Source organism: Stenotrophomonas sp. PS02301, from assembly GCF_029959485.1.
Taxonomy (GTDB): domain Bacteria; phylum Pseudomonadota; class Gammaproteobacteria; order Xanthomonadales; family Xanthomonadaceae; genus Stenotrophomonas; species Stenotrophomonas maltophilia_Z.
This window is the reverse complement of the sequence record NZ_JASCOO010000014.1, coordinates 1-50449: the sequence shown is the minus strand read 5'-3', so window position 1 is coordinate 50449 and position 50449 is coordinate 1. Positions and strand designations below refer to the sequence as shown.

The following is a 50449-nucleotide window of genomic DNA, read 5'->3' as shown; positions in this document are numbered from 1 at the left end:
AAGGCCAGCTCGTCCCCGAGGAGGGCATGGCCGCGATGATCAACCGCTCGGAAATCGAGCAGCAGATCAGCACCGCCCGCCGCTTCCCCCGCTCGCTGAAGAAGTTCCGCGACGAAGCCATCCAGATGGTCACGCTGAGCCAGAGCATCGCGGAGCAGTGCGTCTATGCGCTGCCGCGCGACGGCAAGACCATCGAAGGCCCGTCCGCCCGCTTCGCCGAGGTGATTGCCTCTGCATGGGGCAACAACCGCGCCGGCGCCCGCGTCATCGATGACAAAGGCGAGTTCATCATCGCCCAGGGCGTTTTCCATGACCTGGAGCGGAACGTCGCCATCACCTACGAGGTGCAGCGCCGGATCGTGGACCGGCAGGGCCGCCGCTTTAAACCCGACATGATCGGCGTGACCGCCAATGCCGCCTGCTCCATCGCGCTGCGCAACGCGGTGCTGAAGGGCGTGCCCAAGGCCTTCTGGGAGGACATGTACGTCGAAGCACGGAAGGTGATCATGGGCGACATCAAGACGCTGGCCAACCGCCGCGCCGATGCGCTCGCCCACTTCCAGCGCTTCGGCGTCACCGCCGAGCAGGTCTGTGCGAAGTTGGGCGTGGCCGGCGTCGAGGACATCGGTCTGGAGCACCTGGTGCTACTGCGCGGCATCGTGACTGCGATCAAGGAAGGCGACACCACCCCGGAGGAAGCATTCGCCCCGAACGGTGAGCCCACCGCCACCACGAAGAAGTCTCTGCCGGGCTACACCGATGAAGCCTTCGCTGCAGCGCTGCCGCAGTGGCAGGCGGCGATCAACGCCGGCAAGAAGACGCCTGACGGGATCATCGCCATGGCGCAGACCAAGGGCGTGTTGACCGACGCTCAGCTCGCGCAGATTCGGAGCATGGTCCAGCAGCCTGCCGGCGAACCCGACGCGGGCCCGGCCGTTGCCGAGGAGGTTGTGGAATGAAGATCGTCGAGCTGATCCAGGGCACCCCGGAATGGCATGCACACCGCGCCACGCACCTCAACGCCAGCGACGCGCCGGCGATGATGGGGTGCAGCCCCTACAAGACCCGTGGCCAGCTGGTGCGCGAGCTCGCCACCGGCGCCGCCGCCGAGCATGACGCTGCAACCTTGCAGCGCTTTTCCGACGGCCACCGGTTCGAAGACCTGGCCCGGCCGCTGGCCGAGGCGATCATGGAGCAGGACCTGTACCCCTGCGTCGGCGTCGACGGGAAGTACTCGGCGAGCTTCGACGGCCTGACGCTGCTGGAGGATCTGGCCTTCGAGCACAAGTCGCTCAACGACGACCTGCGCCTGGCGATCCCGCTGGACGGCGGTGAGGCTACGTTGCCGCTGCACTACCAGGTGCAGATGGAGCAGCAGGCCATGGTGAGCGGCGCCGAGCGCGTGCTGTTCATGGCCTCGAAGTGGAACGGCGACGACCTGGTCGAAGAGCGCCACTGCTGGTACACGCCGAACCCCGAGCTGCGCGCGCGCATTGTCGCCGGCTGGGCCCAGCTGGAGGCCGACGTGGCTGCCTACGAGCCGGAGGCACCTGCAGCGCTGGTCGCCGCCGGCCGCGCACCGGACCAGATGCCGGCCCTGCGCATCGAGGTCACCGGCATGGTCACCGCCTCGAACCTCGCCGAATGGAAGGATCGGGCCATCGCGGTGTTCCAGGGCATCAGTCAGGACCTGACCACCGACCAAGACTTCGCCGACGCCGAGAAGACCGTGAAGTGGTGCGGCGAGATCGAGGACCAGCTGAAGGGTGCGAAGCAGCACGCACTGAGTCAGACCGCCGACATCGATGTGCTGTTCCGCACGATCGACGCGATCAGCGAGCAGGCCCGGGCAACGCGACTGGCGCTGGACAAGCTGGTCACGAAGCGGAAGGACGAGCGCCGCACGGAGATTGGCAACAACGCCCGCCGGGCAGTGCAGGACCACGTGCGCGGCATCAACGAGACGCTGGGCGAGCATGGCCTGCAGGTGCCCTCCACGCTGATCGCCGACCTGCAGGCGGCCATCAAGGGCAAGCGCTCGTTCGCGAGCATGCAGGACGCGGTCGACGCGGTGGCCACCAACGCGAAGATCACCGCCAGCCAAGCCGCCGACCGGATCCGAGCCAACGTGGCGATCCTGGCCGAGCACCCGGAACACGCGACCCTGTTTGCCGACCGCGTGCAGCTTTGCAGCAGCAAGGCGTCGGAAGACCTGCGCAATCTGGTTGCCACCCGCATCGCTCAGCACAAGCAGGCCGAGCAAAAGCGCCTGGACGATGAGCGCGAGAAGATCCGGCAGGAGGAGGAGGAGAAGGCGCGCCAGCGCGTTGCTGACGAAGCCGCCGCGCAGCAGCGGCGCGAGGATGCGGAGCGCGCTGCTGCCGCCGCGTCGGCCCGGGAACCGGAACCCGCACCCGCCCCGGCGCCGGTCGAGGCAGCGCAGACGGTCCAGCAGCCTATCGCCCAGGTAACGCGCCCGGTGCCGACCGCGGTGGCCAGCAGCCCCGCACCGGCGAGCACGAGCGCGCCGCGCGAGGTGGTCAAGATCAAGCTCGGCGACATCAATGCGCGCATCGCCCCGCTCTCGATCTCGGCAGACGGTCTGGCGCAGCTGGGGTTCAAGCCGGTCAACGCGACCGGCGCGGCGAAGCTGTACGACCAGGCGCAGTTCCCGGCGATGTGCGAGGCCCTGATCGAAGGCCTGCGCGACGCGGCGCAGCAGTATCCGATGGCCGCCTGATGGACTGCCGGACCTGCACCAAGTGCTGTCGCACCCTGCCGCTGGATTCATTCCAGCGCGCGGGGAGCCGTGGGCGCGAGCCGGCCTGCACCCGCTGCAACAACGACACGCGCCGCCTGCGCACGCCGCTGCCGGCGATCAAGCCGGATCCGGTGCAGGTCCGGCTCAACAACACCTTCAACCTGTGGCACGGGCCGGTGAGCCGCGTGCCGCTGAGGATCGCAGCATGACCAGTAAGCAAACGCCGGGTCCGTGGTCGGTATATGTCAGGAAAGGTGCCGCGATGTCGGTTGGACCATCGCACAACTGCACCGTCGCAACCGTGTGCTGCCCTCCGGTCGGAGACGCGGAAGCCAACGCCCGCCTGATCGCCACCGCGCCGGAGCTGCTGGAGGCGCTGAGGGGAATTGATGAAGCCTACTGCCGCGCTGGGGATTCCCTGAGCCGGGAAGAGCGTGCTGAGGACCGCAAACGCCTCATGGCCGCCCGCGCCGCCATCGCCAAAGCCACGGGAGAAGGCGCATGACCAGCATCCACGCACAGTTCGTGTTCGACGCTGCCACGGCGCGGCAGAAGGCGGCCGAGGCCGAGCAGCTGGCCGCCGACGTGGCCGCCTTCCGAAAGGCCGGCGGCAAGGTCCAGGTCTTGGGCACCACCGCGATCAACAAGAAGGGCATCAGCCGCCGGCAATTGGTCGAGGGTGGTGCCGAGCAGCGCAAGGCCGCGAAGAAGGGAGCAAGCCATGGGTGATATGGGCGAAACCTTCGAAGCCATGAAGGCAGCAACGAAAGAACACCGCGCGAGCATGCTGGCCCAGGCCGAGACCACGGGCTGGGAGGAACTTACCGAGTGGCACTTCCGCCGCAATTTCGGCCAGACCCGGGTGGACTGGTGGCCGAGCGGCGGCAAAGCCCAGGTGTTCGTCAAGGGCAGCGGCAAACCGCCACGCATGGTCTACGGCCACAGTCGCGTCGCCGCGCTCATCGCCAACCTGAAGGAGCAGAACCCATGAGCAAGGAACGTCCCATCCTGTTCAACGGCGCCATGGTGCGCGCCATCTTGGCCGGCCTGAAGACCCAGACCCGGCGCGCGGCGAAGCTGCCCCATCAGAATCCGCTCGGTCGATGGGAGGCATCCACCTCGGGTGGCCACGGCGCACGCGACCGGAAAGGAAACTTGGTGCCCGAGCACGCGTGCATCTGGCACACCCGCACTGGTGAGGCATTCTCTTGCCCGCTCGGTGAGCCTGGCGACCGACTGTGGGTGCGTGAAACGTGGATGGACCTCACGGGCACGGGGATCGAGCACCGGGACATGGCGACCGGAAAACGCACTCGGTACGCCTACGGCGCCGATAGCCCCAAGGGCAGCTGCAGCGACCAGGCACGCAAGGACTACGGGCTCCGGTGGCGGCCGAGCATCCACATGCCTCGCGACGCCTGCCGCCTGGTGCTGGAGATCACCGCCGTCCGCGTGGAGCGGCTGCAAGCGATCACCGTGCAAGACATTGCCGCTGAGGGCATCAGTTGCTACCCGGACATCAACCCCTTCCACGACTTCGAAGAACTGTGGACCAGCACCGGAGGCGATTGGGCAGGCAATCCATGGGTTTGGGTCATCGAGTTCAGGCAGGTGACCGCATGAGCCGCCATCCCGTTGTCCGCCGCTCGCCGAGCAAGAACACCGGCTTCAGCTGGGGCAGGTTCCCCATGGGCCTGTCCGGCATCGTCGTCTATCGCCTGTTCCGCCGCGACCACGCCGGTGCACTGCACTTCGTTGGCCTGAATTTCTACCGCCACGACAGCCGCCGGGACATGGCGATCGCGCTGCGCACTGCCTGCCACCGCCTGCGCGACCAGGTGGACGAGATCGACCTCCTTGCGCTGGGGGTCACGCCGTGACGAGAGCTTTACTCAGCCGCGTCCGCAAGAGCATCCAACTCAATGTAATCGACCGGTATAGAGCTCGCTCGCCGCGCGAAATGAGGTGCTACATCCAAACTATTTTTAAGCATCCGCTTCACTTGGCCTCGAATAGCGATGAAGTGAACACTTCCATCTGCGTTGAGAGCTACTTCGGGACCGATATCGGACCACGGGAATTTCGCGTCGAGCCGCCTTGCCAAATCAGAAACCACCTGACCGAAGCCAATCAGCTCCGCAATCTCCTTGCCAAGGTCGCCGTCAATATTATGCAACCTCTCTTGCACCTTTTCGGCCATCGGCATGAATGTCTGACCGAGCTCTTTAAGCACCCACCGCAGCGTTTTCACTTCAACAATAACAAGCGTATCCGTGCGGTTAGCCTTGTTCATTTCAGTCAGGACAGCACCAATTTTCCCTGGGAGGACTGCCAGTTCAACTGCCAGGAGACTCTCGACTATTTCGGCCGCTCCAGCCCGAATATCCACTGCATCTTGCCGCTGCTGCTCGGCAATCTTTTTGGCTTCCTCAGCGATCTTAACTGCGCGACTCGACGTGCTATGAGCGAACCACGCCACTGTGGTTGTCGCGATCACTCCTGCAAACCCTACTGCGATCGCGACCCAGTCAGACAGCTTCCCAATATCGTCCGCAAGTGGACAAAACTCCATCCCCATAAATCCTCCCATATGTCGGAGCGCATTCTGCCATGAACGCCATCCACCCGAACGACCGCGTCTACACGCTCGAACGTGCCTTAGCCGCAGCCATCGCACAGGGCGAAGACCGCAAGGTGCTGGAAGACCTGCGCGAAATCTTGGCCGAAGCCCGGCGGGACGCACGCTGATGAGTGCCCTCGTCCTGCAGCCTGCCGAAGGCAAGGCACCGGGCCGCATGAAGCAGCCGACCAAGGACGCGCTGCGCCACTGGCTGGTTCTGGCGGTCGAGCGGAACGAGCAGCTGCAGGGCGAGAACCTGGTGCTGCGCCGGGCCGGCCTGCTGACGCCCGAGGAACGCGAGCCGCTGCTGGCTGAGCTGATCGAAGCGGCGGCCAACCTGGGCCACTACGAAACGCTGCGTAGCAGCCCCAACGAAACGATCGAGTACTGGCGCGCGGAGGTCCAACGCCTGCGCGCCGCGCTCGGCGGAGGCACAGGCGAGTGAACGGTCGCGCGTGGACTGCCGACGATGACGAGACGCTGCGCATCAACTGGCCGCGGTTCCCTGCGTTCCTGATCGCGCACGTTCTGGGGCGTGGGCGCGCATCCGTCTACCGCCGCGCGCACCAGCTCGTGCTCAAGAAGGCGGATGACTTCGAAACGCAGCCGCTGGCGCGCCTGTGGAACGGTACCGAAGATCCACGCTCCATCGCCGCCCGCTTCCGGCCGGGCTCGGTGCCGGCAAACAAGGGGTTGAAGCGGCCCGGCTGGGCACCAGGGCGCATGGCTGCCACCCAGTTCAAGAAGGGCCGCCCTGCGAGCGAGTCTCGCAACTACGTGCCGATCGGCACGGAGAAGGTCGACCCAAAGCGGAAGGCGCTGATGCGCAAGGTCACCGATGACCCGTCCATCTTCCCGGTCAAGCGTTGGCGTCCGGTGCACGTGATCGTCTGGGAGGCGGCTCACGGGCCGGTGCCAGATGGACAGATCGTGATTTTCCGCCCCGGCATGAAGACGTTCGTCGCGGCCGATATCACCGCCGACCGCCTGGAGGTTGTGACTCTGGCCGAGAACATGCGGCGCAACGCCTTCCACAACCGCTACCCGCCGGAAGTCAAAGAGCTCATCCACCTGAAGGCGCGGATTACCCGCCGGATCAACAAACGCACGAAGGAGCAGCAGCATGAAGAACAAGGTCAGTGACGTCCGGGACCACCTGGTGGCCATGTTGGAGAGGCTGGGCGACGACAACCTGAGCGCCGAGGACATGGGCCTTGTCATCGAGCGCGCGAAGACCTCGACGATGGTGGCCACCACCTACATCGGCGCGGTCAAGGTCGAGCTCGATGCAATCCGACTGATGGATGAAACCGGCAAGCTGGCCACGGCCGTCGGGGTGCCGCAGCAGGCGCCCGCACTACCGCCGGGCAGGAACTGATGTCCCGCCGCCAGCACGCCAACAACGGCATGGCCGCCGGTGGCCGGCCCATCCGGGTGCCGCGCTCCGTCACCAGCGTGCGCGCGCACCTGCGCCGGCATCTGGCCGAGGAAGGCCGGCGCATGCAGGACCTCGCCCCGGTCTGGGGCTGCACCAGGCACAACGTCTACGACCTGTTCTACGAGGACAGGCCGCTCTCCCCCAACCACATAGACCTTGCCGCGCAGTTCCTCGGCCTGGACGACTTCGACACCAACGAACTGCGCCTGCTCGGGGCCCGTGAGGCCGGCTGGCAGATCGACACGACCTATCTTCTGGAGACCGCCCAATGAGCACGACCCCTGACACCTCAGTGTTCGTCAACGCCATCGCCTGCGACCTGGAGGAAGGCGGGTTCCGGCAGGTCAGCGGCACCACGCTGCGCCGGACGCTGGCCACCGCTGTGAGCGCGGCGCTGCCGCTGCTGGAAGCGGGGAATCCCGTTTCCGAGCTGGCCGAGCAGCAGGGGCAGGTCATCGTTCATGCCCTTGCCGATGCCTACGCAGCTGGTGCTGAGGGCTTGCAGTTCGGAGGGCTGGCCCGGATGGAGACGCTTGCCGCCGCCCTCGCCCCAACTGGCAAGCAGCAGGTTGGCGAGGTGCAGGGGGATGCGCTGCGGGAAGCGGCTATGGCCGTCCTGGGCCACATCGTCACCGACACACAGCCCGCCTATGACGCCAAGCAGCAGCTTGTCGCCGCCCTCGCCGCCCGCCAGCCGGGATCGTTCCCTGCCGGGTGGAAACTGGTTCCGGAGCTTGCCAGTGAGGAACAACTACGAACAGCACTTGATACGGGCGTCTACCACGACGGCGAGGATTCCGCTCGAGCCGTCCTTGCGGATGAGTACCGCACGATGGTCGCGGCCGCACCGCCCGCGCAGGGCATCGACCTGGGGCAGCAACGGCCGCTGATCGCCCGCTCGCTGGCGGAATGGCACGAGGACGACGGCAACGTGATGTGGTGGGCTTGGTGTGGGCGGGGCTGGGCAGGTGAACCTGCATGGTGCGGTACGCCTAGCGATAGCGACTGGCCCGGCTACCACACGCATTGGACCCAGCATCCTTCCCAGCCCGCCCTGATCGACCAGCGCGATGCAGCGCCGGGGGTGGCGTCGTGAGCCTGCCCTACGAGAACGCCACCAGCGGCAACAACGCGATCAACGATATCCAGAAGATGCTGCGGTCGTTCGGCTGCCAGCGCTTCGCCACCGGCGAGGACTATGAAACCGGCGAGCTGTTCATCCAGTTCGAGCACCGCGGCCGGCAGGTGCAGCTGAAGGCCAGCGCCAAAGGCTACGCCGCAGCCTGGCTGCGAGAGCATCCCTACGGCCCGCGCATCCGCGCCACCCGTGCCGACCACGAGGCCAAGGCCCTGAAGGTCGGAGGCGTGGCCGTTTACTCGATCCTGCGCGATTGGGTGAAGGGTCAGGTCACCGCGATCGAGATCGGCATGCTGACCTTCGAGGCGGCGTTCCTGTCGCACATCCTGCTGCCCAGCGGCGAGACCGTGATTGAACACGTGCAGCACCAGAAGCTACTGCCGCAGGAGGTGGACCGTGGCTGAAACCTCAGCTCTAGCGCCGGTCGATCGCCTCGCGCGCAATCTCACTGCCGAGCTGGAAAGCGTCCTCAACATCAACCAAGTCCCGATGGCCATCGGCAAGCTTTCGCGGCCGCTCCCCATCTATCTGGACAGCCTGGACCATCACTTCGCCTGTGTCGAAATGCCAGATCTCGACGTCGAACTCAATGCCCTTGTAGCTGCCCGATCGGGTGTACTTCTGGATGCTGTCCATCGTCGTCTCTCATGTGGTCACGCGGCGGATGCTGGCCGGAATAATTGCCGAGTTCAAGCCCCAGCCCTTTATGAATCTGGAGGTGCCCCATGAGGACGGAACTACAGCTCACCCTCGGCGACGCCGTCCAGCGCACCGGCCACGATTTGGCCAGCATGAGCGGGGTGGACCTGCGGTCGGCAGGCCCGGCCACCGTCCGCGCATGGGAGGCGCGCGGACTGGCCCTGCATCACCTTGCCGCCGGCAACATGGCCGAGGCGCTGAAGGTCATGGAGGCCGCCCGACCGGCCGGCCGCCGTTCCCCTACACCTGCGACGAATCAGCCGCGCACCGCGGCGAAGGAGACAAGATGACCAGCAACGTGCAACCGCTCACCCCGCGCCGCCTGCTCCGCAGGAGCGAGGTCCAGGACCGGGTCGGGCTCTCGAAATCGACCCTCTATTCGCGCATTTCGGTCGGATCCTTCCCGAAACCGGTCACCTTGGGGAGCTCGGTTCGGTGGGTGGAATCAGAGGTCGAGGCCTGGATTTCGGAGCGCGTTTCGGAGCGGGATCATGGCAACGAAACTGGGGGTACGGCTGGGGGTACAGGCTCAGGTTCCGGCGCTCCACCCCTTGCCGCGTAAGGCTCGGCCGGGCGAGTAAGGTAGAGCCCACCTCCACCATTAGACGGTCCCACAAGGACCACAGAAAGCCGGAACCTCCCGTCAAACAAGGGGTTCCGGCTTTTTTGTTGTCCGGGGTTGTCCGGCCTGTTCCGTTGCAGCCTATGACCGACGCTGCCCTTCGTCGCACCAAGCCTGCCGACAAGCCACAGAAGCTTGCTGATGGCGGCGGCCTGCTCCTCCTGATCACTGTTGCAGGCGCCAAGAGCTGGCGCTGGAAGTAACGCGTCGCCGGCAAGGTGAAGCTGCTGACGCTCGGCCCCTTACCCCGACGCCAGCCTGGCGAAAGCCAGAGAGGCACGAGAGGACGCGCGGCAACTGCTGGTCAGTGGCGTGGACCCTAGCGAGCACCGCAAGGCCGCGACTGCCACCCGTGCCGTGGCTGACGGCGAGAGGTTCGAGGTCATCACCCGGGAGTGGCTCGCTGGCCGACCGTGGGTGCCGGCCACGGCAAGAAAGTGATTGCCTGGTCCGAGAAGGACGTGTCCCCTTGCGTCGGCGCTCGGCGCGCCGGGGACCTGAAGGCTTCAGATGTCCTGCAGATGGCCCGGCGGATGGAGGCCCTGGCTGCTTTCGAATTAGCTCACCGAGTGATGCAGAACTGCGGGGAGATCATGCGATACGCCGTGGCCACTGACAGAGCCGCCCGGAATCCGTCAGCTCATCTGCCACCTCCACCGCCGGATCGCCGGCATGATGCCCTTGCCTATCAGCGAGACCAGAGTGTTGTAGATGTCATAGTTGACGATGTTGGTGTTGATACCACGCTCGCCGATGCTGCAGACCTTCTTGACGGGCACGTAGGTCAGTGCCCTGAACTCGGTTTTAGGTGAGGTTCTTGTTCTGCGGAAGGACGCAGATGGAAAGCTGGGAACCAGCGTTGGCTTGTGCCTCGGGCATTGCCGTATCTCCTCGCGATGGGCGAACAAAAGCCCGCCACGGGGCGGGGTTCAGGAAAAAACAAAAGGCCCGCAGAAAGCGGACCTTTTGAGGACAAATGGAAGCACTGGGATGGTCGCGAGTGCTTACTTCATGGGCTTGACCTGCTTGATCTCATATTCAAAGGACAAGTCCTTTGTTGTGTGGTCCAGCACAACACGCTCGCCTTCGATCAATTCCTTCGGGCCGCGAACAAAATAAGAACCAAAGTCCTTGTCTCCGGATAGCACAAGCTTGCCGTCGTCGGCGCGGCTGATACTCACCGATGACTCCGCTTGGGAGTAGCCATCGAAATAGCGGCCCGAAAAGCCAACCCAAGACTCAAGCGTGGACGGAGTACTGACGAGGTCTGCAGTGAGGGAGATGATGGCGTCGCTGTGCGGATCATTGCCGCCGAGGAAACGCAAGGTCAGTAGGTAGTTCATGTGATCCCCTGATTGGTCGAGCAAAATTGCCCTGTAACCACTTGGGGATGGAATCAGACTTTCACAAGCTCTTTACTACTTCGCGGGACTAAGCTTCGCCGCCACCAGCTGCATCGCTTGCGGTCGGGTGAACCCAGCTTCCACGTACGCCAGGAAATCTGAGCGGACGAAAGGCGCCTGCCCGCGGTTGAAGGTTTCCAACAAAGGCCGATTGCGGCGCATCCGATCAACGGCATCGCGCAACGCCTGCAACTCGCCCTCGGTGGGCGGCGCGGCGCTCCGCACTAGATGGAGCGAGGGTCGGTTGGTCACGTCTAAATTCCAAACATCTTTTCCGCCTGCGTTGGTTCACGGCAGATGTCGTCGACAAGTCTTTTATGGATACCCAGCAATTCATCCAGCAAATTTTTCAGTCGCACACGCGCTTCTGAAATTTGCTTATCCATGCTCTTGAGCTTGTCTGCTTCCCGCTTCTCTTCAGCCAGCGCCTTCCTCTGCGCCTCAAGCAAATCGAGTTGACCGGTGTACCTAATGAGTTCAATCGCCTTTTCAAGGGCAGACCAAGCACGATCAACATAATCTTGCAATGGCCTACTGAATTTACGCAATCTTTGCAAATCACTTCAAACCGCATTTAGCAATCCCTGCCCTTCCGAAGCGCAGGCCGCAGGTAACTCAATCTGGCTCAACTCATTAAACTTAGCTCTAACGTCGGCGAGGGAAACCATTACGAACTCAATTTCGGTGTGTTCCACGGTGATCCTAGCAATCAAATCCTCGCCATGGAACGGTTACAGGCTGCATGACCCGCTGCGGACCCTGGATAATGCTCGACGTTCAGGGCCTCCGTTCCACCCGCATGCCAGCGGAGATCGTGTCCTCGGCGAAGGCGGCGATGATCTGATCGGTGATGCGCGTGCCCACCATGATCCCTTGCTCTCTCGGCGCCGCGCACGCGCCAGCGCGCCCACGTCTGGAATCGGGCTGGCTCCCGGCGCGGCAGCTAGCCCGCGCGGTCATCGGAATAAGTCGCCCGGCCCGCGGTCCAGCTCCTCCTGATCTGAGGTCGGTCTGGCGAGGAGCCGGGCAAAGGTGGTGGGATGACGTGGAGTCGAAACACGCGAGTCGTAGACGCCGGATTTACAATCCGGCCCAGAGCCCATCTGGCAACTCACCCCGCATTTAGAGCCGATCACCACCGCTGAATAGGCAGATTGGCCCGGGGTCATGGACGCAGCCCAGTTTCCGCCTGAGAATGGATGTGCCGACCCCTGTCGCCTCACGGCGAGGATGGTGGGCCTGGTCGCACGGCGGTCGATCGGTGTCGGGGTCCCGGAAACGCAGAAGCCCCAGCGCAGGGCCGGGGCTTGATGGTCAATTCCTGACAATCGCGCATTTATTGCATCTATCTGTGCAAATTTTCAAGAACAATAATCGTTGATGTAGACGTGGGGATCGCCACCACCCAAGTTCACATCGATGCCGGTCGCTCGATATCCCTTCGGATGCTCGTCTGCCCAAGCGTTAAACAATGGCCGCCAGTTCGCATCCCGAGGCAGACCCGAACGCTTAAGAAAATCAGGGAGGATCAGCTTCAACGTCTTGCGGTCGTCGTGCTGTTGCCACTCACCTTCCGGTACGTCATCGATCCATCCGAAATTCACCATGCGCTCCACTGTGTCATGCGGCGATCCTGCCGCCCATGAAGTCTACCCCGCGCTGCAGCTCGCGGCGGTACTGCCAGATGGACAGCTCCCCGCCTTACTGCTCGGCCACCATTCGGGCCTTCACCGCCTGGTTGACACCGTGAACTCGGTCCGCAGGATCAGTGCCCGCAGCGGGTACTGCCGGTGCATCGACGCCACGGCGCGATTGACCCAGCGAAGTTCGTCGGGCGTGCCGGTGTCCACCGCAATCTCCGGGTTGTCGTGGGGGTGATCAGCGCCGTTGGCGGAACGGATGGGGCTGACGGCCCACATCGGCAGCATGCTCATCCCCTCGACACCTGAGCGTGCAGCCATGAAACGCCTCCGCCCCGCCACATCCCTGCCCACCAGCTCCCGCGTCAGCGGTGCATGGTCCCGAACCTTGTCCAGGACGTGCACGCTCCGGTCGGCGCGGCTCAGCGCGAAACGGTTCACCTGGGCGTGGCCCCAGCGGCGTAGTCGTTCGGTCAGCGGATCGTCATTGCGCATCGCGCAAGCCCTCGAGTACAGCAGCGTCGAATCGGAACACGGGCAAGCGCCCGTCGGTGTCGCAGCTGCCCTGCCGCGCGGTGAAGGCCTTGCAGTGGTAGCCGTCGGTGCCCTGCTGACGGAACTGGCAGGCCCAGCACCGGCCATGCCGGCGCAGTTGAAGCCGGTACCGCTTGCGCAGCCGCAGGTTGCCGTCGCGCTTGTACCGCTCTGCCTCGGGAGTCACATAATCATCGCGGTCGAGAACGTGGCACCCTTCCGCTTGATCACGCGGGTCGCCCAGTAGCGGTTTGCGCTGATGGGATATAGCAGTGTGAGGTGAATCATCGGGCGGCCTCCTTCAGCTGCAGCCGGGACAGAGCTACGTCGAGTGCGGCCAGCTCGTCCATCTTTATGGATGCGCCACATGAACTTCTCGCCATGCCAGCCATTGTTGCTACCCTGATGGCAATCCTTGCAAAGCGCCACGGTGAAGTGCCGGCCCTGCTTTATGTGATGGGCATCGCTAGGGGCTGGACCATCGCAGACACTGCAGGCCAGCAGCTTCACCGCTCCGGACATGGCGTTCCTCCGCTGCGGTGAGCGCCTTGGACTTTTTGGTCCTCATCGGCGCCACCCGAGCGGTAGAATCCGCAAAACCACAGGAGGTAACGAATGACACAAGGACGCACAGACCGCGACTGGATTATCGTTGCTGTCATGACGTTTGGAGCCGGGGCGTTGCTTTCGTGGGCGCTCACAACGAACGACGGGGCTTGGCCCGAACTCACCGTCGAGCAAGGCGCGGCGTGGGTCCAGGCAATCGGCAGCATCATTGCAATTTTTGTCGCTATCGCAATCCCGGCAATGCAGCGGTGGTCGGACAAGAAAGCTCGTGAGAAGGAAAAAAGGTCTCAGCAAGTCATTACCGCAGGCGCGATCCAGCCTACGATCGACGCGCTTCGTCGCAGGGCGAGTTTTCTCAAGGAATCCGTAGAGGAAGGAAGAACGGTTGATTGGCTCAAAGGTTCGATCCCCGAGAACGCGTTCGATGCTCCAAGCACCTTGGATAAGTTCCACTCTTCCTTCCACTTGCTCGACGGAACTGGCGAGCTTGCGAACCGTTTCGTTGCGAGCCTGTACTGGCTTCAACAAGGCATGCATGCAATCCACAAACGATCTTTCGGCCCGGAGCTTCGCCGGCAGATCAGAAGGGATTGCGATAACACTATCGAGCTCGCGCAGAACCTTGCCGAAGAGCTGGCGGCTATCTGCGGTCGTCCTGACCGTCGCATCCGTAAGGACAAGCATTGAATTCACGCTGCCCTCCGGTTCTGCACGGCCATGTCCCAGAACTCGGCGCGCACGCAATCGAGCATGATGTCGCCGCGCTCGGCGATGGCGTCCATTCGCTGCCGCTGGGTGATGGTCGGGTTTCCAGTTGAGCGTCTGCGCTTCATGCCACGCGCCCTGACGTTAGAATCGGCGACATAGGAAGGGAGCACTTATGAAGCAAGGACGTAACGACAGAGATTCGACCGTTGTAGCCATCATGGCATTCGCCGCAGGCGCGTTTCTTGTGTGGGCATTGTTGAGCGGCCATCCACCGAGCAAGATCAAGCCCACCGGCGATTTGCCGGCTTGGGTCCAGGCGATCGGTAGCATCTTAGCAATTGTCGTCGCCATAGTTGTTCCGTGGCGGCTTGCTGTCCAAGCGCGAGCTGACCTCCGTGAGCGAGATTTGCGCGACAGGACGGAGCGGATGGAGGATCGAGCAGCGAGAGCACAGAGCTATGCTTTCGTTATGCTGCCGCAGGTCGATCAGATCCGAGGGCAAATCCTTGCTGCGCAGCGGCGCTGGATGCGAAATCCTTTCGGCGAAGAGGACATCATTGAACTCCTCACGATCCCTGATGGCATTACCGAGATGCTCCTGCAGATGCACGAGGTATCCCGTGCCGGCAATGAGATTCGATCTGTGATTGTTGCTGTGAATGACCTGAGAAGAGAGGTCTCGTACTTCAGTGACTATTACCGAAACGGCGGCGAGTACCGAGACCATGAGAATGTACTCCAGGAAGAAATGAAGGAACCCGACGATGTCTCGAAGAGCTTTGGGCAAGCATTGGCTAAAGTTGCAAAAGCCCGGATAGCACTTACAGCAATTCTCAGCAGCCGTTGAATGCAGAAGCGCCATTAATGACCTGCCGTCTTTCGAATGATGGATTCCACAGCTTCACGTCTCTCTGCGGGCATGCAGCCGTCGCCGTTACGGCCGTCCCACAGTTAGTTCCAGCGGCCCTCGTCCATGTCGACTAAGTTCAGCGACTCGGTCTCGGTGCGGGCCAGCCTCCCGATGCCAGGCAGGTCACACTCGACGGCCTCGCAGCCGATGCCGGACTCCTCCTGCAGCTTCTTCAGGGCATCTTGCTGGGACAGGCCCGTGAACATCTCGACGTTGTCTGCCAGCCAGCCGGAGAGGACGTGCGCTTTGCGGTAGAGCATCGGATTACGGTCTTGGCGCAGCGTCGCGCGCAGCAGCAGGCCGGTGCCGAACTTGCGCTCGCGCAGCGACAGCTGGTCCACCGGGTGCGCCGGCACTAGGGCACCGATCAGCTCGCAGGTTTCCGGATCCACCAACTGCCGCACCTCAATGTTCATATCCCTGTTGCGCAGCTTCCTCTTTGCCTTGGCCAGCGCGGTCGTGTTCATTCATCGTCTCCGGCTGCTCGATCGCGGCTGCTACGGCAGCGGCAGATCGAACTCGTCCTCTCCCCCGGCGGCGGCCGCGATCGCCTTGGCCGTGTAGTTGGGTGGCGTCCCGGTGTAGTCGTGGAAGGAGCTGCACTGCAGTCGGTGCTGTAGGTGGCAGGTGGCTGTCTCGCCCTAGCGGTTCTTCGCCACGATCAGTTCGGAGATCCCCGGGGCGCCGCAGGCATCCTTGGTGTAGTAGTCGTCCCGGTAAAGGGAGGCGACCACGTCGGCGTCCTGCTCGATGGCGCCCGACTCGCGCAGATTGGCCATGCCGGGGCGCTTGTCGGTCTTCGTCTCCAACCCACGATTGAGCTGGGACAGCGCCATCACCGGGCAGTTTAGATCCTTGGCCAGCCGCTTCAGCTGCCGCGAGATGTATACACGTCCGCCGTGCGGTTCTCGGACTTGGCCTTGCCAGTGAGCGGCTGCAGATAGTCCACAACCAGGCCGCCCGCCACCTTGGCGTGCATGCGCGACCCACGGGGAGCCAGCGCGTCCACGGACAGCAAGCCGCAATCGTCGATCACCAGCGGCAGCGCTTGTAGATATGCGCGGGCCACCGATGTAACGCGGCGGCTGAAGATCGACGCGCACGCAGCGTTCGACCCGATGTGGGAATCGAGGTCCATGAAGCAAAAGCAGGCGCACGCCTGGCCCGGAAAGCGGTTGGGCCTGCCCCACCGTGACTGCCACATCGGCTGGATGAGCGATGAGGACCTGCGCTGGGTTGTCGAAATCTGAGAAGGAGCAGCAGCCTGACCAGCATCCACGCACAGACCGTGTTAGACGCCCCCACCGCGCGGCAGAAGGACGCCGAGGCAGAGCAGCTGGCCGCCTAAGTCGCTGTCTTCCGAAAGACCGGCGGCAAGGTCCAGGTAGTCGGTAACACCGGCATCAACGAGAAGGGCATCAGCCGCCGGCAGGTGGTCGAGGGTGGCGCGGAGCGGCGGAAGTCCGCGAAGGCAGGCAAGCCGTGAGCCGCCGCCCCGTTGTCCGCCGCTCGCCGACGAAGAACACCGGCTTCTCCTGGGGCAGGTTCCGCATGGGCCCGCCCGGCATCATCGTGTACCGCCTGTTCCGCCGCGACCACGCCGGCGCCCTGCACTTCATCGGCCTGAACTTCTACCGCCGCGACACCCCTCGGGACATGGCGATCGCGCTGCGCGCCTCCTGCCACCGCCTGCGCGACCAGGTGGATTGGATCGATTTGGTGGCATTGGGGCTGGGGGCGTAATCAAACCCGCCTTCAGATCATCTGAGGTTCGAGGCGCCTTCTGCCGCCGTGCCTAGAACCTCTACCCGGAACTCCGAAATGAAGCCGGGTGCAAGTTCTGCTGTGAATTGGAGCAGCTCTTGAAGGGATTTAAGGGCGTGGGGTCGACCGCTATAGCTGAACGTCGTTGCAAACCCAGACGCGATGGGCGGGGCCGTATGAACACTTTCGACAATATGGGTGGCCAGCTGGTTAATGTCCCGGCTGAGACTGATAACTGTGGCGGCGTCGGCACCCAAGCTATCTCGGAGATTGTGCAGATGCTCCTGCATGCTTTCCGCGCTTGGGAGAAGAGAATCCATTAGTGGAGTAATCGCTGTCGCTACACGGCGCCAGTTGGTCGTCTTCTCGCCGGAGTCGTCGATCACACTTTTGAGCGTCTGCGCGTAATAAGTCACTCGTGCTTCAAGTGCCCTGACCTCGTGAAGCAGAAGACGACCGATGATCCGAGCGTGAGCCTCTCGGGCCTGTACCGCCTCGCCATGTTGCTGCTCCGCGATCCGTTTCGCTTCTTCTGCGATTCCGGCTGCTCGTTCAGAGGTCTTGTAAGCCATGACTGCAACCACTGTCGTCGCCAGCGTGGCGAGTCCGCCCACGGCGACGGCCATCCAATCGGCCAAGTTTCCCACTTCGTCCGCAAGCGGACAGAACTCGATTCCCATAACCCCTCCCTGTTGGAGCGTATTCTGCCGTGACTGCATCCATCCCAACGACCGTGCCTATGCGCTGGAGCGCGCCTTTTGCCGCCGCAGTCGCCCAAGGGCTGCGACGCAGCCTGGTTGCGCGAGCATCCCCACGGCCCGCGCATCCGAGCCCCCCCCCACGCCGACCACGAGGCCAGAGCCCTGAAAGTCGGCAGCGTGACCGTCTACTCGATCCTGCGGGACTGAGTGAAAGGCCAGCTCACCGCGATTGAGATCGGCATACTGACCTTCGAGGCGGCGTTCCTGTCGCACAACCTGCTTCCTAGCGGCGAGACCGTGATTGAAAACGTGCAGCAGCAGAAGCTGTTGCCGCGGGAGGCGGACCGTGGCTAAACCGAATTCGCTAACCGACGGGGGACGCCTTTTTTTGGGCGTCCACCCAAGCTTGTCGGTCCTGACCCGCAGTCAAACGAAGTATCTCGGCAAGCCTTATGCCGCCTTTCGACTCATCTTCCACCTTAAGGTTCAGCCATTTGCAGAGTTCTTTGCGCAGTCCAAGCAAGCTCGCGCATACCTCTTCGTACCAAGCAACATCGCCAGCAAGGTTGTATATAACGCCCGCCTCAGGAACCAGAAGAAAGCCTCGCCGTTGCTCCGCAGCTGCGACACTGGACACAGCCTGAGCAATCGCAGTCCGGACCTTTGGCGGAACAAATTCACTGAATGCAATCAATTCCACCGCGGATCGTGGATTGAGCATCTGAACGCACTTATTGACCTGCTCGTATTCCCAAGAGGTAACAACTTTGTTCGCCGTGGTCGGCACTCGAACAGCTGCCCGGAGATGAAGCTCCTGCACGAGGAGGTCATCGACGGCAACCATACCCAGCAATTTGGCTTGCCCTCTCCGCGAATGGTAGTTCAACGCCACAGGAAGAATGCCCACCAACAACGCGACCACGACAGCGATGAAGGTCGCGACCGCGGAGAGTGCTGCCCAGTCAAGGCGACAGGTCGGTGCCCAGGAAATGCAAGGAACCATCACTTCTGCAGCGATCATCGGACCATCTCCATATGGGTGCGGCGGCATTGTGCCATGGAGGTTACCAATGGCTGACGGTCCTAAGATCACCTTCGGCGATGCGCTCAGGCGAGCCGCCCTTGAGCTTGCCGGTATGTCCGGCGTGGATCTGGCCAAAGCAGGGCCTAAGACCGTTCGCCTATGGCAGGCGCGGGGCTTGGCCCTGCACCACCTCGCCGCCGGCGACATGGATGAAGCCGTGAAGGTGATGGCCAACCTAATCCGCGGTGCTTTATGAGCCTGGGTGGAGTCTGCCTAGAACTCGATCTCGAAGTCAGGACCGACTGCTTTGACCTCTCTCAGGCGTTCGTCGGCGTAATTGGCGGCTGCGATCGGGTCGTCAGACGCAGCTTCATCAAGGGCATGAACGTATGCCTCCCCCGCCCGGTTCGTCACCGTGATTGTTCCGACCCACTTGGCGGCAACCCCCATCTTTTCGGAACCAGACCACAGTTTGTAGCCGTCGAGCTCTCGGTCCATGTTCGTGACGTCCATTCTCTGGAGGATGGCCGATGGTAGACAAACTGCACTGCAAAGCAAATCAGCCACACATTAATGCGAAGGAGATCAGATGACCAGCAACGTGCAACCGTTCACCCCGCGCCGCCTGCTCCGCAGAAGCGAGGTCCAGGACCGGGTCGGCCTGTCGAAATCGACCCTCTATTCGCGCATTTCGGTCGGATCGTTCCCGAAACCGGTCACCTTGGGGAGCTCGGTTCGGTGGGTGGAATCCGAGGTCGAGGCGTGGATTTCAGAGCGCGTTTCGGAGCGCGATCATGCAAACGAAACTGGGGGTACGGCTGGGGGTACAGACCCCGCTTCCGGCGCTCCGCCCCTTGCCGCATAAAGCTCGACGGTGGAAGGCAGAGCCCACCTCCACCAATTAGCCGTTTCGACGGTGCATCAAAGGCTGGAACCCTAGAGAAATCGAAGGTCCCGGCCTTTTTTGTGCCCGTCTTCCGCATCCGACGCAGACGCTCACCCCCTCACGGCAACGTAAACTTCCGCGCCATCCGCAGCGGCCACACCGAGGTGAACTGCGCACCGCCCACCAGCCGGTACGCCGCGGACACGCTGTGCAGCACGCCCATCGCCTCCAGCACATCCTTGGTCTTCCGGAACGTCGGGCGCGGATCCGCGGTGAACATGAAAAGGTTGATCTCTTTCGCGCTGACGTCGTAGCCGTCCAGCGTGGCGGCCTTGCCGAGCGCGTTGGTCAGCTCGGCCTCCAGCGTGGCCAGAAAGGCCTCGTCGTCCAGCGACTTTCGCCAGAACTTGATCACAAGCTGGTAATCCATCAGGCGTTCCCGTCGTTCAAGAAGTGAACCGCCAAGGGTACCCGCATGGCAGGCATCACGCTGTCTTTGAGGCGGCCGCAATCATCTGCGCCAGCCGGTCGGCGATGGCCTGCCGCACCTTCGGCGCCAGCCGCGAGCGCGACAGCGCTTCGAACACCCACATGCCGTCGGCGGCGAGCTTGGCGATGAACAGGTCCAGCGCAGCCGGGTCGCTCAGGTCCTGCGGCGTGGGCGGCGACCAGCGTTCGACCACATCGGTCCACGGCTGCATGTTCTCGTCGGTGGCGGCCGCGTCGAACATCAGCTGCAGTTCGGCCCGGCTCGCGGCCTGGGCACAGGTGAGTGCGTAGGCCTGGTAGCGCTCGGGGGCCTCCGCCGCGTCGGCAGGTTTGCCCGCGGCATCGATCATGCTCGCCTCCCACACGCCGGCCAGGTGCTGGTGGATGCCCTGCAGCAGCGCATCGCGCGAGGGGAAGTGGTACAGGAGGCCGCCCCGGGCGATGCCGGATTCAGTGGCGACCGCATCAAAGGTCAGTGCGGTCATACCGTCGCGTTCGATCACGCGGACGGCGGCATCCAGGATGTTGGTTCGGTTGCTCGGGCGCATGGGCTCAGTGGGCGTGGGAGACGGTGGTGGCGGTGCCGGGGCCATGGCGGCGCAGCAGCACGCCGGTGACGACGGTACCGAGCAGCAGCACGGCGGCGATCACATACAGTATCCAGACATAGCTGGCATCGTAGGCGCTGGCGGCAGCACGTAGCCAGCCTGCATCGGCACCGGGCTGCGCGGCCAGTGCGAACGCCTGCTGGATGCTCTCGCCCGCCGCAGCGTCCACACCGTCCGGCAGCGTCACGGTGGCCGAGTACAGCGCAGCGATCAGGCTGCCCAGCAGGGAGACCGCGAACAGGCTGCCGAATTCATAGGACACCTCCTCCACCGAGGAGGCCATGCCGGCGCGGTGCGGGGGCACGTTGCCGATGATCGCGGTGGAGGCCACGGAGATGGTGGCGCCCATGCCCAGCCCGGTGAGCAGCAGCCCGGCGATGGTCCAGCCGAGGTCGCTGCCGAACGTCATCGCCACCAGCAGCACGCCCGCGGTGCCTGCGCCCAGCCCACCGGTGATCAGCGGCAGCAGCCCGACGCGGTGAAGGAACATGCCACCGAAAATGGCGCTGGGCAGGCACCCGATCGCCACCACGGACACCAGCAGGCCCGCCTGCAAGGGGGTGTAGTCGGCGACCAGCTGGAAGCGCTGGGTGGTCAGCAACTGCAGGCCGGCGATCGCGAACATCGCAAACGCCGCAGAGAGCACACCGGCCAGGAACGGCGCATTGCGGAAGATGACCACGTCGAGCATCGGATACGGCAGGCGGCGCTGGCGGCGCAGGAACAGCACCAGCCCCACCACGAATACCAGCGCCGCACCGGCTGCGAGCAGCCCGTTCGGCGGCGCATGCGCGACCTCCTTGATCGCCACCACAAGGCCGGACAAGGCGATCAAACTGAGCAGCGAGGAGATCAGGTCCCATGGCTTGCTTGCATCAGGCCGCCCGTGCGGCGCGAACAGCACGGCCCCGACCATGGCCAGCAGCACGATCGGCACATTGATCAGAAACACCGCGCCCCACCAGAAGTGCGCCAGCAGCACGCCACCGACGATCGGGCCGAGGGCCGCGCCGACGATGGAAATGCAGCCCCACACGGCGATGGCCAGGTTGCGCTCGCGCTCGTCTTCGAAGGTCAGGCTGATCAGCGCCAGCGTGGCGGGCATCATCGCCGCCGCGCCCACGGCCAACAGCGCGCGCGCGGCGATCAGCAGATTGGCGTCCGGCGCGAACGCGGCCAGCAGCGAGGCGATGCCGAAGATCACCAGGCCGATCAGGAACATGCGCCGGTGCCCCAGGCGATCGCCGAGAGTACCGGCACCCAACAGCAGGCCAGCCATCACCAGGGGATAGGCGTTGATGATCCACAGGCCCTGCAGCGGGGTCGCACCCAGTTCCTTGGTCAGCGTGGGCAAGGCGGTGTAGAGCACCGAGTTGTCGAGCGTGATCAGCAACAGGCCGGCGGCAACGGTGAGCAGCAGACTCCAGCGCTGGGTCTTGGTCGGGGTCATGGGGCGTCAGAGGGGACAATGGGATCGTAACTATACAGGACGTCCTGTACTGTTTGACCGGATGCCGCCGACGCGTTCAGCCTGCGGCGACACACCGTCTGCGCACTGCGCGCTGGCCGGTGTGCCGGCCCAACTGCGTTTACCTCATTGCAGGGGGCTCACCCGGGCAGGCAGGCGCCTGCCCGGTATGGACTGGGTCGGGGGAACGCTATGGACGGACAGAAAGAGGCTTTTCGGCTGGCGCATGCCGAGTTGGCGCAGTGCTGGGCAGGCGGGATGTCAGCCGCCGAGCGCTGGGCGGTGTATGACGCCATCCATGATCGACTGGTCGCTCAGTGGCCTGCCGAGGCCCATCGCATCGTCGGCATGATGGTGATGTGGGTGACCGAGATCCGCGGCACCTGCCCTGCTCCGTATCGCACGGCAGATGCGGGCCTGAGTGACAGCGCGCTGCTGCGCGCGTGCCGTATCGATTCGTGAGGGGCTACGGCGCCGTCGGCTGGAACGGATCGGTATGGCCGGCCACTTCCATGTTGATGGCATTGATCAGGGCCGACACGGCGGTCGCCAGGCGGCGGCTGTCGGCGATGGAGCCGAAGAACAGAATCGAGGTGCCGTCCAGTTCGACCCCAGCCAGGCCAAGTTCGCCCTTGAGCGCGGCCACGCGTTCGTCGAACAGCGCCAGCCAGTGGGCATCGGGCACAACATCAAGCATGGCCACAATGGCCTCATCCGCGCCGTGATCGACAATGGTCTGCAATGTCGGGACGTCGAAACCCAGCAGGCGCGGCACGCTGCTGTCCGGTACGGGGATGCTCATGCGGGCATGGTAGCCGGTCAGCCGGGCGGGTGCCCGAAGACGTTCAGGAACACGCGATGCTTTCTCGCTGGCCGCAACACAAACGGCCCGGCCAACCCGGCCGGGCCACGGTGCGTACGGACCCGTTTTATTCTTCCTGATCGTTCTGCTGGCCCGAGCGCTGACCCTGCTGATCCTGGTCCTGCTGTTGCTGCTGCTTCTGGGCATCGCGATCGCGCTGATCCTGCTGCTCCTGCTGACCCTGCTGCGGGGCGTTGCGCTGCGGATCATTCTGACCCTGCTGCGGGTTCGGGGTGTTGGCCATTGCCGTATCTCCGGTGTTCGGCATCGAAGTGGTGCCGGTGAATCCACGCTAGGCCTGCCGGCGTTACCCATGTGTGCGTGATGGGCGCTTGTGCATGCACGCGCCGGGCACCTGCGTAAACAATTCAGAACGCACTGGAAAGCGACACCGATAGAGCACATTGCGTTCATGACCCGTCGGCGGTGAACCACAGCGCCTCGACAATCCCTTGATCGGGTCGCGCTCATGCTCGAGACGAAACACCCCTGTCGGGGCCACCAAGGACATGCCATGACGCCGCTCCGCTCGCTGCTGTTGACCACTCTGCTCGCCCTGACGCCGATGCTGGCCACCGCGGCGGACAAGGTCACCACCACCCCCGTGCACTTCACCAAGGGCGCCAGCAGTGCCACCGTGCGCGGCACGTTGTCCGGCTATGACACCGTCCGCTACACGATCGCCGCGCGCGCCGGCCAGACCATGGCGGTGACGATCGACGGCAGTCCCAATGCCAATTTCAATGTGTTTGCGCCCGGCGTGACGCCCGGCCAGGGGGAGGCACTGGGCAGCAACAACGAGAAGCGACGCTGGAGCGGCACCCTGCCGACCACCGGCACCTATGTCGTGCAGGTCTACCAGATGCGTGCCCAGGCGCGTCGCAATGAAAAGGCACCGCACAGGCTGACAGTCGCGATCCGCTGAGCCCTGTCCCGGGTATCCTCGGCGGTGCTGGCTTCCCCCTCGCAAGGACCCCGGGATGGACTTCCTCAAACTGCTGCGGTCGCTGGAAGAGTTCCTCTACGAGCTGTGCACCTGGTTCCTGTTTTTCCCACGCACGCTGTACCGCGTGATCGTGTATCCGCGGCGGATGGCCCAGTACGTGGATACCGAGCTGAAGGAAAAGCTGGAGCGCCAGTTCGACGATGCGATCAGCCCGCCCATGTTCCTGATGCTGGCGGTGCTGGTCGCGCACGGGGTGGAGCTGATGCTGCACCAGCAGGTGGTCGGCACGGGGGCGTTGTCGCGCTCGATCTTTGGCAATGAGGAGAGCCTGCTGCTGTACCGCTCGATCACGTTCGCGATCTGGCCGCTGGTGACCACCACGCACCTGCTGCGTCGCAAGCACGTGCCGATGACCCGCGAGTCGCTGCGACGCCCGTTCTTCATGCAGTGCTACCTGACCGCACCGTTCGCGGTGGCGCTGTCCACCAGCATGGTGTTCGTGCGGCTTCCGGGCCAGTTGTCGACCACGCTGGGCATCGCGGTCGGCGTGCTCGCCGCGCTCTGGTATGCGGTGGTGCAGGCCGGGTGGCTGAAGATCGCGCTGCAGCGCTCCTGGTTGAACACGATCCTGTCCACGGTGTGGGTGCTGGTGTTGGGGGCAGCGATCAATATGACGATCGGCGTGATCCTGCTTTCGAGCTGAGGGCGCCACCCCGACCAACCGCCATGTCCCGCATATCCTTTCCCTGCCCATCCATGCGACCCTTTGGGAACGATTTCATGGAATGGAGGGATTCCACATGCTGTCTCGTTTCCATCGGCCCGCGCTGCTGGCCCTGATGATGTTCGCCGCCCCGCTGGGCAGCGCCTGGGCGCAGGCACCGGACGCATTGAAGGTGATGTCTTTCAACGTACGCACACCGGCCGACACCGATCCGGGCAAGCGCTGGGAAGACCGCCGCGATGCGATGGTCACGCTGATCCGTGAGCAGAAGCCCGAGGTGATCGGCACCCAGGAGCTGGTGCAGAAACAGGGCGAGTATCTGGTTGCGCACCTGCCGGGCTACACCCTGTTCGGCAGGGACCGCCGCGGCGGCAACGGCGACGAACACATGGGCGTGCTGTACGACAGCGCGCGCCTGAAGGTGCTTGAATCGGGCGACTTCTGGCTCTCCGATACACCGGACGTGCCGGGCAGCATCACCTGGGGCAACCTGTTCCCGCGCATGGTGACCTGGGCGCTGTTCCAGCGTCAGGCCGATGGCCAGCGTTTCTATCTGTTCAACACCCACCTGCCCTACCGCGATGAAGATGAGCCGCGCCGCGTACTCGGCGCGAAGCTGATCGTCTCGCGGCTGGCCACACTGCCCAAGGACATCCCGGTGGTGGTCACCGGCGATTTCAACAGTGAGCCCGGTAGTGAGACCTACAAGGCGTTTACCGCTGCGTTGGGCGATGCGCGAAAACTCGCCGCCAAGGTCGACGGCCCGCGCCTGACCTTCCATGATTTCACCGGCAAGCCGACGGTGGAACTGGACTGGATCCTGGTGCGCGGTTTCAGCGTGGACCACTTCAGCACGCTGGACCAGAAACCCGGTGGCGTGCTGCCGTCGGATCACTACCCGGTGCAGGCGGAACTGCGGTTCCCCGTGCCCACACCGACGGGCAAGTAAGGACACGCGCGATGGGCGGTCACTGCACCGTCCATCGGCTTGCCCCGGCCGCGCAGCGGCCCTGCGCTTACAGCAATTGACGGCTGTTGCTCAGCCTTCCATCGGGACGGCGCCCTCGCCGTCCCGTTCCCAATGGTGCGGTCAGCGCTGCGTGACTGCCACCGGGGTGTTGGCCGCATCCTGTTGCTGGCCCCAGCCACCCAACGCCTTGTACACACCCACCACGCTGACGTTGACCGTGGATTCGGCCTCGGCCAGCGCATCATCAGCAGCGAGCTGCGTACGCTGCGCATCCAGCAGGGTCAGGAAGTCTTCCGAACCCTCGCGGAAGCGGATCTGCGCCAGCTCCTCGGCGCGCCCTGCCGCCTGGGCCTGCTCGGCGACGATCGCCAGGCGGGCCTGCTGCTTGGCGTAACGCGTCAGTGCGTTCTCGGTGTCTTCCAGTGCCAGCAGCACGGCTTTTTCGTACTCGGCCGCGGCACCGTCGGCCTGTGCCTTGCTCGCGCGCAGACGTGCCTTCACCGTGCCGAAATCGAACGCGGCCCAGCTGATCGACGGGGTCACCGACCACGCCTTGTTGTTGCCGTTGACCAGGCCACTGGCGTCGCCGGACAGGAACCCGACAAACCCGCTCAGGCTGATCCTCGGGAACAGGTCGGCCGTGGCCACGCCAACGCGTGCGGTCGCCGCGGCCAGCCGACGCTCGGCCACGCGCACATCGGCGCGCTGACGCAGCAGATCGGTGGTGTCGCCCAACGGCAACGCCTTGGCGTACGGCTGCATCTCGCGCGGCTGCAGCAGGCTGTCCAGCGCATCCGGGCGCTGGCCCAGCAGCACTGCAAGACGATGACGTGACTGCACCTCGGCCACTTCCAGCAGCGGGATGTCGGCCTCAATGGCCTTCAGGCGCGCACGGCTGCTCTGCACATCCAGTTCGCTGCCGGCACCGAGTTCCCACCGGGTTTCGGTGAGCTTCTGGGTATCGCGCAGGTTGACCAGCGTGCGTTTTGCCACTGCGATGCGCTTCTGGGTACCGCGCAGCTCGAAGTAGTTGCGGGCCACTTCGGCGGCGACGGTGACCTGTGCATCGGCGAGGTTGTCCTGCTCGGCGCCCAGGTCCGCGCGCGCCGCTTCGGCGGCACGGCGCTGGCGGCCGAACAGATCCAGCTCCCAGCCGGCATCGAAGCCGAGCTGGTAGCTTTCGCTGAAGACGCGCTCGCCACCGACGGTTGCATCCGGCTGCTTGCGGCGGTCGTAGCTGCCACCACTGGTGACATGCGGCAACTGGTCCAGGCGCTGCTCGACGAACACCGCGCGGGCCTCACGCACGCGCGACATCGCGATGCGCAGGTCCAGGTTGGTACCCAGTGCTTCATGCACCAGCTGCTCCAGCACCGGGTCATCGAACTGGGCCCACCAGCTCGCCACCGGCGAGGTGGTGGTGAACACCGGCGCGGCGGCGCCCTGCAGGGTCACCGGCTCGGCCGGCGGCGCCTGGTAGTTGGGGCCGACGCTGACGCAGCCGGCCAGCAGCGCGCTGGTCACGGCCACGGTCAACAGGCGGATCACCATGGCAGCACCTCGCCGAGGTAGGTGAAGCTGCCGTTCGGGCCATCGGCATCGATCAGCGCCATGCCGACGCTGGAACGCGCGCCTTCACTGATTTCGATCTCACCCTCGCCACCGTTCATGTCGGTTTTGACGTAGCCCGGATGCACCGTGTTGACCTTGGTGGTGCTCTCGCGCAACTCATAGGCCAGCTGCACGGTCCAGGCATTCACCGCGCTCTTGGAGGCGTTGTAGGCCGGCACCGCGAAGCCATAGATCGGCGAGCCCGGCTGGCTGTGCAGGGTCAGCGAGCCCAGGATGCTGGAGACGTTGACGATGCGGCCGGCCGGCGAGGCATTGAGCAGCGGCAGGAACGCCTGGGTGACAGCGATCACCGCGAACACGTTGGTGTCGAAGGTATCGCGCCAGGTCTGCAGGGTCTGCGCCGAGGGGGCCAGCTTGATGTCGTCGAGCAGGATGCCGGCGTTGTTGACCAGGATGTCCAGGCGGCCGTGACGCTCGGTCACGGTCTGCACCGCCGCGGCGATGCTGGCGGCATCACCGACGTCGAGCTGGATCGCTTCCACCGGCAGGCCCTCGGCCTGCAGCTTCAGCGCCTCGGCCACGGCGACGTCGCGCTTGCGCCCGGCCAGCAGCGTATGCACGCCGGTCTGGGCCAGCTGACGGACGGTTTCCAGGCCGATGCCGCGGGTGGCACCGGTGACCAGGGCGATCTTTTGGGTAGCGGTATTCATAGGAAAAACCTCGCGGGGGAAGGAATCAGTGGTGGATGGTCGGTTCGCCGTGGGTCACCAGCTGCCCGCCGCCATTACGGCTGACGAACTTGCGCAGGGCCACGTAGAACACCGGGGTCAGGAACAGGCCGAACAGGGTGACGCCCAACATGCCGGCGAACACCGTGATACCGGTCACCGAGCGGACTTCCGCACCGGCGCCATGCGAGATCACCAGCGGGATGGTGCCGGCGATGAACGCGATGGAGGTCATCACGATCGGGCGCAGACGCAGGCGGCACGCTTCCAGTGCAGCCTCCACGATGCCCTTGCCGCCCATTTCCAGTTCTCGGGCGAACTCGACGATCAGGATGGCGTTCTTGCATGCCAGGCCCATCAGCACCACCAGGCCGACCTGCACGAACACGTTGTTGTCACCGCCCGTCATCCATACGCCGAACAACGCAGACAGCAGGGTCATGGGGACAATCAGGATCACCGCCAGCGGCAGCGACCAGCTTTCATACAGCGCGGCCAGCACCAGGAACGCCAGCAGGATCGCCACCGGGAACACGATGAAGGCGGCCTTGCCCTGGGTGGCCTGCTGGTAGCTCAGGTCGGTCCACTCGGTCTGCATGCCCACCGGCAGCACCTTGCCGGCGATTTCGGTCAGCTTGGTCATGGCCTCGGCCGAGGACAGCATCCGCGGGTCGGCTTCGCCGGCCAGATCGGCCGCCGGGTAACCGTTGAAGCGCAGCACCGGGTCCGGGCCGTAGGTCTGCTTCACGGTGACCATGGAGCCGATCGGCACCATCTCGCCGCGGTTGTTGCGGGTGCGCAGGCGACCGATGTCTTCCACGCTGTCACGGAACTGGCCGTCGGCCTGGGCGATCACCTGCCAGGTGCGACCGAACTGGTTGAAGTCGTTCACGTACGCCGAGCCCAGGTAGGTCTGCAGCGTGTCGAACAACTCGGTCAACTCCACGCCCTGGGCCTTGGCCTTGACGCGGTCCACTTCGGCATCCAGCTGCGGCACGTTGGCCTGGTAGCTGGTGATCGGGAACGCCATGCCCGGGGTCTGCGCGACGGCGCCCTGCATCGTGCTCACTGCAGTCTGCAGTGCGCCGTAGCCGAGGTTGCCGCGGTCCTGGATGAACATCTGGTAGCCGTTGCCGTTACCCAGGCCGAGGATCGGCGGCGGCATCATGGAGAACGCGAAGCCCTCCTGCAGCCCGGCGATCTTGGCGTTGATCTCGGCATTGATCTGCGCGGCGGTGCGTCCCTTGCGCTCACTGAACGGCTTGAGCGGAACGAACGCTACACCGGTGTTGGGCGTGTTGGTGAACTGCAGCGCGTTCAGACCCGGGAACTGGATCGTGTGCGCCACGCCATCGGTGTTGCGCGCGATCTCGGCGACCTTGGCCAGCATGGCGTCGGTACGTGCGATCGAGGAGCCTTCCGGCAGCTTCACACCGGCGATCAGGTACAGCTTGTCCTGGGTCGGAATGAAGCCGGCCGGCACCGCCTTGAACATCAGGCCGGTGGCCAGCAGCAGGCCGGCATACACCACGAACACCAGGCCACGGCGGCCCAGCAGGCGGCCGACCGAACCGTGGTACTTCTCCGAGCTGGTCTTGAAGAAGCGGTTGAACGGACGGAAGATCCAGCCGAACAGACGATCGATCAGACGGGTCAGGCCATCCTTCGGTGCACCGTGCGGCTTGAGCAGACGTGCGGCCAGGGCCGGCGACAGGGTCAGCGAGTTGATCGCCGAGATCACGGTCGAGATGGCGATGGTGACGGCGAACTGCTTGTAGAACGCACCGGTCACGCCCGACAGGAACGCCATCGGCACGAATACGGCACACAGCACCAGCGCGATCGCCACGATCGGCCCGGAGACTTCACGCATCGCCTGGTGTGCCGCGGCCAGCGGGGTCAGGCCTTCTTCGATGTTGCGCTCGACGTTCTCCACCACCACGATCGCGTCATCGACCACGATGCCGATCGCCAGCACCAGCCCGAACAGGGTCAAGGTGTTGATCGAGAAGCCCAGCACGTACAGCGCCGCAAACGTACCCACGATGGACACCGGCACGGCGATCAGCGGAATGATCGAGGCGCGCCAGGTCTGCAGGAACAGGATCACCACCAGCACCACCAGCGCGATCGCTTCCAGCAGCGTGGAGACCACGGCCTTGACCGAATCGCGCACGAAGATCGTGGTGTCATACACCGCTTCGTATTTCACACCCGGCGGGAACTGCTTGGTCAGCTCATCCATGGTGTGGATGACCGAGTCACGGATCTCCAGCGCGTTGGCGCCCGGGGCCTGGAAGATACCGATACCGACTGCGTTCTTGCCGTCCAGCTGCGAGCGCAGCGTGTAGTCACCGGCACCCAGTTCCAGGCGGGCGACATCGGACAGGCGCACCACTTCACCGTCGTCACCGGCCTTGAGCACGATGTCGCGGAATTCCTGTTCGGTACGCAGGCGGCCCTGGGCGTTGATCAGGGTCAGGAAGTCGCTGCTCGGCATCGGCTCGGCACCGAGCTGGCCGGCCGAGACTTGGACGTTCTGCTCGCGCATCGCACGCACCACATCGCTGGCGGTCAGGCCGCGCGCGGCGATCTTGTCCGGGTCCAGCCACGCACGCATGGCGTAGTCGCCGCCGCCGAACATCTGCGCATCACCGACGCCCTGCAGGCGTGCCAGGGCATCCTTGACGTGCAGGCGCGCGTAGTTGCGCAGGTACAGCGAGTCGTACTTGCCGTCCGGGGAGGTCAGGTGGACCACCATCAGGAAGGTCGGCGACTGCTTCTGGGTGGAGACACCCTGGCGGCGCACGTCTTCCGGCAGGCGCGCCTGCGCCTGGGCGACGCGGTTCTGCACCTTGACCGCCGCCTCGTCCGGGTCGGTACCCGGGCGGAAGGTCACGGTCATCTGCAGTACGCCGTCGGAGCCGGCGACGGACTTGATGTACATCATGTCCTCCACGCCGTTGATCGCTTCTTCCAGTGGCGTGGCCACGGTTTCAGCGATCACCTTGGGGTTGGCGCCCGGGTACACCGTGCGCACCACCACCGATGGCGGCACCACTTCGGGGTACTCGCTGATCGGCAGCATGGGGATCGCGATCAGGCCTGCGGCGAAGATCACGATCGACAGCACCGCCGCGAAGATCGGCCTGTCAATGAAAAAACGGGAAAAGTCCATGGGTGGATTCCTGGGGTTTCACCAGCGCCGGCGTGCACGACCCCGGCCGCTGTCGCAGGCGACAGCGGTGGCGGGTTCCCCTGCACGGGGCGATGGCAGTCACGGTAGAGCCGACCGTTGGTCGGCTGCTATGTAGAACCGACGGTCAGTCGGCTGCCCTTCAATTCTTTGCAACAGCCGGCGCGGCTACCGGTGCGGCAACCGGCTGCATCGCAACGGCCTTGGCCTGAACCGGCATGCCGGGCATGAAGACTTTCTGCACGCCGTCGATGATCACGCGGTCACCGGCCTTCAGGCCCTGCTCGACGATCCGCAGGCCGTCGGCGTTGCGGCCGAGCTGGATATCACGGCGCTGTGCCTTGTTGTCCTTGTCGACCACGTAGACGAACTTGCGGTCCTGGTCGGTCAGCACGGCCTTGTCATCGATCAGCATGGCCTGGAACTGGCCGCTGCCCAGCAACTGCACGCGGGCGAACAGCCCCGGGGTGAAGGCGCGGTCGGCGTTGTCCAGCAGCGCGCGGACCCGGATGGTGCCGGTGCTGCGGGTGACCTGGTTGTCCAGGAAATCGACCTTGCCTTCATGCGGGTAGCCGTCCTCACCGGACAGGCCGACCTTCACCGGCAGTTCGCTGTCGCGCTCGCTCGGGCGTTCCCCCTTGCGGGCCATCTGGGCGTAGCGCAGGAAGGTGCCTTCATCGGCATCGAAGTACACATGCACCTTGTCCAGCGAGACCAGCGTGGTCAGCACGCTGGCGCTGTCGCCGGCGGTGACCAGGTTGCCGGCGGTCACCATCGCGCGGCCGGCACGGCCGTTGATCGGGGCGCGCACCTGGGTGAATTCCATGTTCAAGCGCGCTGCATCCACCGCCGCCTGCGCGGCCTGCACCTGCGCCAGGGCCTGCTCGGACACGGCACGGCGCTGTTCCCAGGTCTCCGTGGAAATCGCCTGCTGGTCGGACAGGCGGCGGGCACGGTCGGCTTCGCTGCGACTCACCTGGGCCTGGGTGCGCGCGCGGTTGAGCTCGGCGGTGGCGCGGTCCAGCTCGGCGCGGTAGCTGCGTGCGTCGATGGTGAACAGCACATCGCCCTTCTTGACCTCCTGGCCTTCGACATAGTTGACCTTGTCGATGTAGCCGGAGACGCGCGGGCGCAGTTCAACGCTTTCGACCGCTTCGACGCGGCCGCTGAAGTCGTCCCACTGGCTGACCTGCTTGACCAGCACCGGGGCGGCACTGACCGAGGGCGGCGGCGGCATGCCGGCTTCCTCAGCGTGGCTGCCACTGCAGGCGGTCAGCACCGCGGCGGCAAGGATGGAAACGCCGGCCATGGCCAGCCGTCGGGTGAAACGATGCGGGGAGGAGTTGGAAGTCATGTCATGCATCCGTACGTAGGGGTGGTGATACAGAATCGAAAACGTGGGCGACGTGGGGGGCGTAGCCTGGGACCTGAACCTTGGTAGAGGTCAAGCAGTGCCGGCCGTGTTGCGCGACATCGGCGGAGGGCGGTCCAGATGCAGCAGCCCGCGCGGCAGTTCGGCATCGCGTGCATCGCAGCGCACGATGGCGCGGTTGTCGGTGCAGTTGTCGAGCAGCGAGACCACACGCCGGCCAACCAGCAGCGCGCTCGGCCATTCGATGCAGGCCTTGGCGGCATTGGCCGGGGTGCACACCGGATCGCACACTTCCAGCATCTGCGCGCGCACGCCCAGTGCCTGGGCTTCCTGGTGCAGCACCTGCGCGTACATGCGGGTGGCGGACATGGTGATGGAGGACTCACCGTGCCCGGCCCACGGTTTGAAGCCGGCCGGCCCGCCAACCAGCACGTAGCGCCGTACCTGGGCGCCACCGCGCACCAGCGGCAGCAGATGGCGGCCGGCATGCACGTGCGGCATCACGTCGGCCTGCAGCGCCTGCAAGAGCGCATCGCCGCTGCGGTCGGTCACCCGCCCACGGTTGTACGGCCCGCCCATCGCATCCACCACCGCGGCGAGCGCGCGGGCACGTCCGCCGACGCGCTCGGCCACGGTCCGCGCCGAGCCGTCGTCGCCCAGCGAACCGAGCAGGACCTCCAGCCCCGGCTCATCGGCGAACTGCTCCTGCAGCGCGGCCAGCCGGCCGGGGTCGCGGCCGACCACCAACACGGGGCTGCCGGCCTCCAGCAAGGCCGCCACGATCCCCTGGCCCACGCTGCCGGTGCCACCGAGCACCAGCACCTCGGGGGCCAATGTCCCATTCATGGGACTTTCACTCCCGTCGCCGGGATAATCCCAATTCGGCCCAGTCGGTCGCCGTTGCGGGCGCCCAGCCGGAAGCTGCCGCCGCGCTGCATGTTGGCAGGCGGGGTGAACTCCCGAAAAGCCTTACGGGACAAGGAACCCGGACGGACTTCCACGGTCATCGCGAGGTCCAGCGGGGCGTTGGGGCCGCTACGCAGGCGGCCAAGAATGTTCCGCAACCACATGGTTGTCGTCCTTCATATCTGGAATGGCGCCAGATTAGTCCTCAAACTCCCCCTTGATTAGTCCGGATTTAGGGGAATAATCATCCCGTGCCCGGCACAATCATTTGCGGCACTCTCTCCCTCCCCCGACTTTGGATCCCGTCATGGCCCACGATCTCAACGACACGCTGATCTTCGTCAAAGTGGTCGAGCAAGGCAGTTTCATCGCCGCCGCCACTGCACTGGGGTTACCCAAGACGACGGTCAGCCGCAAGGTGCAGGAGCTGGAAACGCGCCTCGGCGCGCGTCTGCTGCACCGGACCACCCGCCGCCTCGGCCTCACTGAAGCGGGCTCGGTCTATCACGAGCACTGCCAGCGCATCGCACGCGAGCTGGAAGAAGCCGAAGGCGCGGTCAACCAGCTGCAGTCCGGCCCGCGTGGCTGGCTGCGTTTCACCGTGCCCTACTCGATCGGCATCACCTGGATCGCGCCGCTGCTCGGCCAGTTCCATGCGCAGTACCCGGAAATCCAGCTGGATATGCATCTGGGCAACGAGAAGCTCGACCTGATTGCCGGTGAAGCGGATCTGGCGCTGCGCGTGGGCACCCTGCCCGACTCCAACCTGGTGGCGCGCAAGCTTGGCAGCCTGCGCACGCAGGTGTTCGCCAGCCCGGCCTACATCGAACGCTACGGCGAGCCGCTGCACCCGGATGAGCTGCAGTTCCACCGCATCCTGGCCATGCGCAAGGCGCGCAACCTCAACAACAACCGCTTCTTCTGGCAGCTGGGCGAGAACGGTGGCGAGCTGCTCGATTTCCCGGTGAATCCGCTGTTGGTGGCCAATGATCCGTCCGCGTTGAACGGCGCACTGGTGTGCGGCGAAGGGTTGCTGTTGACCGGTGACGTGATGGCCAAGCCGTTCGTCGAATCGGGGATGGTGCGCCGCGTGCTGGCCGGCTGGACCGGGCCGGAAGTGGACTTCAACGCGGTGTTTGCCGGCGGCCGGCTGGTCTCGCCGAAGGTGCGCGCGTTCGTCGATTTCCTGGTCGAGAAGATGAACTTCGACGCCAACTACATGCTGGCCCAGTGCCCGGCCGCGAAGCTGGCCAAGCAGCAGCAGACGCAGGTGGAAACCGAGCTGCAGGCGGCCGGGAAGCGGATTCTGGAGACGGTGACCTCGGGGTGATGCTGGCGATGCTTCATCAGCGCAGTGCCGTATGAACGACAGCGCCGCCCTCGGGCGGCGTTGTCGTTTGGGCGGTGCGGTCGTGTGGGTGTGCGAGCGGACGGAGTTGTTCCGGGCGTACCGGCCAGCGGCCGGTACCTACAAAAAATGCCGCCTGTAAGGGCGGCATTTTCGTGTCGCGAGCCTGGGCTCGCAACACGCAACAACAGCGCGCTGGCGCGCTGTTATTGCTGCAAGGGAATCACACGGATCTCGACGCGGCGGTTCTGCGCGCGGCCGGCATCGGTGTTGTTGTCGGCAATCGGGTAGGCCTTGCCGGCACCGAGGGTTTCGATGCGGGCACGCTGCACACCCTGGCCGGCCAGATAGGCGGCGACCGAGTCGGCGCGTTCCTTGGAGAGGCGGTTGTTGACTGCGTCGCTGCCGATGCTGTCGGTGTGGCCGACCACTTCGATCATGGTCTGGTTGTACTCGGCCAGCGTGCTGGCCACGCCGTTGAGCGAGCTGTAGAACTGCGGCTTCAGCGTGGACTTGCCGAAATCGAAGGTGATGCCGTCCGGCAGGTTCAGGACCAGGTTGTCGCCATTACGGGAGACGTCGATACCGGTGTTGGCGGTACGTTCGCGCAGCGCGCGTTCCTGACGGTCCTGGTACTGGCCGACGGCCGCGCCGCTGAGTGCGCCGATACCGGCACCGATCATGGCGTGCTGGCGGCGCTCGGTGGCGCTGTTGCCGCTGAGCAGACCGGCGGCGACGCCGACCGCGGTGCCGATCAACGCGTTGCGGCCGGTGCGGTTCTGCTGTTCAACGGGGTTGCCGTACTGGTCACTCTGCACGTAGGAGCCACCGGTGGCGCAGGCCGTCAGGGCGGCAGCAGTCATCAGGGCCAAGGCCACGTTGCGGGTTGCGGGTCGAATCATGAGGTTTCTCCTTGGTTACCGGACGGCGCCGGCGTGCGGGCGGTGAAGAGCATAAACAGCCCAACGCGATGCCGGCATGATGAATGGCACGCCCGGCAGCTCCCTGTTCAGGTAAACGGTTACGGCGAAAGCGACCTTTCCGGGACGCCGGTCACGCCCCGCCGGTATGCCGATACGCTGCCAACGCGGCATCCCGACCCTCGCTCAGATCCACCAGTGGCAATGCCGGGTAGCCCGGCGCGAGCTCGGCCAGCAGCTGCGGCGATTGCCACGGTGCGAAGCGGGCCTTCAACGGAAGCGCTTCCAGTTCCGGCACCCAGCGGGTGATGTAGCGCGCCTGCGGGTCGAACTTCTGCGACTGCGTGACCGGGTTGAAAATCCGGAAGTACGGCGCGGCATCCGCACCGGTGCCGGCGACCCATTGCCAGCCCATGGTGTTGTTGGCCAGGTCTGCATCGACCAGTGTGTCCCAGAACCAGCGCGCACCTGCGCGCCAATGCTGGCGCATGTGCTTGCACAGATAGCTGGCGACGATCATGCGCACACGGTTGTGCATGTAACCGGTCGCCCACAGCTCACGCAGGCCGGCATCGACGATCGGGATGCCGGTGCGCCCCTGCTGCCAAGCCTGCAATGCCGCCGGGTCCGGCTTGGCCCACTGGAACTGATCGAAGCGCGGGTTGAGGTTGTGGTCCGGGGTCTGCGGAAAGTGATGCAGCAGGTGGTAGGAGAACTCACGCCAGCCCAGCTCGCGGATGTAGCCATCGATATCCGCATCGCGGCTGGCGCTGCGCTCGCCCTGCAGGCGACGCGCGATCCGCCACGGCGCGATCTCGCCGAAATGCAGGTGCGGCGACAACAGCGAGGTGCCGACCCGGTCCGGCAGATCACGCTGCTGGCGATAGCCGTTGAGGGCACCATCGATGAAAACGGTCAGCGCCTCGTGCGCGCCCGCCTCGCCGGGCTGCCAATGCGTCCAGAACTGCCGGTCCCACGCAATGGAGGGCGCAAGGTCGAGCGCGTCGACACTCTCGCCGCTGGCGCTGTGCGCGGGCAGCCGCTCGGGCAAGCGGGTCGGGGCCGGCAACTGCAGACGGGTCAGCGCATTGCGCCAGAACGGGGTGAACACCTTGTACGGGCCGCCCTGCTGGGTCGCCACATCCCACGGCTCGAACATCAGGCTGCCGTTATGGCTTTCGGCCTCGATGCCCTGCTCGCGCAGTTCCCGTTTGATCTTCGCATCGCGCGGCTGCGTGGCCGGCTCGTACTTGCGGTTCCAGTACACCGCGCCCGCACCGGTCTGCTCGATCAGCTGCTGCAGCTGTGCCTGACTGTCGCCTTGGCGCAGTACCAGCGACGAGCCGCGCGCACGCAGGTCCGCGTCGAGCGCGGCCAACGAGCGGTGCAACCAGGTGTTCGACGCGCCACCGGGCGCCCAGTCGCCTTCTTCGTGTGGCGCATGGATGTAGACCGGTACCGGCACATGGCCGGCATCCAGAGCGGCCTGCAGGGCCGGGTTGTCCTGCAACCGCAGGTCACGGCGAAACCACACCAACGCTACCGACACGAGACTACCCCGGAAGATTCGACAGGCAATGATAGCCAGTGCAGGTGAAGGAGAGGCAGCGATCGCGCGTGGATGGCCCGCACTGTTCCACATCGCCGCGCTTGACCTCAATCACGCTTGAGGTTCTATCGTGGCATCCCCGTGCTGCGTGCCGGCACCGCCCCCACCTGCTCTTCCGGAGATATCCATGGCCTACACCCTCCCCGCCCTGCCCTACGCCTACGACGCACTCGAACCGCACTTCGATGCACGCACGATGGAAATCCATCATGCCAAGCACCACCAGACCTACATCACCAATCTCAATGCGGCACTCGCCGATGCCGCCATCGAAAGCACCGACATCGATGCACTGATCGCCGATATCGGGTCCCTGCCCGAGGGGGTGCGCAACGCCGTCCGCAACAACGGCGGCGGACATGCCAACCACAGCCTGTTCTGGACCGTCCTGACGCCGGACAGCGGCCAACCGGACAATGTGGTTGCCGCCGCCATCGAGCGTGACCTCGGCGGCCACGGCGCGTTCAAGGAGGCCTTCACCAAGGCCGCGCAGACACGCTTCGGCAGTGGCTGGGCGTGGTTGACGTTGAACCGGTACGGCAAGCTTGCGGTGGAGAGCAGCCCGAACCAGGACAACCCGTTGATGGGCGAGTTCGCCGGCCTCTCCGGTGGCACGCCGATCCTGGGGCTGGATGTATGGGAACACGCGTACTACCTCAACTACCAGAACCGGCGCCCGGACTACATCGCCGCCTTCTTCGAGCTGATCGACTGGACTGAGGTCGCGCGCCGTTACCAGGCCGCCGGCGGGCGTTGATGGGCGCCGGTATTGCACGGTAGAGACATCGATGGATATCCCCGCACTGCAACGTCTGCTCGAACGTGGTCGCGACAGCGCCCTGCTCCGCTTCGGCCTGGGCAAGGCCCTGCTCGATGCGGGCGACACCGCGGAGGCGGTCATCCATCTGCAGCGCTGTGTCGCTCAGGACCCGCGCTACTCGGCGGGCTGGAAATGGTTGGGCAAGGCGCATCTGGCTGCCGGCGATACCGACGCGGCGGCACAGGCGTGGCAGGAAGGCAGTACTGTCGCCGGGACCAACGGCGACAAACAGGCGGTCAAGGAGATGGCCGTGTTCCTGCGGCGGCTGCACAACGCGACTGCGGGCCGGGCGTGATCGCCCGGCATCGCACGTGGCTGATCAATCGCCCTTCGCGCGCCGCTGCTGCGCATCGAAGCGCTGCATGGACGCACGAATCAGCGCCTTGGCCTCGGCGGCATTGCCCCAGCCATTGAGCTGGACCGGATTGCGGCCGGCCGGCAGGTCTTTGTAGACCCGGAAGAAGGCTTCGATGCGCTGCCGCTCGATCAACGGCAGATCGTCCAGATCGCGGATGCTGGCGTAGGTCGGGTCGATCTTGTCGGTCGGCACGCCGATGACCTTTTCGTCCTGCTCGCCGTCATCGACCATCTTCAGGAAGCCGATCGGGCGGAACCGCACGATCACGCCGGGGTGCAGCGGCTCACGGGTCAGCACCAGCGCATCCAGCGGGTCGTTGTCGCCCGCCAACGTGCGCGGCATCGAGCCGTAGTTGGCCGGGTACGCCACCGGCATCGACTGGAAGCGATCCACATGGACCAGACCGTCGTCCTTGATCTCGTACTTGGTGAAGCTGCCGGCCGGGATCTCCACGGCCAGATTCACCTCCTCCGGAGCATTCTTCGGCTGCGCGGCAAGGAACGGGTGCAGCACCGCGTTGCCGGCCACGCTGGCACCGGCGAGCAGCAGCAGCGAGGTGGCCAAGGCGGCCCGCGCGATGGAACGGCGATGGATCATCTCGATCTCCACGGAAGGCCGGGCACGCCGCAGCGGCCCGGCCGGTCGGTCATTCCCAGCAACGGTCGGCGCGGCCCTTCAGGGTCTGGGCGCGCGTGCAGTCACGGGGGGCGATGCGTCCCTGCGTCAGTTCGGCCTTCTGTTTGCGGCCATCGGCACCACGTGTCAACTCGAAGCCGTCGTACAGGCGGCCGGTGACGGTGCGTGCCTCGTAGCGCAGGTGGCTCGGATCAATCTTCAAGACCTGGAACAGCTGCGTGTCCTCACCCACCGGCGCCATGGTGGCACGGGCTTCGTCCGAGAGCCGGTACTGCTTCGGCCCGGCCACGGTGACCACGAACTGCGGCGTCGCACCCTTCCCTTCGCCACGGCGGCCGTAGGTGTGGTCGTGGCCCTGCAGGACCAGATCGACCTGGTGGCGCCGCACCACGGGCAGCAGCACATCGCGCAGTTCGGCGTTCTCGCGGCCTTCGCGCGGGGAATAGAACGGCTGGTGCAGCAGCACGATGCTCCACGGGTGCGGATTGTCGGCCAGCACCGTGTCCAGCCAGGCGGCCTGCGCCTTGGCGGTGCCCAGATCGAGCGCGGAGGTGCCGTCGAGTACGGCGATGCGCACGCCCTGGTAATCGAACCAGTAGGTACTGGTGTCGGCGGCGTCCACGCCGTTGCGTGGCAATGCGAACGTCACCGGCCAGTGACGGCCGAGCACGCGGCGCTCCTGCGGCGTGTCTTCGAATTCCTCGAAGTACTCATGGTTGCCGATTGCCGGGGCGACCGCGGTTTCCTGCGGCAGCCAGCCGGCGGCGGCGAACCACTCGCCCCACTCGCTGTCATCCTGCCCGTCGCCACCGCTGACCAGATCACCGGCGAACAGGCTCAGGCGTGCATCCGGGGCGGCCTTGATGCCGGCCCGCATGACGCGCGAAACGTGGCTGAGGTTCTTGTTCTGGGTGTCACCGAAGTACAACAGCGTGAGCGGCTGGTCGGCACGGCCGGCAGTGCGCAGCTGGTTCCAGGCACTCCAGGTGTTCTGACCCTGCACGCGCCACAGGTACAGCGTGTCCGGCTGCAGGCCGGTGATGTCGGCACGGTGATGATGGGACGTGCCCAGTTCGGTGGTCAGCGCCTGCGTGCTGGCGGAGATGCGGGTGGGCGTCCCCACATCCGGCGAATCACCGGCCAGCACCCATTCCAGCACCGGCGCCTTGACCGAGGTATCGGTCCGCCACGCCACCGAGAAGCCGCGCGCCGCGTCCTGTGCCGGCGAGGCGACCAGGCGGTCGGGGAAGCCGGTCGCTGCGTAGTGCCGGTTGCCGGCCGGCACCTGGGTGTTGGGCTCGGCCCCGGTCTCGGCGTCCTTCTTTGCCACGGCGCTGCCACTGCACAGCAGCAGCGCCATCGTCAGCGCGGTCAAGGCGGCAGGAACGCGGCTCACGCGCCGCACTCCAGCGGCAGCGACACCTGCTTGGCGATGCTCGCCCAGTCGAAGGCCACCACGCCCTGATCATCGTGCACGGCATACAGCGCGCCATGCGGGAAGCGCGCGGACGGTGCCTGCATCGACCAGATGCCGTCGGTGTTGGCCACCGTATTACCCTGGAATGCACCGACATGTTTCAGGCTGTGCCGGTCGAACAGATGGAACACGCTGCGCTGCTTGCCCTGCTCGGTGGTGATCCACCAGCCGTCCTTGCCACAGGTGCGCAGCATCACGCCTTCGGCCTGGGCCTGGAAGGCATCGCGGCCGAACGTGGCGCCGCTGAAGCGGCCTTCCAGCGTGTAGACCTTGAACTCGCTGGCGTAGGTTTCGTCTTCTTCAGCGATCAGCAGGCGGTCGTTGGCCGGGTCGCCCCAGATCGATTCGACCACCCGCAGCGCGCCGGCCTCGGTGGTATCACCGATGCTGGCGGTGAGCGTGGCCTGCGCCTTGCCGCCCTCCAGGGTGAGCGCGTAACGACGCACGCGCTTGTCCAGTTCGGCCAGCGGCGGCAACACGTCGTTGCCCTGCGCGTCTTCGCCCGCATCGTAGGAATCGGTGACGTACACGTCGTAGCCGTTACCTTGCTTGTTCACCCACAGCCCGTACGGCTTGCGCAGATCGTCGGCGCCGAACACGCCCAGCGGGCTGAAGTCTGGCAGCTGCAGGACCTGCACGCGGTGATTGTCACGCTCCACGATCAGCACGAGGTCATCGACCACGGCGATGCCGTTGGGGCGGTCGAACTGGCCCGGGGCAGTGCCAAGGCTGCCAACGTCACGCAGCTTCGCGCCGGTCTGCCCGTCATAGACCACCAGCTTGTCGGTGGCCTTGGCGGTGGCGATCAACCAGACCTGGCCCTCGGGCGTGGTCCAGCTGGCCGGCGAGTCGATGTTGTCTTCGGGGGTCATCGGGGTCAGGAACGCCTCGGCGACCGTGGCGACATCGCGTGCCGTGGAGGCGTCAGTGCCGGTCGGTGCGACCACCGGGGCCGGCGCCGCTGCGTCGGGCGCGGCTGCCGGCGTGCAGGCGGCCAACAGCGCCAGTGCGAGCAGGCTCAGACCATGGGACGCGCGCATCACAGGGCCACCTTCAGGCCAAGGGCGTAGGTGCGGCCATATTCCTCGTTCTGCAGGGTGCGCGAACGCACGCCCTGGTAGAGCTCCAGCGGCTTGTCGAGCAGGTTCTGCGCTTCGAAGTAGACGCTCACGTTCGAGGTGATCTTGTAGTCCATGCTGAAATCGAGCTGGGTGTTGGGCGCCACATAGATGTCATCGGCGCGGCTGTCTCCAAGTGAATCCAGATACTCGCTGCGGTAGACCGCGGCCACGCGGGTGCTGAAGCCGGCCTTTTCATAGCCGAGGTGCGCGCTGTACACGTGCTTGGAGGCACGCGGCAGCATGAAGTCATCGCGCTCGCGGCCGGCCACGCCGGGGTCGAAATCGGTATCCAGCCAGGTACCACTGGCACCCACCAGCAGGCCATCCCAGCCGGCCGGCAGGAAGGCGAGCTGCTGCTGCCAGTTGAACTCGGCGCCCTTGACCGTGGCCTTGTTGCCATTGATCACCCGGGTGACCTCGTACCCCGGGTACGCCGGATCGGTGTTGCTCACCGTGTTGACGATGTAGCCGTCGATCGACTTGTGGAATACGCCCAGCGAGACGATGCCGGTGCTGCCGATATATTTCTCGAGCGACAGGTCGATGTTCCTGGATTCATAGGGATCCAGCTGCGGATTGCCGATCCGGACTTCCTCATCCCCCCGGCTCAGGCCCACGCGCGGTGCCACATCGCCGAACGACGGGCGCGAGACGGTCTTGTTGGCGGCCGCACGCAGCACCCAGTCATCGCCGGCGTCGTAGCGCAGGTGCAGGCCGGGCAGCACGTTGGTGTAGCTGCGGCTCACGCTCAACGGGGTGACCGTGAAGCTGCGGCCATTGGGTGCCACGTCCACGCTGTTGCCAGTGGCGCTGAACTGGGTGTTCTCCACGCGCACGCCACCGATGATGCGCAGCGCGCCGACATCCCAGGTGCCCATCGCGTAGCTGGCGAAGATGTCTTCGCTGGCGGTGTAGTCCTCTTCCAGTGAGGTCAGCGCATTGCCGCCGGTATCCTGCGGGCGGGCGCTGTACTGACCACCAGACTGCGCCCAATAGCGGCGCATGGCATCCGAGCTCATCCCCTGGCCGAGGCTGCCGCCGCGGTGATCGGGGGTGGCGGTGGTCCAGTCCGACAACGCCACGTCCGGGCCGACGCGCAGCTCGCGCTCATCGACATTGACGTCGCGATCGCGCCAACGCCCCAGCAGGCCAAACTTGATGCTGGAGGCATCGCCATCGAAGCGCACGTTGATCTGCGCACTGCGTTCGCTGTCGTTGACCTGTTTGGGCGACACCACGAAACGATCGAAATCGTAGTTAGCGTTGTCCATCCACTGCGCGCTGGTCAGGGTGTAGCGCGGGATGCCGCTGTTCTGATCGACGCTGGCGCCGAGGTCATCGCCGTTGTACTCGAAGCGCGCTTCCATCTCATCGTTGACGCGCTCTTCGGTACGCGTGTAGCCCAGCTTGTAATCGACCACCGCATTGGTGAGGCGGTTCTCGCCGCCGGCGCTGGTGGTGAAGGTGTTTTCCTTCTTGGTGCGATAGCGCATGCGCTTCTGGATCGTATCGGCCGGCAGGTCGTCCACCCGGTACTGGTTGTTGCCCAGCGCGGTGACCTCGCCATCGCCGAAGTTGAAGAGGGTGCGCTGGCGGGTTTCAGCATCGTCGAACTGGCTGTACAGGGTGCGCAGGTAATAACGATTGTCTTCATCCGGGTGCCAATCCAGATTGAGGTTCGCACCGATACGCTTGCGCTCGATCTCGTACTTGCGCTGCTGCAGGCTGGTGGCGAACAGGTCGTCTTCGGCACCGCCGTCGAACTCGCCGTACTCCACTTCGGTGTTGTCCGATTCGAACTTGCGGTTCTGGTAGTTCACCCCCAGCGCCACGCCGAAGGTATCGGCGAACACTTCGCTGTAGTTGATCGCGGCCTTCGGGCTGGTATTGCCGGAGAGCTGCTGGTGGCTGGCCTCGATCTTGCCGCGCAGATTGCGGCCTTCGCGGTCGAACGCCGAGGCCGACTCGACCAGGATCGCGCCACCGATGGCATCGCCCGGCATGTCCGGGGTGGGCGACTTGACCACGCGCAGGCGCTCGGTCGAGTCGGAGGGGATCACGTCCAGCGGTGCAGCGCGGCTGGAGTCTTCCGGTGTGCCGATGGCGATGCCATCCACGCTGACGCTGTTGAGGTTGGCATCCAGGCCACGGATGACCACGAAGCGCCCCTCGCCCTGGTCACGGGTGACACTGACGCCGGGCAGGCGCTGCAGCGATTCGGCCACGTTTTTGTCGGGGTAGACGCCCATGGCATCGGAGGAAACCGCGTCTTCAATCGCATCGCTGCTGCGCTTGAGGTCGACCGCGCGGGTCTGCGACTCCAGCTGCGGGCGGACTTCGACCCGGTCCAGATCGATGGCGGCGGCACCGGCGGCGGCGCTGCCGGCCACCGTGCCGCCATCGGGCGTTTCGGCGGCATGGGACGACGGGGTGATCACCGCCAGCAACGAGAGGCTGATCGCCAGGACCAACGGACGCTTCTTCTGCACTGCCTTCCCCAATCTGTGTAAAGAATGGGTCAGCACGGTATGTCCGGGAGGTTTCATGGGGATGACACCGGGGACATCGAACGGTCGGTGGCGGCGTCGGCTTTTGGCTTCGGTGGGGTGTTGCGGCACACTATCGGCCTCTCCTTTGCCAGTCATTCCCCCATGAAAATCGTCGAAGTGCGCCATCCGCTGGTGCAGCACAAGATCGGCCTGATGCGCGATGCGTCCCTGAGCACGAAGGACTTCCGCGAGCTGGCCAATGAGCTCGGTGGGCTGCTGGCCTACGAGGCCACCGCCGATCTGGATACCGAAGCCCACACCATGGCCGGCTGGGCAGGCCCAGTGACGGTGCAGCGCATCGCCGGGGCCAAGATCACCGTGGTGCCGATCCTGCGCGCCGGCCTGGGCATGCTCAGTGGCGTGCTCTCGCTGATCCCCGCCGCGCGCGTGAGCGTGGTCGGCCTGCAGCGCGATGAGGAAACCCTGCAACCGGTGCCCTACTTCGAGCGCCTGACCGGCCGCCTGGAAGAGCGCGATGCGCTGATCCTGGACCCGATGCTGGCCACCGGCGGCACCCTGATCGCCACGATCGACATGCTCAAGCGTGCCGGCGCACGCCGCATCAAGGGGATCTTCCTGGTGGCCGCGCCGGAAGGCATCGCCGCCGTGCAGGCCGTGCATCCGGACGTGGAGATCTTTACCGCCGCCATCGATGCCCAGCTCAACGAGAAGGGCTACATCCTGCCGGGCCTGGGCGATGCCGGCGATCGGATTTTCGGGACCCGCGTGGTCGGTTGATTCCCTCGTTCCGACCGGCGGTCACCACCAGCCGCCGGTGCTTCACACGGCCTAGCCATGCCCGGGCAGAAGCTGCGCGCATCCTCAACCCGTGCGTGGAGCTGCGTCATGAAGACCTTGTCCCTGCTGGCCTGTCTGGTGCTTCTGGGTGGCCCGGCCGTTGTCAGTGCGGCGACGCCGCAGCAACAGCGCATGGCCGATTGCTCGGCCAAGAACAAAGGCAAGACCGGCGAGGACTACAAGACCGCGCAGAAGGCCTGCCTGAGCGCTCCGGCGCCGGCGGCGAGCACGCCGCAGGAGCGCATGAAGACCTGCAACGCCGATGCGGCTGCGAAGAAGCTGGCCGGCGATGCGCGCAAGACGTTCATGAGCGGCTGTTTAAAGGCGCATTGACGCATCGGGCCGGATTCATGCCCGGTGCCGTGAGGTGCCGTGCCGACCAACGGTCGGCATCTACTGGTGTGGTTGCCTAGCCGGTAATGCCGGGCACGGCGCGGTAATACCGGCCGGTGCGCGGCCGGACCTGCCGCAGGCGTCAGGCCAGCGCGCGGGCCTTCAGTTCGCCCTGTTCGTGCACGGTGCCGAAGCGGCCCTTCTCATCGCGTGACACCTGCGCCAACGCGCACTGCGGGTCGTGGGTGAAGAACAGATGGACGTTGCGGGCCAGTTTGTCTTCCAGGAAGCTGCGCTTCTCGTCGATCAGCAGTTCGGCGTTGCGGTCGTAACCCATCGTGATCGGCACATGCACCCACGAGCGGCCCGGGATCAGGTCCGCGCAGAACACCACGCCGCCCCGCGCCTGCCCATCCACCGTCTCCGGCCCGATGATCTCGGCCAGCATCAGCCCCGGGGTATGCCCGTCGCTGAAGCTGAAACGTACGCTGTCGCCCAGGGCGGTGGAATACGGACCGTCGACGATTTCCAGGCGGCCACTGGCCTGCAGCAGACCGGGCAGTTCCGGGATGAAACTGGCCCGATCGCGCGGATGCGGATGCAGCGCGCGCGACCAGTGCTCGGCCCCGACCAGGAAGGTCGCATTCGGGAACAACAGTTCCGGCGCGCGACCTTCGCTCCACGGTGCCAGCAGGCCGCCGGCATGATCGAAGTGCAGATGGCTCAGCACCACCACGTCGATGTCTTCGTGCTCGAACCCGGCCTCGCGCAGGGATTCGATCAGCACATGGCTGGGTTCCTGCACGCCGTAGCGGTCCCGCAGTTTCGGCTCGAAGAAAGCGCCGATGCCGGTTTCAAACAGCACCGTCTTGCCGGCCAGTGGGCTGGCGAGCAGTGCACGGCAGGCCAGTTCGATCCGGTTGAGATCGTCCGGCACTGCCCATTTTTCCCAGACCGCGCGCGGCGCATTGCCGAACATCGCGCCACCGTCGAGTTTCTGGGAGTTACCGCGGATGGACCATAGTTTCATTGGCAAATTATCGTCGTGGCCCCGTTAAATATTCGCTAGCCATCGCCCATGAAAAAACCCCGCCACTGGGACGGGGTTTCTCGTCTGTGCGGTCAATCAGTGTGCTTGGCTGACCGCGGCGCTGCCGACCGGATTGCGCGGGTCGCTGCCACCGCTGAGGACATTGCTGCGGCGGTCCCATTCCACGGTCTGCAGGTTGCCCCAGACGTGGCTGGAGCCGCGGCCACCCGCGGCGGTGTCGCCGGGCAGATCGATCTTGTGGCCCATTGCCTGCAGCTGTTTGATGGTGCCCGCATCGAAAGTGCCGCTCTCGGCCTCGATCAGATCCGGCAGCCACTGGTGGTGGTAGCGCGGCAGCGCGGCGACCTGCTGCGCGGTCAGGCCATCGTCGTAGCCGAGGATGCCCAGCAGCACCATGGTGATGATGCGGCTGCCACCGGGCGTGCCGAGCACCACGACCTTGTCGGCGGACTCCATGAAGGTCGGGGTCATCGAGCTGAGCATGCGCTTGCCCGGCTTGGGCGCATTGGCCGCGTAGCCCATCACGCCGAAGGCATTGGGCGTGCCAGGCTTCAGCGCGAAATCGTCCATTTCGTTGTTCAGCAGCACGCCGGTACCCGACGGAATCAGGCCCGAGCCGTACAGCAGGTTCACGGTCTGGGTGGCGCCGACGCGGTTGCCCTCGCGGTCGATGATCGAGAAATGCGTGGTCTCGTCATCTTCCAGCGGGGTCGGGTTGCCCGACAGCAGATCGCTCGGGGTGGCCTTTTCCGGATGGATGGTGGCACGCAGGCCCTGCGCGTAGTCCTTGCTGGTCAGCACTTTCTGCGGGATGTCCACGAAATCCGGGTCGCCCAGGAAGAAGGTGCGGTCGCGGTAGGCGCGGCGCATGGCTTCCACCACCAGGTGGGTGCGATGGGCCTGGTCCAGCGATTTCAGGTCCCAGCCTTCCAGGATCTGCAGCATGGCCGCCAGCGCGATGCCGCCGGAAGACGGGGGCGAGGCGGTGGTGATGGTCCAGTCGCGGTACTTGAAGGCGATCGGCTCGCGCAGCTTGACCCGGTAGCCGGCCAATTCCTCCGCGGTCCACTGGCCGCCGGCCTGCTTCACGCCCTTGAGCAGCAGCTTGCCGGTCTCGCCCCGGTAGAAGCCATCGAAGCCCTGGTCGGCCAGACGCTCCATGGTCCTGGCCAGTTCCGGCTGGCGGAACACATCGCCCTCGGCGATCGGCTTGCCGTTGCGCTCATAGACCTCGCGCGTGCCGGGATAGCGCTGCATCACCGCGCGCCGCGATTGGTAGCCCTTGGACATGCGCGCATACACCGGGAAGCCATCGCGCGCGATGCGCATGGCCGGTTCCAGCGAGGTCTTCAGCGGCAGCTTGCCGTGCTTGGAGGACAGTTCCACCAACGCTGCCGGCAGGCCCGGGATACCGGCCGACCAGGCACCGTTGACCGAACGGTCGCGGTCCAGATCGCCCTTCTTGTCCAGGAAGGCTTCGGGGGTGGCGGACTGCGGCGCGGTTTCGCGCGCGTCCAGCATCACGTCCTTGCCGGTGGCCGCATCGTGCAGCAGGAAGAAGCCGCCGCCGCCAAGGCCGGAACTGATCGGCTCGACCACCGCCAGCGTGGCGGACACGGCCACGGCCGCATCGAATGCGTTGCCGCCCTTGGCCAGGATTTCCATGCCGGCTTCGGTGGCCAGGTGATGGCCACTGGCGACGGCCACGCCGTCAGGATGTTTGGCCAGCGCCGCCTGCGGGGATTCCGCCGCCCAGACGCTCGGGCTGACCAACAGGACGAGCAGCAACCAACGACGCGACAGCGTTCTCATTTGGGCAGAAACTCCGTGACATACAATTCGGGATGATCGCGCTGCAGCCCGTGCAGCTTGGCCAGCAGGGCGTCCTGGGTTTCCGGAATGTCCGGATCGGGATCGATGCATTCGACCGGGCAGACGACCACGCACTGGGGTTCGTCGAAATGCCCCACGCACTCGGTGCAGCGGGCCGGATCGATCACGTAGATGGTTTCACCCATCGAAATGGCCTGATTGGGACAGGCCGGCTCACAGACGTCGCAATTGACGCAGAGCTCATTGATTTTCAGCGACATGGCGTTACTCCACGCCCGCGCCGGCGGATGAGAACCGGCCCACGCGGGCGCGCGGGCCGGTCATCGGTGACGCCCCTGCGGGCGCCACCCGGGCCGCGCACACGGCGCAGCCGCCACTGCACGGGTTACTTGGCTTCGACGAAGATGTACTCGGCGCCGGTCGGCTGGATGATCGACTGGACGCGGGCGTTGTCGGCGGCTTTGCCGATGAACACCACGCGCACACCCTTCATCGAATCCGGCGAGACGTCCTTGAACACGGCCTGGATCATGTCGGCCATCTTGGCCGAGGCCGAGGAACCGAAGGCCAGCATGTTGCCCGGCTGCACGCCACGGCCCACGGCCTGGGTCGCGCTTTCGACCTGACGCTCATACTTGGCCGCGAATTCCGGGTCCGATTCCGGGGCGAGGTAGTACAGGTACGGGCTGTTGCTGATGTTGCCCATGTTCTGCACGGCCACGGCCTGCAGGTACTTCTTCCAGCCGGCATCGTCATCGGCAGCCGGGGCGACCAGCGCCTGCTGGGCTTCGACGACCGGCGCGGCCTCTTCCTTCTTGCAGGCGGTGAAGGCCAGCGCGAACGACGCGATCAACATGGCACGCATGGTGTTGTTCATGGAATTCCTCCCTTGGTGATTCTTGGTATGTATGGGTCTGACAGGTACTACGCTTGGGCCGACTTCGCTTCACGGACCTTGCGCAGCGCCTCAAGCACGGCGGACGGCACAAAGCCGGACACGTCGCCACCCAGACGGGCGATCTCGCGGACCAGCGAAGACGAAATGAAACTGTGTTGCTCGGCCGGGGTCAGGAACAGGGTCTCGACCTCCGGGATCAGATGGCGGTTCATGCTCGCCATCTGGAATTCGTATTCGAAATCGGACACCGCGCGCAGGCCGCGCAGCAGCACCCCGCCCTGCACCGAGCGCACGAAATGCGCCAGCAGGGTATCGAAACCACGCACTTCCACGTTGCGGTTGTGGCCCAGCGCATCGCGGGCCAGCTGCACGCGCTGCTCCAGCGGCAGGGTCGGCCCCTTGGACGGACTCTGCGCCACGCCCACCACCACCTTCTCGAACAGGGGTGCGGCGCGGTTCACCAGATCGATGTGACCGTTGGTGATCGGATCGAAGGTGCCCGGGTAGACAGCAATGCGGCGGTTGGCCACGGTCATACGTCAGCTACGCGTGTTGGTCTGGTGAAAGTGTAGCAGTGGCGCGCCGATACAGGGCAAAACGGACCTCCCGGGTGCCCCCCTCACGGTGCAGCAGCCACGGCGCGGGCATCTTCGGCGCCTGATCGGCCGGGGACTCCACGTACAGCCAGGCATCGGCGGCCAGATGCGACGGCAGCCCGGCGATCACCGCCTCCCACAGCCCATCGGCGAACGGCGGATCGATGAACACGATATCCGCCAGCGCCCCGGCCGGCTGCCGCAGCCACTGCAGCGCATCGGCCTGTACCACCGCGATCTGCTCCTGCGCCCCCAGCTTGGCGACCGAGTCGCGCAGTTGCCGGGACAACGCCACATCGCGCTCCACCAGCGTCGCCTGCGCCGCCCCCCGCGACACCGCCTCCAGCCCCAGCGCCCCGCTGCCGGCGAACAGATCCAGCACCCGCGCCCCACCCAACCGCGGCATCAGCCAGTTGAACAGCGTCTCGCGCACCCGGTCACTGCTGGGCCGCAGCCCCGGTGACAGCGGCACCGGCAGCTTCGTATTGCGCCACTTGCCGCCGATGATCCGCACCTGGCCCACGGCGGCCACCGGCTGACGCGGCGTCATGCGTGGCTCCGGAGACAGCTGGCAGCGGGATGGGCGAACGGGCAGAAGAGAGTCATGGGCACGGATGGCAGGCGGTTCAGGACGACATTCTAGGCGGTCCAGCGGTTGTCTCCACCCAGCGTCCCGATGCCGGAATGAAATGCAGCCACGCATGGCGTGGCTCCTGTCGCACGTCCGACCCACCTTGTAGAGGGTGGCGGGTACGGGGGGCCGGGACCGTTGGGCAGCATGGATGCTGCCCACGCGGCCCGATGGTTGGGTTCACGCCGCGTCCCCGCCCCCCCGGCCCCCCGCCC

The 50449-nt window shown here is 65.2% G+C and carries 71 protein-coding genes and 1 tRNA gene (1 of these 72 cut by a window edge); 33 read left to right on the top strand and 39 right to left on the bottom strand.

The features are described 5' to 3' along the window. The 8 genes in view from QMX81_RS06125 to QMX81_RS06090 are tightly spaced (each overlapping or abutting the next) and all read left to right on the top strand, a layout consistent with a single transcriptional unit that may run on beyond the window. Positions 1–959, top strand: partial view of a hypothetical protein gene (locus QMX81_RS06125; RefSeq protein WP_282259663.1) — the 3' portion only. Its footprint begins 19 nt before the window's first position; only the last 959 of its 978 coding nucleotides appear in the window; its start codon lies off the left edge, out of view; its stop codon occupies positions 957–959. After that, the gene (locus tag QMX81_RS06120) at positions 956–2740 is read left to right on the top strand and encodes a YqaJ viral recombinase family protein (protein WP_282259661.1); all 1785 of its coding nucleotides are present in this window, start codon (positions 956–958) and stop codon (positions 2738–2740) included. The genes QMX81_RS06125 and QMX81_RS06120 overlap by 4 nt, the downstream gene beginning before the upstream one ends. Further along, positions 2740–2970, top strand: a complete 231-nt coding sequence (locus tag QMX81_RS06115; protein WP_282259659.1) for a hypothetical protein — start codon at positions 2740–2742, stop codon at positions 2968–2970. Before QMX81_RS06120 ends, QMX81_RS06115 begins: the two co-directional genes overlap by 1 nt. After that, positions 2967–3266 carry a hypothetical protein gene (locus QMX81_RS06110; RefSeq protein WP_282259657.1) on the top strand — a complete coding sequence of 100 codons (300 nt, stop codon included), beginning with the start codon at positions 2967–2969 and terminating at the stop codon, positions 3264–3266. Before QMX81_RS06115 ends, QMX81_RS06110 begins: the two co-directional genes overlap by 4 nt. Next, complete coding sequence (locus QMX81_RS06105) at positions 3263–3490, top strand: hypothetical protein (protein ID WP_282259654.1); 228 nt, start codon at positions 3263–3265, stop codon at positions 3488–3490. The genes QMX81_RS06110 and QMX81_RS06105 overlap by 4 nt, the downstream gene beginning before the upstream one ends. After that, positions 3483–3752, top strand: a complete 270-nt coding sequence (locus QMX81_RS06100) for a hypothetical protein (protein WP_282259652.1) — start codon at positions 3483–3485, stop codon at positions 3750–3752. The genes QMX81_RS06105 and QMX81_RS06100 overlap by 8 nt, the downstream gene beginning before the upstream one ends. Next, positions 3749–4384: a hypothetical protein gene (locus QMX81_RS06095; protein WP_282259650.1), complete on the top strand. Its 636-nt coding sequence runs from the start codon at positions 3749–3751 to the stop codon at positions 4382–4384. Before QMX81_RS06100 ends, QMX81_RS06095 begins: the two co-directional genes overlap by 4 nt. Then, on the top strand, positions 4381–4641 hold the full coding sequence (locus tag QMX81_RS06090) for a hypothetical protein (protein WP_282259648.1): 261 nt from the start codon (positions 4381–4383) through the stop codon (positions 4639–4641). The genes QMX81_RS06095 and QMX81_RS06090 overlap by 4 nt, the downstream gene beginning before the upstream one ends. An 8-nt stretch (positions 4642–4649) precedes the next feature. On the opposite strand, the gene QMX81_RS06085 is transcribed toward QMX81_RS06090, so the two are convergent. Then, positions 4650–5333, bottom strand: coding sequence for a hypothetical protein (locus QMX81_RS06085; RefSeq protein WP_282259646.1), 684 nt, complete (start codon positions 5331–5333; stop codon positions 4650–4652). Between the two features lie 38 nt (positions 5334–5371). On the opposite strand from QMX81_RS06085, the gene QMX81_RS06080 reads away from it, so the two are divergent. Genes QMX81_RS06080 through QMX81_RS06050 form a run of 7 tightly spaced genes read left to right on the top strand, consistent with a single transcriptional unit; the run spans position 5372 to position 8361 of the window. Beyond that, positions 5372–5509: a hypothetical protein gene (locus tag QMX81_RS06080; RefSeq protein ID WP_282259644.1), complete on the top strand. Its 138-nt coding sequence runs from the start codon at positions 5372–5374 to the stop codon at positions 5507–5509. Next, positions 5509–5826 carry a hypothetical protein gene (locus QMX81_RS06075; RefSeq protein WP_282259642.1) on the top strand — a complete coding sequence of 106 codons (318 nt, stop codon included), beginning with the start codon at positions 5509–5511 and terminating at the stop codon, positions 5824–5826. Before QMX81_RS06080 ends, QMX81_RS06075 begins: the two co-directional genes overlap by 1 nt. Further along, positions 5823–6524, top strand: coding sequence for an HNH endonuclease signature motif containing protein (locus QMX81_RS06070; RefSeq protein WP_282259639.1), 702 nt, complete (start codon positions 5823–5825; stop codon positions 6522–6524). The genes QMX81_RS06075 and QMX81_RS06070 overlap by 4 nt, the downstream gene beginning before the upstream one ends. Continuing rightward, positions 6505–6759 (top strand): hypothetical protein, encoded by a 255-nt coding sequence (locus QMX81_RS06065; protein WP_282259638.1) that lies wholly within the window; start codon positions 6505–6507, stop codon positions 6757–6759. The genes QMX81_RS06070 and QMX81_RS06065 overlap by 20 nt, the downstream gene beginning before the upstream one ends. Beyond that, the gene (locus QMX81_RS06060; protein ID WP_282259637.1) at positions 6759–7091 is read left to right on the top strand and encodes a hypothetical protein; all 333 of its coding nucleotides are present in this window, start codon (positions 6759–6761) and stop codon (positions 7089–7091) included. Before QMX81_RS06065 ends, QMX81_RS06060 begins: the two co-directional genes overlap by 1 nt. Then, complete coding sequence (locus QMX81_RS06055) at positions 7088–7915, top strand: hypothetical protein (RefSeq protein WP_282259636.1); 828 nt, start codon at positions 7088–7090, stop codon at positions 7913–7915. The genes QMX81_RS06060 and QMX81_RS06055 overlap by 4 nt, the downstream gene beginning before the upstream one ends. Then, entirely contained in the window at positions 7912–8361 is a 450-nt protein-coding gene (locus tag QMX81_RS06050) for a hypothetical protein (protein ID WP_282259633.1), read from the top strand. The genes QMX81_RS06055 and QMX81_RS06050 overlap by 4 nt, the downstream gene beginning before the upstream one ends. A 10-nt stretch (positions 8362–8371) precedes the next feature. Here the strand turns inward: QMX81_RS06050 and QMX81_RS06045 are convergent, their stop codons facing one another. Next, the gene (locus QMX81_RS06045) at positions 8372–8593 is read right to left on the bottom strand and encodes a hypothetical protein (RefSeq protein ID WP_282259631.1); all 222 of its coding nucleotides are present in this window, start codon (positions 8591–8593) and stop codon (positions 8372–8374) included. An 89-nt stretch (positions 8594–8682) separates the two neighbouring features. Here QMX81_RS06045 and QMX81_RS06040 point away from each other — a divergent pair, with 89 nt between their 5' ends. The 3 genes from QMX81_RS06040 (at position 8683) to QMX81_RS20950 (ending at position 9481) form a co-directional block, all read left to right on the top strand. Further along, the gene (locus QMX81_RS06040) at positions 8683–8946 is read left to right on the top strand and encodes a hypothetical protein (protein WP_282259629.1); all 264 of its coding nucleotides are present in this window, start codon (positions 8683–8685) and stop codon (positions 8944–8946) included. After that, entirely contained in the window at positions 8943–9218 is a 276-nt protein-coding gene (locus QMX81_RS06035) for an AlpA family phage regulatory protein (RefSeq protein WP_282259627.1), read from the top strand. The genes QMX81_RS06040 and QMX81_RS06035 overlap by 4 nt, the downstream gene beginning before the upstream one ends. A gap of 143 nt (positions 9219–9361) precedes the next feature. Beyond that, positions 9362–9481 carry an integrase arm-type DNA-binding domain-containing protein gene (locus QMX81_RS20950; protein WP_336619081.1) on the top strand — a complete coding sequence of 40 codons (120 nt, stop codon included), beginning with the start codon at positions 9362–9364 and terminating at the stop codon, positions 9479–9481. A gap of 432 nt (positions 9482–9913) precedes the next feature. Here the strand turns inward: QMX81_RS20950 and QMX81_RS06030 are convergent, their stop codons facing one another. The 8 genes from QMX81_RS06030 to QMX81_RS05995 form a co-directional block, all read right to left on the bottom strand. Further along, a complete protein-coding gene (locus tag QMX81_RS06030; protein ID WP_282259624.1) occupies positions 9914–10057 on the bottom strand; it encodes a hypothetical protein in 144 nt (47 codons plus the stop codon). Positions 10058–10282: 225 nt separating this feature from the next. Then, positions 10283–10621, bottom strand: coding sequence for a hypothetical protein (locus tag QMX81_RS06025; RefSeq protein ID WP_282259623.1), 339 nt, complete (start codon positions 10619–10621; stop codon positions 10283–10285). Positions 10622–10935: 314 nt separating this feature from the next. Next, complete coding sequence (locus QMX81_RS06020) at positions 10936–11229, bottom strand: hypothetical protein (RefSeq protein ID WP_282259621.1); 294 nt, start codon at positions 11227–11229, stop codon at positions 10936–10938. Between the two features lie 485 nt (positions 11230–11714). After that, positions 11715–11799: transfer RNA gene (locus QMX81_RS06015), tRNA-Tyr, on the bottom strand. Between the two features lie 243 nt (positions 11800–12042). Further along, on the bottom strand, positions 12043–12285 hold the full coding sequence (locus QMX81_RS06010; protein ID WP_282259619.1) for a hypothetical protein: 243 nt from the start codon (positions 12283–12285) through the stop codon (positions 12043–12045). Positions 12286–12408: 123 nt separating this feature from the next. Continuing rightward, on the bottom strand, positions 12409–12816 hold the full coding sequence (locus QMX81_RS06005) for a hypothetical protein (protein ID WP_282259618.1): 408 nt from the start codon (positions 12814–12816) through the stop codon (positions 12409–12411). Then, entirely contained in the window at positions 12806–13042 is a 237-nt protein-coding gene (locus QMX81_RS06000) for a hypothetical protein (protein ID WP_282259616.1), read from the bottom strand. The genes QMX81_RS06005 and QMX81_RS06000 overlap by 11 nt, the downstream gene beginning before the upstream one ends. After that, positions 13039–13377 (bottom strand): hypothetical protein, encoded by a 339-nt coding sequence (locus QMX81_RS05995; RefSeq protein WP_282259614.1) that lies wholly within the window; start codon positions 13375–13377, stop codon positions 13039–13041. Before QMX81_RS05995 ends, QMX81_RS06000 begins: the two co-directional genes overlap by 4 nt. A gap of 93 nt (positions 13378–13470) precedes the next feature. On the opposite strand from QMX81_RS05995, the gene QMX81_RS05990 reads away from it, so the two are divergent. After that, positions 13471–14109 (top strand): hypothetical protein, encoded by a 639-nt coding sequence (locus tag QMX81_RS05990; RefSeq protein WP_282259612.1) that lies wholly within the window; start codon positions 13471–13473, stop codon positions 14107–14109. A gap of 2 nt (positions 14110–14111) precedes the next feature. Here QMX81_RS05990 and QMX81_RS05985 read toward each other — a convergent pair whose 3' ends face one another. Further along, entirely contained in the window at positions 14112–14255 is a 144-nt protein-coding gene (locus tag QMX81_RS05985) for a hypothetical protein (RefSeq protein ID WP_282259610.1), read from the bottom strand. Positions 14256–14302: 47 nt separating this feature from the next. Here QMX81_RS05985 and QMX81_RS05980 point away from each other — a divergent pair, with 47 nt between their 5' ends. After that, positions 14303–14977: a hypothetical protein gene (locus QMX81_RS05980; RefSeq protein ID WP_282259608.1), complete on the top strand. Its 675-nt coding sequence runs from the start codon at positions 14303–14305 to the stop codon at positions 14975–14977. Positions 14978–15081: 104 nt separating this feature from the next. Here QMX81_RS05980 and QMX81_RS05975 read toward each other — a convergent pair whose 3' ends face one another. The 3 genes from QMX81_RS05975 to QMX81_RS05965 form a co-directional block, all read right to left on the bottom strand. Then, positions 15082–15507, bottom strand: coding sequence for a hypothetical protein (locus tag QMX81_RS05975; RefSeq protein ID WP_282259606.1), 426 nt, complete (start codon positions 15505–15507; stop codon positions 15082–15084). A 174-nt stretch (positions 15508–15681) separates the two neighbouring features. Continuing rightward, positions 15682–15876: a DnaB-like helicase C-terminal domain-containing protein gene (locus tag QMX81_RS05970; RefSeq protein WP_282259604.1), complete on the bottom strand. Its 195-nt coding sequence runs from the start codon at positions 15874–15876 to the stop codon at positions 15682–15684. 32 nt (positions 15877–15908) lie between these two features. After that, entirely contained in the window at positions 15909–16178 is a 270-nt protein-coding gene (locus tag QMX81_RS05965) for a DnaB-like helicase C-terminal domain-containing protein (RefSeq protein ID WP_282259602.1), read from the bottom strand. A gap of 344 nt (positions 16179–16522) precedes the next feature. Here QMX81_RS05965 and QMX81_RS05960 point away from each other — a divergent pair, with 344 nt between their 5' ends. Next, on the top strand, positions 16523–16783 hold the full coding sequence (locus QMX81_RS05960) for a hypothetical protein (protein ID WP_282259601.1): 261 nt from the start codon (positions 16523–16525) through the stop codon (positions 16781–16783). 17 nt (positions 16784–16800) lie between these two features. Here the strand turns inward: QMX81_RS05960 and QMX81_RS05955 are convergent, their stop codons facing one another. Next, positions 16801–17484 carry a hypothetical protein gene (locus QMX81_RS05955; RefSeq protein WP_282259600.1) on the bottom strand — a complete coding sequence of 228 codons (684 nt, stop codon included), beginning with the start codon at positions 17482–17484 and terminating at the stop codon, positions 16801–16803. A gap of 228 nt (positions 17485–17712) precedes the next feature. Between QMX81_RS05955 and QMX81_RS05950 the strand changes: the two genes are divergently transcribed. Beyond that, positions 17713–17859, top strand: a complete 147-nt coding sequence (locus QMX81_RS05950; RefSeq protein WP_282259599.1) for a hypothetical protein — start codon at positions 17713–17715, stop codon at positions 17857–17859. A 10-nt stretch (positions 17860–17869) separates the two neighbouring features. Here the strand turns inward: QMX81_RS05950 and QMX81_RS05945 are convergent, their stop codons facing one another. Beyond that, positions 17870–18526 (bottom strand): hypothetical protein, encoded by a 657-nt coding sequence (locus QMX81_RS05945; RefSeq protein WP_282259597.1) that lies wholly within the window; start codon positions 18524–18526, stop codon positions 17870–17872. Positions 18527–18575: 49 nt separating this feature from the next. Here QMX81_RS05945 and QMX81_RS05940 point away from each other — a divergent pair, with 49 nt between their 5' ends. Further along, positions 18576–18785 carry a hypothetical protein gene (locus QMX81_RS05940; RefSeq protein ID WP_282259595.1) on the top strand — a complete coding sequence of 70 codons (210 nt, stop codon included), beginning with the start codon at positions 18576–18578 and terminating at the stop codon, positions 18783–18785. Between the two features lie 17 nt (positions 18786–18802). Here the strand turns inward: QMX81_RS05940 and QMX81_RS05935 are convergent, their stop codons facing one another. Further along, entirely contained in the window at positions 18803–19027 is a 225-nt protein-coding gene (locus QMX81_RS05935; RefSeq protein WP_282259593.1) for a hypothetical protein, read from the bottom strand. 91 nt (positions 19028–19118) lie between these two features. Here QMX81_RS05935 and QMX81_RS05930 point away from each other — a divergent pair, with 91 nt between their 5' ends. After that, positions 19119–19394 carry an AlpA family transcriptional regulator gene (locus QMX81_RS05930; protein ID WP_282259591.1) on the top strand — a complete coding sequence of 92 codons (276 nt, stop codon included), beginning with the start codon at positions 19119–19121 and terminating at the stop codon, positions 19392–19394. A gap of 139 nt (positions 19395–19533) precedes the next feature. Here the strand turns inward: QMX81_RS05930 and QMX81_RS05925 are convergent, their stop codons facing one another. The 3 genes from QMX81_RS05925 to QMX81_RS05915 are packed head-to-tail and all read right to left on the bottom strand — an operon-like array spanning position 19534 to position 21962. Then, positions 19534–19845 carry a hypothetical protein gene (locus QMX81_RS05925; RefSeq protein WP_152151603.1) on the bottom strand — a complete coding sequence of 104 codons (312 nt, stop codon included), beginning with the start codon at positions 19843–19845 and terminating at the stop codon, positions 19534–19536. 55 nt (positions 19846–19900) lie between these two features. Further along, entirely contained in the window at positions 19901–20452 is a 552-nt protein-coding gene (locus tag QMX81_RS05920) for a TetR/AcrR family transcriptional regulator (protein WP_282259589.1), read from the bottom strand. A 4-nt stretch (positions 20453–20456) separates the two neighbouring features. Beyond that, positions 20457–21962, bottom strand: coding sequence for an MFS transporter (locus QMX81_RS05915; protein ID WP_282259587.1), 1506 nt, complete (start codon positions 21960–21962; stop codon positions 20457–20459). Between the two features lie 210 nt (positions 21963–22172). Here QMX81_RS05915 and QMX81_RS05910 point away from each other — a divergent pair, with 210 nt between their 5' ends. Next, on the top strand, positions 22173–22442 hold the full coding sequence (locus QMX81_RS05910; protein ID WP_282259584.1) for a hypothetical protein: 270 nt from the start codon (positions 22173–22175) through the stop codon (positions 22440–22442). A 4-nt stretch (positions 22443–22446) separates the two neighbouring features. On the opposite strand, the gene QMX81_RS05905 is transcribed toward QMX81_RS05910, so the two are convergent. Together QMX81_RS05905 and QMX81_RS05900 are read right to left on the bottom strand one after the other, a co-directional pair. Then, complete coding sequence (locus tag QMX81_RS05905) at positions 22447–22782, bottom strand: hypothetical protein (protein ID WP_226956590.1); 336 nt, start codon at positions 22780–22782, stop codon at positions 22447–22449. A 127-nt stretch (positions 22783–22909) separates the two neighbouring features. Continuing rightward, the gene (locus QMX81_RS05900) at positions 22910–23086 is read right to left on the bottom strand and encodes a hypothetical protein (protein ID WP_193222755.1); all 177 of its coding nucleotides are present in this window, start codon (positions 23084–23086) and stop codon (positions 22910–22912) included. A gap of 270 nt (positions 23087–23356) precedes the next feature. On the opposite strand from QMX81_RS05900, the gene QMX81_RS05895 reads away from it, so the two are divergent. From QMX81_RS05895 to QMX81_RS05885, 3 genes are all read left to right on the top strand, one after another. Further along, on the top strand, positions 23357–23767 hold the full coding sequence (locus QMX81_RS05895; RefSeq protein ID WP_282259578.1) for a g-type lysozyme inhibitor: 411 nt from the start codon (positions 23357–23359) through the stop codon (positions 23765–23767). A gap of 55 nt (positions 23768–23822) precedes the next feature. Further along, entirely contained in the window at positions 23823–24491 is a 669-nt protein-coding gene (locus QMX81_RS05890) for a hypothetical protein (RefSeq protein ID WP_152151596.1), read from the top strand. A 97-nt stretch (positions 24492–24588) separates the two neighbouring features. Further along, entirely contained in the window at positions 24589–25461 is an 873-nt protein-coding gene (locus QMX81_RS05885) for an endonuclease/exonuclease/phosphatase family protein (RefSeq protein ID WP_282259573.1), read from the top strand. 141 nt (positions 25462–25602) lie between these two features. Here the strand turns inward: QMX81_RS05885 and QMX81_RS05880 are convergent, their stop codons facing one another. The 5 genes from QMX81_RS05880 to QMX81_RS05860 form a co-directional block, all read right to left on the bottom strand. Then, on the bottom strand, positions 25603–27033 hold the full coding sequence (locus tag QMX81_RS05880) for an efflux transporter outer membrane subunit (RefSeq protein ID WP_282259571.1): 1431 nt from the start codon (positions 27031–27033) through the stop codon (positions 25603–25605). Next, entirely contained in the window at positions 27027–27764 is a 738-nt protein-coding gene (locus tag QMX81_RS05875) for an SDR family oxidoreductase (protein WP_282259569.1), read from the bottom strand. Before QMX81_RS05875 ends, QMX81_RS05880 begins: the two co-directional genes overlap by 7 nt. A 25-nt stretch (positions 27765–27789) precedes the next feature. Beyond that, entirely contained in the window at positions 27790–30960 is a 3171-nt protein-coding gene (locus QMX81_RS05870; RefSeq protein ID WP_019183223.1) for a multidrug efflux RND transporter permease subunit, read from the bottom strand. A 160-nt stretch (positions 30961–31120) separates the two neighbouring features. After that, positions 31121–32332 (bottom strand): efflux RND transporter periplasmic adaptor subunit, encoded by a 1212-nt coding sequence (locus QMX81_RS05865; protein ID WP_121041918.1) that lies wholly within the window; start codon positions 32330–32332, stop codon positions 31121–31123. Between the two features lie 90 nt (positions 32333–32422). After that, the gene (locus tag QMX81_RS05860) at positions 32423–33196 is read right to left on the bottom strand and encodes an SDR family oxidoreductase (protein WP_121041916.1); all 774 of its coding nucleotides are present in this window, start codon (positions 33194–33196) and stop codon (positions 32423–32425) included. Between the two features lie 367 nt (positions 33197–33563). Between QMX81_RS05860 and QMX81_RS05855 the strand changes: the two genes are divergently transcribed. Continuing rightward, positions 33564–34586: a LysR family transcriptional regulator gene (locus QMX81_RS05855; RefSeq protein WP_282259561.1), complete on the top strand. Its 1023-nt coding sequence runs from the start codon at positions 33564–33566 to the stop codon at positions 34584–34586. Between the two features lie 224 nt (positions 34587–34810). Here the strand turns inward: QMX81_RS05855 and QMX81_RS05850 are convergent, their stop codons facing one another. Continuing rightward, entirely contained in the window at positions 34811–35506 is a 696-nt protein-coding gene (locus tag QMX81_RS05850) for an OmpA family protein (RefSeq protein WP_088432184.1), read from the bottom strand. A gap of 151 nt (positions 35507–35657) precedes the next feature. Further along, on the bottom strand, positions 35658–37073 hold the full coding sequence (locus tag QMX81_RS05845) for a deoxyribodipyrimidine photo-lyase (protein ID WP_282259555.1): 1416 nt from the start codon (positions 37071–37073) through the stop codon (positions 35658–35660). A 187-nt stretch (positions 37074–37260) separates the two neighbouring features. Here QMX81_RS05845 and QMX81_RS05840 point away from each other — a divergent pair, with 187 nt between their 5' ends. Then, positions 37261–37890 carry a superoxide dismutase gene (locus QMX81_RS05840; RefSeq protein WP_282259553.1) on the top strand — a complete coding sequence of 210 codons (630 nt, stop codon included), beginning with the start codon at positions 37261–37263 and terminating at the stop codon, positions 37888–37890. Between the two features lie 31 nt (positions 37891–37921). After that, positions 37922–38248, top strand: coding sequence for a tetratricopeptide repeat protein (locus QMX81_RS05835; protein ID WP_282259551.1), 327 nt, complete (start codon positions 37922–37924; stop codon positions 38246–38248). Positions 38249–38272: 24 nt separating this feature from the next. Here QMX81_RS05835 and QMX81_RS05830 read toward each other — a convergent pair whose 3' ends face one another. The 4 genes from QMX81_RS05830 to QMX81_RS05815 are packed head-to-tail and all read right to left on the bottom strand — an operon-like array spanning position 38273 to position 44034. Beyond that, a complete protein-coding gene (locus QMX81_RS05830; protein ID WP_282259547.1) occupies positions 38273–38908 on the bottom strand; it encodes an inorganic diphosphatase in 636 nt (211 codons plus the stop codon). 49 nt (positions 38909–38957) lie between these two features. Next, positions 38958–40307: a metallophosphoesterase family protein gene (locus QMX81_RS05825; RefSeq protein ID WP_282259727.1), complete on the bottom strand. Its 1350-nt coding sequence runs from the start codon at positions 40305–40307 to the stop codon at positions 38958–38960. A 32-nt stretch (positions 40308–40339) separates the two neighbouring features. Beyond that, positions 40340–41464 carry a phytase gene (locus tag QMX81_RS05820; RefSeq protein WP_282259544.1) on the bottom strand — a complete coding sequence of 375 codons (1125 nt, stop codon included), beginning with the start codon at positions 41462–41464 and terminating at the stop codon, positions 40340–40342. Beyond that, positions 41464–44034: a TonB-dependent receptor gene (locus tag QMX81_RS05815; RefSeq protein ID WP_282259542.1), complete on the bottom strand. Its 2571-nt coding sequence runs from the start codon at positions 44032–44034 to the stop codon at positions 41464–41466. The genes QMX81_RS05820 and QMX81_RS05815 overlap by 1 nt, the downstream gene beginning before the upstream one ends. A 162-nt stretch (positions 44035–44196) precedes the next feature. On the opposite strand from QMX81_RS05815, the gene upp reads away from it, so the two are divergent. After that, positions 44197–44832: a uracil phosphoribosyltransferase gene (gene upp, locus QMX81_RS05810; RefSeq protein WP_019183235.1), complete on the top strand. Its 636-nt coding sequence runs from the start codon at positions 44197–44199 to the stop codon at positions 44830–44832. A gap of 108 nt (positions 44833–44940) precedes the next feature. Then, complete coding sequence (locus QMX81_RS05805; RefSeq protein ID WP_282259539.1) at positions 44941–45225, top strand: PsiF family protein; 285 nt, start codon at positions 44941–44943, stop codon at positions 45223–45225. A 142-nt stretch (positions 45226–45367) separates the two neighbouring features. Here the strand turns inward: QMX81_RS05805 and QMX81_RS05800 are convergent, their stop codons facing one another. The 6 genes from QMX81_RS05800 to rsmD all read right to left on the bottom strand — a co-directional run bounded on the left by QMX81_RS05800 (position 45368) and on the right by rsmD (position 50153). Then, entirely contained in the window at positions 45368–46255 is an 888-nt protein-coding gene (locus QMX81_RS05800) for an MBL fold metallo-hydrolase (RefSeq protein WP_282259537.1), read from the bottom strand. A gap of 96 nt (positions 46256–46351) precedes the next feature. Then, on the bottom strand, positions 46352–48088 hold the full coding sequence (gene ggt / locus QMX81_RS05795; protein ID WP_121041890.1) for a gamma-glutamyltransferase: 1737 nt from the start codon (positions 48086–48088) through the stop codon (positions 46352–46354). Further along, positions 48085–48369 carry a YfhL family 4Fe-4S dicluster ferredoxin gene (locus QMX81_RS05790; protein ID WP_070427136.1) on the bottom strand — a complete coding sequence of 95 codons (285 nt, stop codon included), beginning with the start codon at positions 48367–48369 and terminating at the stop codon, positions 48085–48087. The genes ggt and QMX81_RS05790 overlap by 4 nt, the downstream gene beginning before the upstream one ends. Positions 48370–48494: 125 nt before the next feature. Beyond that, positions 48495–48986, bottom strand: coding sequence for a hypothetical protein (locus QMX81_RS05785; protein ID WP_019183240.1), 492 nt, complete (start codon positions 48984–48986; stop codon positions 48495–48497). 47 nt (positions 48987–49033) lie between these two features. Next, positions 49034–49543 carry a pantetheine-phosphate adenylyltransferase gene (coaD, locus tag QMX81_RS05780; RefSeq protein WP_121041888.1) on the bottom strand — a complete coding sequence of 170 codons (510 nt, stop codon included), beginning with the start codon at positions 49541–49543 and terminating at the stop codon, positions 49034–49036. A 7-nt stretch (positions 49544–49550) separates the two neighbouring features. Continuing rightward, complete coding sequence (rsmD, locus tag QMX81_RS05775; RefSeq protein ID WP_282259526.1) at positions 49551–50153, bottom strand: 16S rRNA (guanine(966)-N(2))-methyltransferase RsmD; 603 nt, start codon at positions 50151–50153, stop codon at positions 49551–49553. Positions 50154–50449 lie beyond the last annotated feature (296 nt).

Bases quoted from the DNA above. Each gene is read 5' to 3' on its own strand.
- QMX81_RS06120 (WP_282259661.1), top strand. From the start codon at position 956: ATGAAGATCGTCGAGCTGATCCAGGGCACCCCGGAATGGCATGCACAC.
- QMX81_RS06115 (WP_282259659.1), top strand. From the start codon at position 2,740: ATGGACTGCCGGACCTGCACCAAGTGCTGTCGCACCCTGCCGCTGGAT.
- QMX81_RS06110 (WP_282259657.1), top strand. From the start codon at position 2,967: ATGACCAGTAAGCAAACGCCGGGTCCGTGGTCGGTATATGTCAGGAAA.
- QMX81_RS06105 (WP_282259654.1), top strand. From the start codon at position 3,263: ATGACCAGCATCCACGCACAGTTCGTGTTCGACGCTGCCACGGCGCGG.
- QMX81_RS06100 (WP_282259652.1), top strand. From the start codon at position 3,483: ATGGGTGATATGGGCGAAACCTTCGAAGCCATGAAGGCAGCAACGAAA.
- QMX81_RS06095 (WP_282259650.1), top strand. From the start codon at position 3,749: ATGAGCAAGGAACGTCCCATCCTGTTCAACGGCGCCATGGTGCGCGCC.
- QMX81_RS06090 (WP_282259648.1), top strand. From the start codon at position 4,381: ATGAGCCGCCATCCCGTTGTCCGCCGCTCGCCGAGCAAGAACACCGGC.
- QMX81_RS06085 (WP_282259646.1), bottom strand. From the start codon at position 5,333: ATGGAGTTTTGTCCACTTGCGGACGATATTGGGAAGCTGTCTGACTGG.
- QMX81_RS06080 (WP_282259644.1), top strand. From the start codon at position 5,372: ATGAACGCCATCCACCCGAACGACCGCGTCTACACGCTCGAACGTGCC.
- QMX81_RS06075 (WP_282259642.1), top strand. From the start codon at position 5,509: ATGAGTGCCCTCGTCCTGCAGCCTGCCGAAGGCAAGGCACCGGGCCGC.
- QMX81_RS06065 (WP_282259638.1), top strand. From the start codon at position 6,505: ATGAAGAACAAGGTCAGTGACGTCCGGGACCACCTGGTGGCCATGTTG.
- QMX81_RS06060 (WP_282259637.1), top strand. From the start codon at position 6,759: ATGTCCCGCCGCCAGCACGCCAACAACGGCATGGCCGCCGGTGGCCGG.
- QMX81_RS06055 (WP_282259636.1), top strand. From the start codon at position 7,088: ATGAGCACGACCCCTGACACCTCAGTGTTCGTCAACGCCATCGCCTGC.
- QMX81_RS06045 (WP_282259631.1), bottom strand. From the start codon at position 8,593: ATGGACAGCATCCAGAAGTACACCCGATCGGGCAGCTACAAGGGCATT.
- QMX81_RS06040 (WP_282259629.1), top strand. From the start codon at position 8,683: ATGAGGACGGAACTACAGCTCACCCTCGGCGACGCCGTCCAGCGCACC.
- QMX81_RS06035 (WP_282259627.1), top strand. From the start codon at position 8,943: ATGACCAGCAACGTGCAACCGCTCACCCCGCGCCGCCTGCTCCGCAGG.
- QMX81_RS20950 (WP_336619081.1), top strand. From the start codon at position 9,362: ATGACCGACGCTGCCCTTCGTCGCACCAAGCCTGCCGACAAGCCACAG.
- QMX81_RS06025 (WP_282259623.1), bottom strand. From the start codon at position 10,621: ATGAACTACCTACTGACCTTGCGTTTCCTCGGCGGCAATGATCCGCAC.
- QMX81_RS06005 (WP_282259618.1), bottom strand. From the start codon at position 12,816: ATGCGCAATGACGATCCGCTGACCGAACGACTACGCCGCTGGGGCCAC.
- QMX81_RS05995 (WP_282259614.1), bottom strand. From the start codon at position 13,377: ATGTCCGGAGCGGTGAAGCTGCTGGCCTGCAGTGTCTGCGATGGTCCA.
- QMX81_RS05990 (WP_282259612.1), top strand. From the start codon at position 13,471: ATGACACAAGGACGCACAGACCGCGACTGGATTATCGTTGCTGTCATG.
- QMX81_RS05985 (WP_282259610.1), bottom strand. From the start codon at position 14,255: ATGAAGCGCAGACGCTCAACTGGAAACCCGACCATCACCCAGCGGCAG.
- QMX81_RS05980 (WP_282259608.1), top strand. From the start codon at position 14,303: ATGAAGCAAGGACGTAACGACAGAGATTCGACCGTTGTAGCCATCATG.
- QMX81_RS05975 (WP_282259606.1), bottom strand. From the start codon at position 15,507: ATGAACACGACCGCGCTGGCCAAGGCAAAGAGGAAGCTGCGCAACAGG.
- QMX81_RS05970 (WP_282259604.1), bottom strand. From the start codon at position 15,876: ATGGCGCTGTCCCAGCTCAATCGTGGGTTGGAGACGAAGACCGACAAG.
- QMX81_RS05965 (WP_282259602.1), bottom strand. From the start codon at position 16,178: ATGGACCTCGATTCCCACATCGGGTCGAACGCTGCGTGCGCGTCGATC.
- QMX81_RS05955 (WP_282259600.1), bottom strand. From the start codon at position 17,484: ATGGGAATCGAGTTCTGTCCGCTTGCGGACGAAGTGGGAAACTTGGCC.
- QMX81_RS05945 (WP_282259597.1), bottom strand. From the start codon at position 18,526: ATGATCGCTGCAGAAGTGATGGTTCCTTGCATTTCCTGGGCACCGACC.
- QMX81_RS05940 (WP_282259595.1), top strand. From the start codon at position 18,576: ATGGCTGACGGTCCTAAGATCACCTTCGGCGATGCGCTCAGGCGAGCC.
- QMX81_RS05935 (WP_282259593.1), bottom strand. From the start codon at position 19,027: ATGGACCGAGAGCTCGACGGCTACAAACTGTGGTCTGGTTCCGAAAAG.
- QMX81_RS05930 (WP_282259591.1), top strand. From the start codon at position 19,119: ATGACCAGCAACGTGCAACCGTTCACCCCGCGCCGCCTGCTCCGCAGA.
- QMX81_RS05925 (WP_152151603.1), bottom strand. From the start codon at position 19,845: ATGGATTACCAGCTTGTGATCAAGTTCTGGCGAAAGTCGCTGGACGAC.
- QMX81_RS05920 (WP_282259589.1), bottom strand. From the start codon at position 20,452: ATGCGCCCGAGCAACCGAACCAACATCCTGGATGCCGCCGTCCGCGTG.
- QMX81_RS05915 (WP_282259587.1), bottom strand. From the start codon at position 21,962: ATGACCCCGACCAAGACCCAGCGCTGGAGTCTGCTGCTCACCGTTGCC.
- QMX81_RS05910 (WP_282259584.1), top strand. From the start codon at position 22,173: ATGGACGGACAGAAAGAGGCTTTTCGGCTGGCGCATGCCGAGTTGGCG.
- QMX81_RS05905 (WP_226956590.1), bottom strand. From the start codon at position 22,782: ATGAGCATCCCCGTACCGGACAGCAGCGTGCCGCGCCTGCTGGGTTTC.
- QMX81_RS05900 (WP_193222755.1), bottom strand. From the start codon at position 23,086: ATGGCCAACACCCCGAACCCGCAGCAGGGTCAGAATGATCCGCAGCGC.
- QMX81_RS05895 (WP_282259578.1), top strand. From the start codon at position 23,357: ATGACGCCGCTCCGCTCGCTGCTGTTGACCACTCTGCTCGCCCTGACG.
- QMX81_RS05890 (WP_152151596.1), top strand. From the start codon at position 23,823: ATGGACTTCCTCAAACTGCTGCGGTCGCTGGAAGAGTTCCTCTACGAG.
- QMX81_RS05885 (WP_282259573.1), top strand. From the start codon at position 24,589: ATGCTGTCTCGTTTCCATCGGCCCGCGCTGCTGGCCCTGATGATGTTC.
- QMX81_RS05880 (WP_282259571.1), bottom strand. From the start codon at position 27,033: ATGGTGATCCGCCTGTTGACCGTGGCCGTGACCAGCGCGCTGCTGGCC.
- QMX81_RS05875 (WP_282259569.1), bottom strand. From the start codon at position 27,764: ATGAATACCGCTACCCAAAAGATCGCCCTGGTCACCGGTGCCACCCGC.
- QMX81_RS05870 (WP_019183223.1), bottom strand. From the start codon at position 30,960: ATGGACTTTTCCCGTTTTTTCATTGACAGGCCGATCTTCGCGGCGGTG.
- QMX81_RS05865 (WP_121041918.1), bottom strand. From the start codon at position 32,332: ATGACTTCCAACTCCTCCCCGCATCGTTTCACCCGACGGCTGGCCATG.
- QMX81_RS05860 (WP_121041916.1), bottom strand. From the start codon at position 33,196: ATGAATGGGACATTGGCCCCCGAGGTGCTGGTGCTCGGTGGCACCGGC.
- QMX81_RS05855 (WP_282259561.1), top strand. From the start codon at position 33,564: ATGGCCCACGATCTCAACGACACGCTGATCTTCGTCAAAGTGGTCGAG.
- QMX81_RS05850 (WP_088432184.1), bottom strand. From the start codon at position 35,506: ATGATTCGACCCGCAACCCGCAACGTGGCCTTGGCCCTGATGACTGCT.
- QMX81_RS05840 (WP_282259553.1), top strand. From the start codon at position 37,261: ATGGCCTACACCCTCCCCGCCCTGCCCTACGCCTACGACGCACTCGAA.
- QMX81_RS05835 (WP_282259551.1), top strand. From the start codon at position 37,922: ATGGATATCCCCGCACTGCAACGTCTGCTCGAACGTGGTCGCGACAGC.
- QMX81_RS05830 (WP_282259547.1), bottom strand. From the start codon at position 38,908: ATGATCCATCGCCGTTCCATCGCGCGGGCCGCCTTGGCCACCTCGCTG.
- QMX81_RS05825 (WP_282259727.1), bottom strand. From the start codon at position 40,307: ATGGCGCTGCTGCTGTGCAGTGGCAGCGCCGTGGCAAAGAAGGACGCC.
- QMX81_RS05820 (WP_282259544.1), bottom strand. From the start codon at position 41,464: ATGCGCGCGTCCCATGGTCTGAGCCTGCTCGCACTGGCGCTGTTGGCC.
- upp (WP_019183235.1), top strand. From the start codon at position 44,197: ATGAAAATCGTCGAAGTGCGCCATCCGCTGGTGCAGCACAAGATCGGC.
- QMX81_RS05805 (WP_282259539.1), top strand. From the start codon at position 44,941: ATGAAGACCTTGTCCCTGCTGGCCTGTCTGGTGCTTCTGGGTGGCCCG.
- QMX81_RS05800 (WP_282259537.1), bottom strand. From the start codon at position 46,255: ATGAAACTATGGTCCATCCGCGGTAACTCCCAGAAACTCGACGGTGGC.
- ggt (WP_121041890.1), bottom strand. From the start codon at position 48,088: ATGAGAACGCTGTCGCGTCGTTGGTTGCTGCTCGTCCTGTTGGTCAGC.
- QMX81_RS05790 (WP_070427136.1), bottom strand. From the start codon at position 48,369: ATGTCGCTGAAAATCAATGAGCTCTGCGTCAATTGCGACGTCTGTGAG.
- QMX81_RS05785 (WP_019183240.1), bottom strand. From the start codon at position 48,986: ATGAACAACACCATGCGTGCCATGTTGATCGCGTCGTTCGCGCTGGCC.
- coaD (WP_121041888.1), bottom strand. From the start codon at position 49,543: ATGACCGTGGCCAACCGCCGCATTGCTGTCTACCCGGGCACCTTCGAT.
- rsmD (WP_282259526.1), bottom strand. From the start codon at position 50,153: ATGACGCCGCGTCAGCCGGTGGCCGCCGTGGGCCAGGTGCGGATCATC.